Origin of the sequence: Vulcaniibacterium thermophilum (genome assembly GCF_007923255.1) — a bacterium.
GTDB classification, from domain to species: Bacteria; Pseudomonadota; Gammaproteobacteria; order Xanthomonadales; family Xanthomonadaceae; genus Lysobacter_F; species Lysobacter_F thermophilum.
In genome coordinates this window covers 1-51163 of sequence record NZ_VOHJ01000021.1, presented here as the reverse complement: position 1 = coordinate 51163, position 51163 = coordinate 1, and the positions used below count along the sequence as shown (strand labels likewise).

Genomic DNA, 51163 nt, shown 5'->3' with positions numbered 1-51163 from the left:
AAATTGACTTGGTTCTGTTCGAACGTCTGCTGATGGACAACGCCACCGCCAGACGCCCGCACAAGTCACCTGCGCACACTGTCAAAGATCACCGGAGTCGGCCTCAGCGCCTTCCCCTCAACCCCCCCCCCGAGCATTCCGCCCGAGGGAGCCGCACATCATACAGCAGTTTTCGTGGTCGTCAACACCTCGTCACTGCCGTTCCACCCTTTCGTTCGGCTGGTCGCCGCGCATCCGGGAGGGCCTCTGCGTCACCGCGCCACTGGCGCCGGTGCCGTCGAGGGCCGCGCATTCTGCACACCGGAAGCGGGTTTGAAAAGCCCTTCCGTTTGCCTTCGTGATGCGTTGCGATCGCTGCGCTTCGCGTGCGGCCCTCGAGCGAGGGGCGCGCATTGTGCGCATCGCCGCGGCGTTTGAAAAGAGGGCGCGCGCTCAGTTCGCGGCGACCAGGCGCACGCGCGCGAAGTTGCGCTTGCCGACGGCGAGCACGCCCTCGAAGCCCGGCACGAACACGCGCGCGGCGTCCTCCACGACGTGGCCGTCGACGCGCACCGCGCGCTCCCGGAGCTTGCGCATGGCCTCGGAGTTGCTGGGGGTGAGGCCGGCGGCGGTGAGCAGCGCGGCGATCCGCAGGCCCTCGGCGGGCACCGGCACGTCCTGCAGCGGCAGCAGTGCGGTATCGCCCTCGCCGCGCACGGCGGCGTTCCAGCCGGCGATCGCCTGCTCGGCCGCGGCGGCGCCGTGGAAGCGCGCGGCGAGTTCGCGCGCCAGGCGCAGCTTCACGTCGCGCGGGTTGAGCCGGCCGGCGTCGACGTCGGCGCGCAGCGCGCGCGCCTCGGCCGGGCCGATCTCGAAGCTGAGCAGTTCGATCCAGCGCCACATCAGGGCGTCGCCGATCTTCATCGTCTTGGTGACGATGTCGATCGCCGGCTCGTCGATGCCGATGTAGTTGCCGAGCGACTTGCTCATCTTCTGCACCCCGTCCAGGCCTTCCAGCAGCGGCATGGTCAGCACGATCTGCGGCGGCTGGCCGAAGTGCTCCTGCAGGCCGCGGCCCATCAGCAAGTTGAACTTCTGGTCGGTGCCGCCGAGCTCGACATCGGCCTGCAGCGCGACCGAGTCGTAGCCCTGCACCAGCGGATAGAGGAACTCGTGGATGGCGATCGACTGCTGCGCGGCGTAACGCCTGGCGAAGTCGTCGCGCTCGAGCATGCGGGCGACGGTGTGCTGGGCGGCGAGGCGGATCATGTCGGCCGCCGACATCCGCCCGAACCACTCGGAGTTGAAGCGCACTTCGGTGCGTTCGCGGTCGAGCACCTTGAACACCTGCGCCGCGTAGGTGCGGGCGTTGGCCTCGACCTCCTCGCGGGTGAGCGGCTTGCGGGTGACGTTCTTGCCGGTGGGATCGCCGATCATCCCGGTGAAGTCGCCGATCAGGAAGATCACCCGATGGCCGAGGTCCTGGAACTGCCGCATCTTGTTGAGCAGCACGGTGTGGCCCAGGTGCAGGTCCGGCGCGGTGGGGTCGAAGCCGGCCTTGATCCGCAGCGGACGGCCGAGCTTGAGGCGCGCTTCGAGTTCGTCGCGCTTGAGGACTTCGTCGGCGCCGCGGCCGATCAGATCGAGGGCTTCTTGCAGGGACACGGAACGCTCCAGCGGCCGCGCGCGGACCGCGACGGCCAGGCAGACAGGGGATCGGGACGCGCAAGCTTACAAAGTTAAATGCGCGTAAAGCGCGGACGGCGCGAAAACCCTATTCAGGTCAAGGGTTTGACGCAGCAAGTTCGCGTGTCTATGGTAGCCCCGCCACACCGTCATCACACCGCTTTGGGGGCGGCCCATGTCGAAGGATGCATCCGGTTCCGGGGAAAACCGGCGCCAGCGCCTAGCCGCATTGCGCGAAGCCGCGCTCCACCGTCCGGTGGCGCGCCATCTGAGTGACGGCTTCAACGGCCGCTGGACGCGCCGCCAGTGGATGCAGGCGAGCCTGGTGGCCACCGTCGGCATGCTGGTCGCCGCGATCGTGCCCGGCTTCGACGCGCAGATCGCACAGCCGGTCAGCGTGCAGCGGCAGTCGATGGCGCTGACGCTGCCGCCGCTGCCGCTGGCGCGCCAGCAGGGGCTGCCCGGCGACAGTTGGCAGGTCGTGTACGTCGAGCGCGGGCAGACGCTGGCGTCCATCTTCGAGGAGCTGGACATTCCCGCCGCCACGCTGCAGGCGATCCTCGACCATCCCGGCACGCGGCCGGCGCTGACGCGGCTGAAGCCGGGCACCGAGATCGCGTTCGACCTGCCGGTGGACGGCGGCCTGCGCGCGATCCGTTTCGACCGCGACGAGTCGCACCGGGTCGAGCTCAGCCTGCAGGGCGAGCGCATCGTCGAGAAGGTGATCGAGCGGCCGGTCGAGATGCGCAAGGTGGTGCTGAGCGGCGAGATCGGGTCGGGCTCGCTGTACGCCTCGGCGCGCAAGGCCGGCCTGAGCCCGTCGATGATCCAGGCGCTCACCGACGAGATCTTCAAGTACGACATCGACTTCGACAAGGATCTGCAGCGCGGCGACCGCTTCAGCGTGGTGGTCGACGAGAAGTGGCGCGAAGGCGAGAAGATCGGCAGCGGGCCGATCCTGGCGGCGACGTTCACCACCGGCGAGCGCATGTACACGGCGTTCCGCTACGAGCGCAACGGCAAGGCCGAGTACTTCACCGCCGACGGCCGGCCGCTGAAGAAGAGCTTCATCCGCATGCCGATCCCGTACGCGCGGCTGACCTCGGGCTTCGGCTCGCGCCGCCATCCGGTGCTCGGCGTGCTGCGCATGCACAAGGGCGTCGATTACGGTGCGGCGACCGGCACGCCGATCATGGCCGCGGGCGATGCGCGGGTGAAGTTCGTCGGCTGGAAGGGCGGCTACGGCCGCACGGTGATCCTCGATCACGGCCGCGGCTACACCACGCTGTACGGGCACATGTCGCGCTTCGGCAACGTCAAGGCCGGGCAGCGCGTCGCGCAGGGCACGGTGATCGGCTACGTCGGCAGCTCGGGCCTGGCGACCGGTCCGCACCTGCATTACGAATTCCAGATCAACGGCGTGCACCGCAATCCGCTGTCGGTGACCATGCCGCCGCCGGAGCCGCTGCGCGGCGCCGAACTGGCCGCGTTCCGCCTGCAGACCGCGCCGGCGCTGGCGCGCATCCAGCAGGTCGAGAACATCATCTACGCCGGCACCCAGCCGCCGCCGCGCAAGCCGCGCCGCGGCAAGGCCTGATGGCGGCCGAGGGCCTGTATCTCGGGCTGATGTCGGGCACCAGCGCGGACGGGATCGACGCCGCGCTGGTCGCATTCGCCGCCGACGGCGCCTGCCGGTTGCTGGCCGGGCGGACGTTCCCGTGGGACGCGGCGACGCGGGCGCAGTTGCTCGCGCTGGGCCAGGGCGGGCACGTGGATTCGCTGGACGAGATCGGCACGCTCGACGTGGCGATCGGCGAAGCGTTCGCGCAGGCGGCGCTGCGGTTGCTCGCGCAGGCCGGCGTCGCCCGCGAGGCGGTGCGCGCGATCGGTTCGCACGGGCAGACCATCCGGCACCGGCCGCACGGCGCCGCGCACGACGGCCGTCATCCGTTCACCTGGCAACTGGGCGACGCGCACGTGATCGCCGAGCGCACCGGCATCGCCACGGTGGCCGATTTCCGCCGCCGCGACGTCGCCGCGGGCGGCCACGGCGCGCCGCTGGTGCCGGCCTTCCACGCCGCGCTGCTGCACGATGCCGGCGAGGATCGGGCGGTGCTGAACCTGGGCGGCATCGCCAACTTCACCCTGCTGCCGGCGCACGGCGAAGTGCGCGGGTTCGACACCGGCCCGGCCAATGCGCTGCTGGACGCCTGGTGCGTGCGCCACCTCGGCCATCCGTACGACAAGGACGGCGCGTTCGCCGCCGAGGGACTGGTGGACGCCGCGCTGTTGGTGCGCCTGCTCGACGACCCCTGGTTCGCCAAGGCGCCGCCCAAGAGCACCGGCCGCGAACACTTCCACCTCGACTGGCTGGAAGCGCGCCTGCGTGGCGACGAGCGCCCGCAGGACGTGCAGGCGACCCTGCTGGAACTGACCGCGGTGAGCGTCGCCGATGCGCTGCGGCGCACGCAGCCGCAGACGCGGCGGGTGATCGCCTGCGGTGGCGGCGTGCGCAATCCGCAACTGATGCGGCGGTTGGCCGCGCATCTGGACGGCATCGCGCTCGACAGCAGCGCGCCGTACGGGCTGGATCCGGATTTCGTCGAGGCGATGGCGTTCGCCTGGCTGGCCCGGCAGTGCCTGCTCGGCCGACCCGGCAACCTGGCTTCGGTGACAGGCGCCGCCGGGCCGCGCGTGCTCGGCGTGGTCCACCCGGCCTGAGCGTCAGGCCGGCGACTTCGGCATTCGGCCGATCAGCGAGAAGCCGGGATCGTCGGGAATGTTCTCCAGGGCGGCGATCGCCTCCTGCAGGGCGAGCGCATCGATGTCGGTGAAGCGCTTCTTCTGCTCCGCCTCGCAGGCGTAGAGCCCCTGTTCGATCAGGTGCAGCAGCGTCTGCTGCAGGGTCCACTTGCGCGCCTGCGCGAAGCGCGCGATGCGTTCGGAGAGCACCGGATCGAGAGCGGGCAGGACGATGTCGTTCATGGGGCGGACCTCCCGGCGCCTGCTAGGGTAACGCCTGTGCGTGCGTGCGGTCGTGACACCCCATCATGCCGACGTGCGCCCGGCATCGCCCAGCGAGCGTTCGACCAGTCCCGCGCGCAACATGAACAGGTACAGGAACACGCCCGGCAGCGCGACCACGGTGGTGAGCAGGTAGAAGTTCACGTAGCCGAGGGACTCGATCAGCGCGCCGGCGGTGGTGCCGGTGACCAGCCGTCCGACCACGCTCGCCGCCGCCGACAGCAGCGCGAACTGGGTTGCGGTGTAGGCGAGGTTGCACAGCGCCGACAGGTACGCCACCACCACCACCCCGCCGATGCCGCTGGCGAAGTTCTCGAAGCCGATGGTGAAGGCGAGCAGCGTGTTGGAATGACCGGTGTGCGCCAGCCACGCGAAGCTGAGGTTGGAGACCGCCATCAGCACCAGCGACACCAGCACCGAGCGCTTCATGCCGAGCTGCGCGTACAGCGCGCCGCCGACGAAGATGCCGATCAGGTAGGCGAAGAAGCCGACGCCGACGTCCCAGGTGGCGATCTCCTCGTTGCTGAAGCCGAGGTCGTTGAGCAGCAGACGCACGGTCAGGTTGGCGAGCGTGTCGCCGATCTTGTGCAGCAGCACGAACAGCAGCACCAGCAGCGCGCCGCGCCGGCGCAGGAATTCGAGCAGCGGGCCGGCGACCGCATCCCACGCCTGCAGCAGGCCGCGGCGCGGCGCGACCACGGTGTGGCGCGCGGGCTCGCCGAAGATCAGCCCCGCCGCCATCGCCGGCAGCGCGAACGCCGCGCACGCCGCGTAGGCGAGGCTCCAGCCGCCATGCGCGGCCAGATACAGCGCAAGCGAGGCGGCGGCGACCGAGCCGATGCGCCAGCCGTACTGCGACATGCCCGAGCCGACGCCGAGCTGTTCGGGCTTCAGCAGTTCGATGCGGTAGGCATCGATCACGATGTCGAAGGTCGCGCCGGCGATGCCGACGCTGACCGCGGCGATCGCCACCCGCATCAGGTCGGCCTTCGGGTCGAGCGCACCGAGCCAGAGCACCGCCGCCATCACCAGCGCGCCGGTCAGCAGCAGCCACGACACGCGCTGGCCGAGCCGGCCGAGCAGCGGCAGCCGGGTGGCGTCCACCAGCGGCGCCCACAGGAACTTCAGGTTGTAGACCAGGAACGCGAGCGAGAACGCGGTGACGCTCTTCTTGTCGATGCCGTCCTGCGCCAGCCGCGTGGTCAGGGTGGCGCCGATCATCGCGTACGGAAAACCGGAGGAGATGCCGAGCAGCAGCGCCGCGATCGGTTCGCGCTGCAAATACGGCCGCACGCCGGCCAGCAGGCCCCGCGGTCGCGCGGCGGCTTGGGAATCAGAGGGCATAGTCGACGACATAGGGTGCGTGGTCGGAGAAGCGCGGCTCGGGATGGACGGCGCAGGCGCGCACCGCCTCGCGCAGGTTGGGCGTGACGATCTGGTAGTCGATGCGCCAGCCGACGTTGTTGGCGCGCGCGGCGCCGCGCTGCGACCACCAGGTGTATTCGACCGCGTCCGGCTTCAGCACGCGGAAGCTGTCCAGCCAGCCGTGCTGCGGGCGCGGGGTGCCGTCGCCGCAGTCGTCGGCGATCAGCGCATTGAGCCAGGCGCGCTCCTCGGGCAGGCAGCCGGAGTTCTTCTGGTTCGAGGTCCAGTTCCGGATGTCCAACCGCGAGCGGACGATGTTCCAGTCGCCGCACAGCACGTACTGGCGGCCGCTGTGCAGCCATTCGTGCAGGATCGGCTTGAGCCAGTCCATCACCTCGAACTTGAAGCGCTGGCGGACCTCGCCCGAGGAACCGGACGGGATGTAGAACGACACCACGCTCAGCTCGCCGAAGCGCGCCTCGATGTAGCGGCCCTCGTCGTCGAACGGCGCCCACCCCATCGCGGTGCGCACCTCGTCGGGCTCGCGCCGGCTGTAGATCGCCACGCCGCTGTAGCCCTTCTTCGTGACCGCATCGCGGAACCAGGCGCGGTAGCCCGCGGGCACCGCGGCGGCGAGCTGGTGCTCCTGGGCCTTGGTCTCCTGCACGCACAGCACGTCGGCGTCGGCCTGCGCGAACCAGTCGAAGAAGCCCTTGCTGGCGGCCGAGCGCAGGCCGTTGGCGTTGAAGGAGACGATGCGCATGGGGAATCGGGAATCGGGAATCGTCGGCGAGCCTAGCCGATGGGACGGCGCGCGTGCGGCGCGACCGGCCGATCATGCACGGCCGGTTCAAGGTCGTCACGGGATGGATGCCTGTCTTACGATTCCCGGGTCCCTATTCCCCTATTCCCCGCCCGTGGCCGATCACCGCACCCGTTTCCTGCAACTTGCGCTGCGCGCGCAGGCGCTGCGCTTCGGCGAGTTCACGCTGAAGTCCGGCCGCGTCTCGCCCTATTTCTTCAACGCCGGGCAGTTCAACACCGGCGCGGCGCTGGCCGAACTGGCCGCCTGCTATGCCGATGCGGTCGAAGCGGCGGGGCTGCGGTTCGACCTGCTGTTCGGTCCGGCGTACAAGGGCATTCCGCTGGCGACCGCGCTGGCCTGCGAATTCGCGCGACGCGGGCGCGATCTGCCGGTCGCGTTCAACCGCAAGGAGGCGAAGACGCACGGCGAGGGCGGCGTGCTGATCGGCGCGCCGCTCGCCGGCCGGCGCGCGCTGATCGTGGACGATGTGATCACCGCCGGCACCGCGATCCGCGAGTCGCTCGCGCTGATCGCGCAGGCCGGCGGGCAGCCGGCCGGCATCGCGATCGCGCTCGACCGCGAGGAAGCGGTGGACCCGGCGCGCTCGCGCGCCTCGGCCGCGCAGACGGTCGCCGCCGAGCACGGGCTGCCGGTGATCGCGGTGGCGCGGCTGCGCGATCTGCTCGCGTTCGTCGGCGAAACGCCGGAGCTCGTCGGCGAGCGCCCGCGCCTGCTGGCGTATCGTGACGCCTATGGCAGCCTTGAGCCCTGATCCGGGACACAATCGAAGCCCGTGTACTGACGGCAGGGGGGCCGACATGCACATCCGTTCGACCGCGGTGGCGCTGCTGCTGGCGCCGGCGCTGGCGCTGGCGCAGTCCAAGGGCGCGCCGGCGACCAAGAAGCTCTACTGCTGGAACGAGAACGGGCGCAAGGTCTGCGGCGACGCCCTGCCGGCCGACGCGGTCGATGCCGAACGCACCGAGCTGAGCGCCACCAGCGGCCGCGCGGTGGCGCGCGTGGCGCGCGCGCCGACCGAGGCCGAGCGCGCCGCCGAGCAGGCGCGCCTGGAGGCCGAGCGGCGCGCCGCGCTCGAGCGCGAGGCGGCGCAGCGCCGGCTGCTGGCGATGGTGGAGTCCTACGCCAGCGAGGACGATCTGCGCCGCGCGTTCCAGGAACGCATCGTGCTGCTGGACGAAAGCATCAAGGCCTCGCAGCTCGGCATCCAGTCGCTGCGCCAGAGCCTGCTGGCGCTGCTCAAGCGCGCGGCCGAGGCCGAGCTGGCCGGCCGGCCGGTCAACGCCAAGCTGCGCGACGACATCCAGCGCCAGCACGCCGATCTGCGGCGGCAGCAGACCACCCTGATCGAGCAGCGCCAGGCGCGCGCGCAGGTCGACAGCGACCTCGACGAGGCGCTGCAGCGCTATCGCGAACTCAAGCAGCGCACGCAGGCGCAGGCGGCAGGGATGGCGTCGCTGGGCGGCTGACGCCCGCCACCACCGGCCGCGCCGGACGCGTGTCGGCCGGCCGCGTCGTTGCGGTCCCCGGACGCCACCGCTCATGCACGCACGGCGCGCCCGACTGCCGCACGTCCCGCCGCGGAAGCCTCGCGCGTTCCCGCGCAGCGAATCCGCCCCCCGGCCCGGCGCGATGCGGGCCGGGCGGCGGGCCGCGCTCAGAACGGCAGCTCGAGATCCGGCTGCAGCGCGCGCAACTGCGTGCGGAAGTCGGTCTGGATGCGCGCCAGCGCCTGCGGCGAGTCGGCATCGAAGCGCAGCACCAGCACCGGCGTGGTGTTGGAGGCGCGGATCAGGCCCCAGCCGTCGGGGAAATCGACGCGCAGGCCGTCGATGGTCGACAGCCGTCCGCCCTCGAAGCGCGCGGCCTCGCGGAAACGCTCGACGAAGGCGTGCGGGTCGCCGTGCGGCGCCGGCACCTTGATCTCCGGCGTGGAGATGCCGTCCGGCAGGGCGGCGAGCGTCTCGCTCGGCGTCTGCGGGCGCGCGGCGAGGATCTCCAGCAGGCGCGCGGCGGCGTAGATGCCGTCGTCGAAGCCGTACCAGCGCTCGCGGAAGAAGAAGTGGCCGCTCATCTCGCCGGCGAGCTCCGCCTCGGTCTCGCGCATCTTGGCCTTGATCAGCGAGTGGCCGGTCTTCCACATCAGCGGGCTGCCGCCGTGGCGCAGGATGTAGCCCGGCAGGCGGCCGGTGCACTTCACGTCGAAGATGATCTGCGCGCCCGGGTTGCGCTCCAGCACGTCGGCGGCGAACAGCATCAGCAGCCGGTCGGGGAACACGTTGACGCCCTGACGGGTGATCACGCCGAGGCGGTCGCCGTCGCCGTCGAAGGCCACGCCGAGGTCGGCGTCGAGCGTCTCCACCATCTTGGCCAGATCGCGCAGGTTCTCCGGCTCGCTCGGGTCGGGGTGGTGGTTCGGGAAGCTGCCGTCGATCTCGCAGAACAGCGGGATCACCTCGGCGCCGATCGCGCGCAGCACGCGCGGGCCGATGTCGCCGGCTACGCCGTTGCCGGCGTCGACCACCACCTTCAGCGGCCGCTCGAGCTGGATGTCGGAGGCGATGCGCTCGACGTAGTCCTCGCCGACGTCGCGCTGCGCCAGCGTGCCGAGCGTGGGCGACTCGTGCAGACGGTTGCCGGCGATGCGCTCGTAAAGATCGACAATGGTGTCGCCCGACAGCGTCTCGCCGCCGACGACCACCTTGAAGCCGTTGTAGTCGGGCGGATTGTGGCTGCCGGTGACGGCCACGCAGCTTCCGGCGCGCAGGTGGTAGGCGGCGAAGTAGACCACCGGCGTCGGCGCCACGCCGATGTCGATCACGTTGCGGCCGGCGCGGCGCAGGCCGGCGACCAGCCCGTCGACCAGCGCCGGACCGGACAGGCGGCCGTCGCGGCCGACCACGATGTCGGTCAGGCCCTGTTCGTGCATCAGCGTGCCGATCGCCTGACCGACGAGGCGGGCGACGTTGGCGTCGAGCGACTGCCCGACGATGCCGCGGATGTCGTAGGCGCGGAAGATGCCGCGGTCGATGTCGTAGGCGGCCGGATGGCTGGCGGGTTCGGAAACGGCGGGTGCGGCTGAGGGCATGGGCGGGGGACCGGTGGGGGACGGGGCGGCCGTGTCCGCCGCAGGCGCAAGGCCGGCTTCGGCCAGCGTCGGCGCCTCCGTCTCCTCGACCGGAGCGCCGCCGCGGCGCGCCAGCCAGTGCGGCAGGCGCCAGGCCACCCACGCCAGCAGCAGGAACACGACGGCGGCGATGCTAGTGCCGAGCGCGTCAAGGCCAAGCGGTCCTCCGGCCTGGTCCGGTACCGCGGCGGCCACGCGCAGCTCGGTGCCGGGGATCTTGGCGGCGAGCGCCTCGGCGCCGTCGGCCAGTTCGCGGTCGCCGCGTTCGACGATGGTGTGCGTGCCCTGGCGCAGCGCCAGGTAGCTGTGGTCGGCCACTTCGCCCTGCTCGATCCCGGCGGCGATGCGCGCCAGCGGCAGGCGCACGAACGCAAGCCCGGCGATGCGGCCGCCGGCAGTGGCCGGCGCCGCCAGCGCCAGCTCGCTGCCCTTGCCGCCGCGGATCACCGCCACCGCGATGCCGTTCTGCGCCAGCGCCGCTTCCAGCACCATCAGGCGGCCGTAGCGGCCGGGTTCGCGGACGGTGGCGAGCGCGGCGTACTCGCCCTCCAGATCGGGCGGCAGCACGGTCGCCTCGCTCGCCTTCCAGCCGGCGGCGAGCTGGCGCGAGGCGCTGGCGAGATCGCCCGCCGCCAGCGCGGCCTGCATGCTCGGCAGCGCCAGCTTCTCGGTCAGGCGGCGCCGTTCGGTGGTGAGCGCGGCATGCGCGGCGTCGACCGCCGCGTTGCGCGCGTGGGTGATCGCGGCGCGGCGCGCGTCGTCGCGGAACAGTTGCCAGGAGGCGTAGGCGAACCACAGCGCCAACACCACGCACAGGCCCGCCACCCACGGCATCGCCCGCCCGAGCTGGGCGGCGATCGCGTGGGCGTGGCCGGTTTCCGTTTCGCTCATGCGCGCTCCCCTGTCTGCTGCGCTCACCGCACGCCGGTGTGCCCGAAGCCGCCCGCGCCGCGCGCGCTGGCCTCGAAACCGTCGACCACCTGCAACTGCACGCGCACGATCGGCAACACGACGAGCTGCGCGATACGGTCGCCCGGCTGCATCGTAAAAGGCTCCCGACCGCGATTCCACACGCTGATCATCAACGGGCCCTGGTAATCGGCGTCGATCAGGCCGGTGCCGTTGCCGAGCACGATGCCGTGCTTGTGACCCAGGCCCGATCGCGGCAGCACCACCGCGCACAGCGTCGGATCGCCGAGATGGATCGCCAGGCCCGACGGCACCAGCGCGGCATCGCCGGGCGCGAGCGTGAGCGGCGTCCCGAGCGCGGCGCGCAGATCCAGGCCCGCGCTGGCCGGCGTGGCGTATTCGGGCAGTGGCCAGTCGGCGCCGAAGCGGGCGTCGAGGATCTTCAGTTCGAGGGTGCGATGCATGGGGCTGGAGTCGGGATTCGGATTCGAGGTCGGAGGCCGAGCTGCGTTCATCCGCTTCGATCCGTGGCCGGATCGGCCTCGAGCCGGCGGGCGATCAGGTCGAGCAGCGCTTCGGCGACCTCGCGCTTCGGCGCGGGGCCGAGCGTCCAGGCGCCGTCGGCGGCGAACACGTGCAGGGTGTTGTCGTCGCGCTCGAACGGGCAGTCGGCACTGCCGACGCGGTTGGCGGCGATCAGGTCCACGCGCTTGCGCACGAGCTTGTCGCGGGCGTAATGCTCCAGCTCGTCGGTCTCGGCGGCGAAGCCGACCACCAGCCGCGGCCGCCGCGGATGCGCGGCGACGTCGGCGAGGATGTCGGCCGTGCGCACCAGTTCGAGCGCGAGCGTGTCGGCGCCGGGCCGCTTCTTCAGCTTGCGCGCGGCGACCGTGCGCGGGGTGTAGTCGGCCACCGCCGCGGCGCCGACGTAGACGTCGGCCGGCAGCGCGTCGAGCACCGCGGCGTGCATCTGCGCGGCCGAGCGCACGTCCACGCGCGCCACGCCCGGCGGCGTCGGCAGATGCACCGGACCTGCGACCAGCACCACCTGCGCACCGCGCGCGGCGGCGGCGGCGGCGACCGCGAAGCCCATCTTGCCGCTGCTGCGGTTGCCGAGGAACCGCACCGGGTCGATGTCTTCGTAGGTCGGACCGGCGCTGACGAGGACGCGGCGGCCGGCCAGGCTCATGCGGCCTCCGCGAGCGCGGCGACGATCGCCGCCGGTTCGCTCATCCGTCCGGGGCCGAATTCGCCGCACGCCTGCGGTCCTTCGTCCGGGCCGATCACGCGCACGCCGCGCTGGCGCAGGATCGCGAGGTTGGCCTGCGTCGCCGGATGCAGCCACATGCGGTTGTTCATCGCCGGCGCGACCGCGATCGGCGCGACCGTCGCCAGGCACAGGGTGCTGACCAGATCGTCGGCGAGGCCGTGGGCCAGCTTCGCCAGTGTGTTGGCGGTGGCGGGCGCCACCAGCACGCGGTCGGCCCAGCGCGCCAGTTCGATGTGGCCCATCGCCGCCTCGGCGGCCTCGTCCCACAGCGAGGTGCGCACCGCGCGGCCGGACAGCGCCTGGAACGTCGCCGCGCCGACGAAGCGCCGGGCGTTGTCGGTCATCGCCACCTGCACCTCGGCGCCGGCCTCGCGCAGGCGGCGGACCAGCTCGGCCGCCTTGTAGGCGGCGATGCCGCCGCAGACGCACAGCAGCACGCGCTGGCCCTCGAGGGGAGAACGCGGTTCCGGCATGGGTCGGAAAAATCCGGTGCGGGATCGGGCGGTCAGCTTACCCGATGCCGTCGCATCGCCCGATGGGAAGCGGCGTGCGCGGCGCCTAGCCTGTGCGTCGGCGGGACCGGAAGCACGCGCGTCGCGGACCCCCAAGACGCGGCGCCCGGCCTCACTCACGCGACCCCTGGTGCGACCGCCCCTGGCTTCCGGTCCCGCCGCCTTCTGCCCGCCCCCGCATGCATATCCGCGACTGGCCCGTCGACGAACGTCCCCGCGAGAAGCTGCTCGCCCGTGGCGCGCGCGCGTTGTCGGACGCCGAACTGCTGGCGATCTTCCTCGGTTCCGGCCTGCGCGGCCAGGACGCGGTGACCACCGCGCGGGATCTGCTGCGCGGGCACGGGCCGCTGCGCCGGCTGCTGGACCGCGCCCCGGCCGAGCTTGCGCGCCTGCCCGGCCTGGGCCCGGCCCGCGCCTGCAAGCTGGCCGCGGCGCTGGAGCTGGCGGGCCGGCATCTGGCCGCGGGCCTGGAACGCGGCGAGGCGCTCACCGACCCGGCGAGCGCCGGCCGCTACTTCGCGCAGCGCCTGCGCGGGCTGGCGCAGGAGGTGTTCGCGGTGCTGTTCCTCGATACCCGCCACCGCGCACTGGCGTTCGAGGAGCTGTTCCGCGGCACGCTGGACGGCACCGAGGTGCACCCGCGCGAAGTGGTGCGGCGCGCGCTGGCGCACAATGCGGCGGCGGTGATCGTCGGCCACAACCACCCGAGCGGGAATCCGGAACCCAGCGCGGCCGATCGCGGCGTCACCCGTCGCCTGCGCGAGGCGCTGGCGCTGGTGGACGTGCGCCTGCTCGATCACTTCATCGTCGGCGACGGCCCGCCGGTGTCGATGGCCGCGCGCGGCTGGGTCTGACCGCAACGGTCGCGGCCGCTGCGCGTAAAATGCGCGGTTCCCTTCGCTTCCCCCGGGCCCTCCGTGAAAACCGCCCTCCGCGACCTGATCGCCCAGGCCATCGACGCGCTGCGCGCCGCCGGCACGCTGCCGGCCGACGCCGCCACGCCCGACTTCGTGGTCGAACGGCCGAAGGAACGCAGCCACGGCGATTTCTCCACCAACGCGGCGATGCTGCTGGCGAAGCCCGCGCGCAGCAACCCGCGCGCGCTGGCGCAGGCGCTGGTGGACGCGTTGCCGGGCAACCACGCGATCGCGAAGGTGGAGATCGCCGGCCCCGGCTTCATCAACTTCCATCTGCACGAGTCGGCCTGGCGCGCGCAGCTCGCCGGGGTGTTCGCGCAGGGTGCGCGCTTCGGCCACAACACCAGCGGCGCCGGCCACCGTGTCGGCGTCGAGTTCGTCTCGGCCAATCCGACCGGCCCGCTGCACGTCGGCCACGGCCGCGCGGCGGTGATCGGCGACTGCATCAGTCGCATCCTCGCCGCCAACGGCTGGGACGTGGTGCGCGAGTTCTACTACAACGACGCCGGCGCGCAGATCGACAACCTGGCGCGCTCGGTGCAGGCGCGCGCGCAGGGGCGCGGGCCGGAGCATCCGGGCTGGCCGGAGGACGGCTACCGCGGCGAGTACATCATCGAGGTGGCGCGCGCGTACCTGGACGGCGCCAGCGTCGAGGTCGACGGCCACGTCGTCACCGGCGCGCGCGATCCGGACGACCTCGACGCCATCCGCCGCTTCGCGGTGGCCTACCTGCGCCGCGAGCAGAACCTCGACCTCGACGCGTTCGGCGTGCGCTTCGACGTGTTCTTCCTCGAAAGCTCGCTGTACACCGACGGCAAGGTCGAAGAGACCGTGCGCACGCTGGTCGAGCGCGGCCACACCTACGAGGAAGGCGGCGCGCTGTGGCTGCGCACCACCGCGTTCGGCGACGACAAGGACCGCGTGATGCGCAAGTCCGACGGCAGCTACACCTACTTCGTGCCGGACGTGGCCTACCACCTGTCGAAGTGGCAGCGCGGCTACGAGCGCGCCATCACCGAGCTCGGCGCCGACCATCACGGCTCGCTGGCGCGGGTGAAGGCCGGCCTGCAGGCGCTCGGCGCCGGCATTCCGCAGGGCTATCCGGAGTACGTGCTGCACCAGATGGTGACGGTGATGCGCGGCGGCGAGGAGGTGAAGCTGTCCAAGCGCGCCGGCAGCTACGTCACCCTGCGCGATCTGATCGACGAGGTCGGTCGCGACGCCACGCGCTGGTTCCTGGTCGCGCGCAAGCCGGATTCGCAGCTCACCTTCGACATCGACTTCGCGCGCAGCCAGTCGCTCGACAACCCGGTGTACTACGTGCAGGTGGCGCACGCGCGCATGTGCGGGCTGATGCGCCAGCTGCGCGAGCGCGGGCTGAGCTACGACCCGCAGCTTGGCTTGGCGCAGCCGCTCGACCTGGACGATGAGGCGACGCGCGAGCTGGTCACCGCGCTGCTGCGCTTCCCGGAGGTGGTGGCCGCCGCCGGGCGCGATCTGGAACCGCACCTGATCGCCGCCTACGCGCTGGAGCTGGCGCAGGCGTTCCAGAGCTACTACAACGCACACCAGATCCTGGTCGACGACGACGCGCAGCGCAGTGCGCGGCTCGCGCTCGCCCAGGCCACCCGGCAGGCGCTGGCCAACGCGCTCGAGCTGCTGGGCGTGAACGCACCCGAGGTGATGTGATGGCGGCACGACGCGGCAAGTCGCAGGCGCGACGCAATTCCTCCCCGCGCGGTGGCATGCCGGGCTGGGCGTGGCTGGTGCTCGGGCTGCTGCTGGGCGTCGGCGCGATCTGGCTGGCGCCGCGGCTGATGGAGTCCCGCCCCGCCGAGTTCTTCCGGCCCCGGCCGGATCCGGATGCGCAGCCGGCCGCGGTGGACGAGGACGACGGCCAGCCGATCGTGGCCGACGATGTCGCGCCCGCGGACAAGCCCCGGCCCGCGCCGGACGCCGAGCCGGCGCCGGAGCGCGAGTACGACTTCTACACCCTGCTGCCCGGCAAGGAAGTGCCGATGAGCGACGCCGAACTGGCCGCCTCCGAGCGCGCCGAGGCCGAGCGCGCGGACGCACGGAAGCCGGAAGAGGCCGCGGCGCTGCCCAAGCCGGTGGACGAGGCCGGCGCGCCGACGCCGCCGGCGAGCGCGACCGGGAAGGCCGATGCCGCGCGGCCCGCCGCCGAGGACACCCGCGCGCGCTACTTGCTGCAGGCCGGCGCGTTCGAGGCCTCCGGCCAGGCCGAGGAGCTGAAGGCGAAGATCGCCCTGCTCGGCCTCAGCGCGCGGGTGGAGTCGGCCAAGGTCGGCGGCAAGACCGTGTTCCGCGTGCGCATGGGCCCCTACGGCAGCGCCAGCGAACTGGCCGACGCCAAGCGCAAGCTCGAAGGCAGCGGCCTGCAGGCGATGCCGATTCGCCTGCAGTAGGCGCGGCTTCAGCCGCGACCCGATTCGCGGCTGGAAACGACGTCATGGCGGCCCTCGGCCCGCCACGCGTGCGGCATACGCCCTTGGCAATACCCAAGGCCGCGCACGCGGCTGAAGCCGCGCCTGCAGGCTGCTCGCGGCGAGGTGCGCCGGTCCTCGGCCGTGGCGCCACGCTCGTCGCATTTCGGCGGCGCCGCGCGCGGGCGGCGACGGAGGCGCGGCTAGACTCGGTGCGTCGTTGCGGGGAGAGGCATGACGTGGACAAACGCATCCTGATCGGCGGCGTGGTCGCGCTCGCCGTGTTGCTCGTGTTCGACCTGGTGCTGTTCTGGACGGGGGCGGCCGGTGCGCTCGCGTTCCGCACGCCGCTGGGCTCGCTGCCGATGCTGGACGTGGTGGCGGCGTTCGGCGCGATGGCGCTGGGCGGCGCGATCGCGCGCCACCGCTTCCAGTGGATCGCGGTCGCGGTGTCGCTGACGCTGTGGGTGCTCACCTTCGCGCTGCTCGGCACCCCCTCGCCGGCGTCGCCGATGACGCCGACGCTGCCGGAGGCGCTGCGCTTCAACGCGCTGGCGATCGCGCTCACGGTGGCGGCGGCGTGGGCCGGCGCGTTTGCCGGCGAGCGCTGGGCGCAGCGGCGCGCCGCCGCCTGATCCGCAGCGACGCCTGCCCGGCGCGGCATGCCGGAGCACGGCGTCCGCTCCCGGCGCGCGCACGAGCGGTGCGCTATCGTGCCGGCGACCGTTCCGACGCTTCCGGCCATGCACCTGCCCCCTGTCCTCCGTACGTTCGCGCTCGCCTTCGCCTTGACCGCCGCGCTGCCGGCGCCGGCCGCCGACCGCATCACCGGCTCGCCGTTCGCCACCCGCAGCGAGGTCTACGCGCCGCACGCGATGGCGGCGACCTCGCACCCGCTCGCCACCCAGATCGCGCTCGACGTGATGAAAAGCGGCGGCAGCGCGGTCGACGCCGCGATCGCGGCCAACGCCGCGCTCGGCCTGATGGAGCCGACCGGCAACGGCATCGGCGGCGACCTGTTCGCGATCGTGTGGGATCCGAAGACGAAGAAGCTGTACGGCTACAACGGCTCGGGACGCTCGCCGAAGTCGTTGACGCTGGCCGAGTTCCAGCGCCGCGGCCTCAAGGACATTCCGCCGCACGGCCCGCTGCCGGTGACGGTGCCGGGCACGGTCGATGCGTGGTTCGCCCTGCACGAACGCTTCGGCCGCAAGCCGATGGCCGACAACCTGGCGCCGGCGATCCGCTATGCGCGCGAAGGCCATCCGGTGCACGAGACGATCGCCCACTACTGGGCGCGCAGCGTGCCGGTGCTGTCGAAGTGGCCGGGCTTCAGGGAGCAGTTCACCATCGACGGCCGCGCACCGCGCACCGGCGAGATGTGGAAGAACCCGAACCTGGCCGACACGCTCGAGAAGATCGCGCAGGGCGGCCGCGACGCGTTCTACAAGGGCGACATCGCGCGCACCATCGACGCCTACTTCAAGGCCAACGGCGGCTTCCTGTCGTACGAAGACATGGCCGCGCACCGCGGCGAATGGGTCGCGCCGGTCAGCGTGAACTACCGCGGCTACGACGTCTGGGAGCTGCCGCCCAACGGCCAGGGCATCGCCGCGCTGCAGATGCTCAACATCCTCGAAGGCTTCGACCTGAAGCGCTACGGCTTCGGCAGCCCGGAGCATCTGCATCTGCTGACCGAGGCGAAGAAGCTCGCCTTCGCCGACCGCGCGCGCTGGTATGCCGATCCGGATTTCTTCAGGACGCCGGTGGCCAAGCTGCTGTCCGACGACTACGCGGCGCGCCGCCGCAAGCTGATCTCGATGGAGCGCGCGCTGCGCGAGGTGCAGCCGGCGACGCCGGAGGAGCTCGACGAGGGCGACACCATCTATATGACCGTCGCCGATCCGGACGGGATGATGGTTTCGCTGATCCAGTCCAACTACCGCGGCATGGGCAGCGGCATGGCGCCGCCGGGGCTGGGCTTCATCTTCCAGGACCGCGGCGAGCAGTTCGTGCTGAAGGAAGGCCACCCGAACGCGTTCGCGCCCGGCAAGCGGCCGTTTCACACCATCATCCCGGCGTTCGTGACCAAGGACGGCAAGCCGTGGCTGTCGTTCGGGGTGATGGGCGGGGCGATGCAGCCGCAGGGCCACGTGCAGATCCTGCTCAACCTGATCGACTTCGGCATGAACCTGCAGGAAGCCGGCGACGCGCCGCGTCTGCACCACGACGGCTCCACCGATCCGGCCGGCCAGGCGGTGGCGATGAGCGACGGCGGCGTGCTGGAGCTCGAGAGCGGCTTTCCCTACCAGACCGTGCGCGAGCTGATGCGCAAGGGCCACACGGTGAAGTTCGCCGACGGCCCCTACGGCGGCTACCAGGCGATCATGGTCAACCCGCACGGCGGCTACATCGGCGCCAGCGAGTCGCGCAAGGACGGCCAGGCCGCGGGGTACTGAGCGGATGATCAACAACGGGCTCGATCTGGCGCGCTGGCGGCAGGCGCTGGCGGCGGACTCGCGCGTGCAGATCCCCGACTTCCTGCAACCGGCCGCCGCCGAGGCGCTGGCGCATTGCCTGGAGCACGAGGTGCCCTGGCACCTCGCCGAGCGCAGCACGGGCGAATCGCGCACCTCCGAGCGCGGCGCGTACCCCGACGAGGCCGGCTACCGCGCGCTGCTCGAACGCGCCTACGCGCGCGCCGCGCAGGAGTACCAGTTCGCCTACGACAGCTACATGCTGGTGCGCGCCGCCAAGGAGGGCTGGGATCCGCAGCTTCCGGTCCACGGCGTGCTGCAGTTCTTCAACACGCCCGAATTCATCGCCTTCGCGCGCTGGCTCACCGGCGATGCCGCCATCACCCACGTCAACGCGCAGTGCACGCGCTACCGGCCGGGCCAGTTCCTGATGCCGCACTCCGACGAGGACAGCCGCGAGGGCCGCCGCTACGCCTACGTGCTCAACCTCACCCGCGCCTGGCGCCCGGACTGGGGCGGGCAGTTGCAGTTCCTCGATGCCGAGGGCCGGGTGACGCAGACGCTGATGCCGCGTTGGAACTCGCTCAGCCTGTTCCGGGTGCCGCAGCGCCATCAGGTCACGCTGGTGAGCCCGTGGGCGGCATGCCCGCGGCACGCGATCACCGGCTGGTGGCTCGCCCGCGGCGCGGGCTGACCGGCACCGCATCCGGACGGGCCCGGCAGGGGTGGCGGGGATGCTCCCGGGGCGACCGGAGCCCCAAAAGTGTGACGGCGGTTGTCAAGGCCGTCATCACGCCACGCACACTAGCGTTTCCCCATTTCCGTCACGGTACGGCCGCAGCCCGCGCGCAGTCCGCAAGACGGATGCACGGGGGGATCACACACGTGTCGGCAGTCATCAAGCGTCGGCCCCGCACCACGCGCGCGGGCCAGGGCACGGAAGAACCGTTGCTGGCCCTGCTGGCCGCCATGCAGGCGGTGGAGGCGGGCGATTTCTCGGTCCAGTTGCCCGCACACTGGGCCGGGCTGGAAGGAAAACTCGCGGAATCGTTCAACCGCCTGGTCGCCTCCAACCGGCGGCTGGCCGAGGATCTGCAGCAGGTGCGCGACACCGTCGGCCGCAAGGGCCAGACCCGGCAGCGCATCACGCCGGCCGCGCGCCAGGGCGCCTGGGCCGGGATGGAACGCTCGGTCAATGAGCTGATCGACGATCTGGTGTGGCCGGTGGAGGCGATGACCGAGGCGATCGCCAGCGTCTCGCGCGGCGATCTCACCCGCACCGTGCCGCTGGAAGCCGACGGCCGCCCGCTGCAGGGCGAGTTCCTGCGCTCGGCGCGGCTGGTCAACGGCATGATCGAGCAGATGAGCGAGTTCTCCTCGGAGGTGACTCGCGTGGCGCTCGAGGTCGGCACCGCCGGCAAGCTCGGCGGCCAGGCCAAGGTGAAGGGCGTCTCCGGCGTCTGGAAGGATCTGACCGATTCGGTCAACCAGATGGCGTCCAACCTCACCGCGCAGGTGCGCAACATCTCCGAGGTGACGATCGCGGTCGCCAACGGCGACCTCTCGCGCAAGATCACCGTGGACGTGCGCGGCGAGATCCTGCAGCTCAAGGAAGCCATCAACACGATGGTGGACCAGTTGCGTTCGTTCGCCTCGGAAGTGACGCGCGTGGCGCGCGAGGTCGGCACCGAAGGCAAGCTCGGCGGCCAGGCGATCGTGCCGGGCGTGGCCGGCACCTGGAAGGACCTGACCGACTCGGTCAACGCGATGGCGTCGAACCTGACCTCGCAGGTGCGCAACATCGCCGAAGTGACGACGGCGGTGGCGCGCGGCGACCTGTCGCGCAAGATCACCGTGGACGTGCGCGGCGAGATCCTGGAGCTGAAGAACACCGTCAACACGATGGTGGACCAGCTCAACGGCTTCGCGGCGGAAGTCACGCGCGTGGCGCGCGAGGTCGGCACCGAAGGCAAGCTCGGCGGCCAGGCGGTGGTGCCCGACGTCGCGGGTACCTGGAAGGACCTCACCGACCACGTCAACTCGATGGCATCCAACCTCACCTCGCAGGTGCGCAACATCGCCGAGGTGACCACCGCGGTGGCGAAGGGCGACCTCTCGCGCAAGATCACCGTGGACGTGCGCGGCGAGATCCTCGAGCTGAAGGAAACCATCAACACGATGGTGGATCAGCTGCGGTCGTTCGCCTCGGAAGTGACGCGCGTGGCGCGCGAGGTCGGCACCGAAGGCAAGCTCGGCGGCCAGGCGATCGTGCCGGGCGTGGCCGGCACCTGGAAGGACCTGACCGACTCGGTCAACGCGATGGCGTCGAACCTGACCTCGCAGGTGCGCAACATCGCCGAAGTGACGACGGCGGTGGCGCGCGGCGACCTGTCGCGCAAGATCACCGTGGACGTGCGCGGCGAGATCCTGGAGCTGAAGAACACCATCAACACGATGGTGGACCAGCTCAACGGCTTCGCGGCCGAGGTGACCCGCGTGGCGCGCGAGGTCGGCACCGAGGGCAAGCTCGGCGGCCAGGCGCAGGTGCCCGGCGTGGCCGGCATCTGGAAGGACCTCACCGACAACGTCAACTCGATGGCGTCCAACCTGACCGCGCAGGTGCGCAACATCGCCGAGGTCACCACCGCGGTGGCGCGCGGCGACCTGTCGCGCAAGATCGCGGTGGACGTCAAGGGCGAGATCCTGCAGCTCAAGGAGACCATCAACACGATGGTGGACCAGTTGCGCGGCTTCGCCTCGGAAGTGACGCGCGTGGCCCGCGAGGTCGGCACCGAGGGCCGCCTCGGCGGCCAGGCGGTGGTGCCCGGCGTGGCGGGCACCTGGAAGGATCTGACCGACTCGGTCAACTCGATGGCGTCCAACCTCACCACCCAGGTGCGCAACATCGCCGAAGTCGCGACCGCGGTGGCGAAGGGCGACCTGTCGCGCAAGATCGCGGTCGACGCGCAGGGCGAGATCCTGCAGCTCAAGGACACCATCAACACGATGGTGGACCAGCTCAACGGCTTCGCGGCGGAAGTCACGCGCGTGGCGCGCGAGGTCGGTACCGAGGGCAAGCTCGGCGGCCAGGCGCAGGTGCCGGGCGTGGCCGGCATCTGGAAGGACCTCACCGACAACGTCAACTCGATGGCGTCCAACCTCACCACCCAGGTGCGCGGCATCGCCAAGGTGGTGACCGCGGTGGCCAACGGCGACCTGCGCCAGAAGCTGACGGTGGAGGCGAAGGGCGAGATCGCCGAGCTGGCCGACACCATCAACGCGATGACCAACACGCTCGCGATCTTCGCCGACCAGGTGACGACGGTGGCGCGCGAGGTCGGCACCGAAGGCAAGCTCGGCGGCCAGGCGCAGGTGCCGGGCGTGGCCGGCACCTGGAAGGACCTCACCGACAACGTCAACCAGCTCGCCGCCAACCTCACCAACCAGGTGCGCGCGATCGCCGACGTGGCCACCGCGGTGACCCAGGGCGACCTGACCCGCACCATCACCGTGGACGTGCGCGGCGAGGTCGCCGAGCTGAAGGACAACATCAACTCGATGATCCAGACCCTGCGCGCGACCACCGAGTCGAACCGCGAGCAGGACTGGCTGAAGACCAACCTCGCCAAGTTCACCGGCATGATGCAGGGCCAGCGCGACCTGATCACGCTCGGCAGCATGCTGCTGTCGGAACTGGCGCCGCTGGTGAACGCGCAGCAGGGTCTGATGTACGTGGTCGAGCACGACGACGGCGGCGGCGCGCCCAGGCTGCGCCTGCAGGCCGGCTACGCCGACAGCCCGTCCTCGCCGGCGCCGGCCACGCTCGCGTTCGGCCAGGGGCTGATCGGGCAGTGCGCGGAGCAGGCGCAGATCATCCTGATCGACGAGGTCGCGCCGGACACCGTGCGCATCGAATCCGGCCTGTTCAGCGCCACCCCGCGCAACGTCATCGTGCTGCCAGTGCTGTTCGAGGATCAGGTCAAGGCGGTGATCGAACTGGCCTCGCTCGCCGAGTTCACGCCCACCCATCGCGCGTTCCTGGAACAGTTGTCGCGCTCGATCGGCATCGTGCTCAACACCATCGAGGCGTCGATGCGCACCGAGGCGCTGCTGGCGCAGTCGCAGCAGCTCGCCGCCGAGCTGCAGGCGCAGCAGAAGGAGCTGCAGCAGACCAACGAGGAGATCGCGCTCAAGGCCGCGCTGCTGGCCGAGCAGAAGAGCGAGGTGGAACGCAAGAACCAGCAGATCGAGCAGGCGCGCCGCGCGCTGGAGGAGAAGGCCGCCGAGCTGGCGCTGACCTCGCGCTACAAGTCCGAGTTCCTGGCGAACATGTCGCACGAGCTGCGCACGCCGCTGAACTCGATCCTGATCCTCGGCCAGCAGCTCGCCGAGAATCCGGAGAGCAACCTCACTCCGCGCCAGGTCGAGTTCGCCAAGACCATCCACGCCGCGGGCACCGACCTGCTGCACCTGATCTCCGACATCCTCGATCTGTCGAAGATCGAGTCGGGCACGGTGACGGTGGAAAGCGAGGAGCTCGCCTTCAGCCACCTGTGCGAGAACCTGGAGCGCGGCTTCCGCCACGAGGCCGAGCGCCGCAATCTGGATTTCTCGGTGGAGATGGCGCCGGACCTCGAACCGGCGATGACCACCGACCCCAAGCGCCTGCAGCAGATCCTGAAGAACCTGCTGTCCAACGCGCTGAAGTTCACCGAGAAGGGCAGCGTGCGGCTGCGCATGAAGCGCGTGCGCGGCGGCTGGACGCCGGGCCATTCGGTGCTCGACCGCGCGCCGGCGGTGGTCGCCTTCGAAGTGGAGGACACCGGCATCGGCATCTCGCCGGACAAGCAGAAGATCGTGTTCGAGGCGTTCCAGCAGGCCGACGCCGGTACCGCGCGCAAGTACGGCGGCACCGGTCTGGGCCTTGCGATCAGCCGCGAGATCGCCGGCCTGCTGGGCGGCGAGCTGAAGCTGCAGAGCACGGTCGGCGTCGGCAGCACGTTCACGCTCTACCTGCCGCTGCGCTACGTCGGCCCCGACGAGGCGCACGCCGCGCGCGCGGCCAGCGCGCCGCCGGAATCGCTGGCCAGCGAGCGCAGCGCCCCTGAACCGGAGCCGGTGGAGGACGACCGTGCGCTGATCGAGCCCGGCGATCCGGTCCTGCTGGTGGTCGAGGACGACGCCCGCTACGCCAGCGTGCTGCGCGACGTCGGCCGCTCGCGCGGGTTCCGCGTGATCGTCGCCGCGCGCGGCGCCGAGGCGCTGCATCTGGTGCACGAGTACCGGCCGACCGCGATCACGCTCGACATCTTCCTGCCCGACATGCTCGGCTGGACGGTGCTCGCGCGGCTCAAGCAGGACTCGAGCACCCGCCACATCCCGGTGCAGATCGTCACCGTGGAGGAGGAGCGGCACCACAGCATCGAGCGCGGCGCGTTCGGCTACCTCGCCAAGCCGGCGACCACCGAGTCGATCGGCGAGGCGCTGCAGCGGATCAAGGAATACACCCGGCCGCGGGTGAAGCGGCTGCTGGTGATCGAGGACGACGCCCACGAGCGGATGAGCATCGAGGCGCTGATCCAGCACGACGACATCGAGATCCACAGCGTCGGCACCGGCGAGGAGGCGCTGGCGGCGCTGCGCACCGGCCAGTACGACTGCGCGGTGCTCGATCTGCGTCTGCCGGACATGACCGGCTTCGAGCTGCTGGAGCACATCGAACGCGACGAGGCGCTGCGCGCGGTGCCGATCGTGGTGTTCACCGGCAAGGAGCTGACCGCCGAGGAGGACCGCCGACTGAAGAAGGTGGCGCGCAGCGTGGTGATCAAGGGCGTGGAATCGCCCGAGCGCCTGCTCGACGAGACCGCGCTGTTCCTGCACCGCGTGATCGCCGACCTGCCGCCCGCGCAGCAGCGCATGGTGCAGCGCCTGCACGAGTCGGACGACGCCATCCGCAACAAGCGCGTGCTGGTGGTCGACGACGACGTGCGCAACATCTTCGCGCTCTCCAGCGTGCTCGAACGCCACGGCATGGAGGTGGTGACCGCGTCCAACGGCCAGGAGGCGATCAACCGCGTCGCCAGCGACCCGAACATCGATCTGGTGCTAATGGACATCATGATGCCGGGCATGGACGGCTACGACACGATGCGCGCCATCCGCGAGAAGCCCGAATCCCGTTCGCTGCCGATCGTCGCGCTGACCGCCAAGGCGATGAAGGGCGACCGCGAGAAGTGCCTCGAAGCGGGCGCGTCCGACTACCTCGCCAAACCGGTGGTCACCGATCAGCTGCTCGGGGTGCTGCGTCAATGGCTGCATCGCTGAACGAGTCCGCCAGCGAGCTGCTGGTCCGGCCGCGCACGCCGCGGCCGGTCAACGTGCTGCTGGTCGACGACCAGCCCAGCCGCCTGCTCACCTACCGCACCATCCTCGAGCCGCTCGGCGAGCGTCTGGTGGAGGCCTCCAGCGGCACCGAGGCGCTGAAGCGGCTGATGGAGGAGGACTTCGCGGTCATCCTGCTCGACGTCAACATGCCGGGCATGGACGGCTTCGACACCGCGAGTCTGATCCATCAGCATCCGCGCTACCAGCGCACGCCGATCATCTTCATCACCGCGGTCAACCTCACCGACCTCGACCGCTTGCGCGGCTACAAGCTCGGCGCGGTCGACTACGTGATGGTGCCGATCATCCCCGAGATCCTGCGCAGCAAGGTCGAGGTGCTGTGCGAGCTGCACCGCAAGCGGCGCGAGGCGCAGGCGCTGGCGGAGGAACTCGAGGCCGCCAACCGCGCGCTGCTCGCCGACAAGGCGCGCGAGCTGGAAGCGCTGAACGACTCGCTGCGCCGCGCCAACGCCGAGCTGGCCGCGCGCAACGACGAGCTGCAGGTCGAGATCGCCGAGCGCCGCAAGGCGGAAGCGCGCCTGCGCGAGGCCGACGAACGCAAGAACGAATTCCTCGCCACCCTCGCGCACGAACTGCGCAATCCGCTGGCGCCGTTGCAGAACGCGCTGGCGATCCGCCGCATCACGATGGGCGAGGCGGCCGATCCGCTGCAGGACACGATGGAACGGCAGCTCCGCCTGCTGGTGCGGCTGGTGGACGACCTGCTCGACGTCTCCCGCATCACCCGCGGCAAGATGGTGTTGCGGCGCACGCTCACGCCGCTGCAGGCGGCGATCGAATGCGCCGTGGACACCGCGCAGCCGCTGATCGACGACCGCGGCCACACGCTGCTGCTCGACCTGCCGGACGAACCGGTGCTGCTGTACGCCGATCCGGCGCGGCTGTCGCAGATCTTCGCCAACCTGCTCAACAACGCCGCCAAATACTCCGAGCCGGGCGCGCACATCGAAGTGCGCGCCGAGCGCCGCGCCGACCACACCGTCGCGGTGCGCGTGGTCGATCGCGGCATCGGGCTGGCGCCGCACGATCTGGCGACCGTGTTCGATCCGTTCCGCCAGGTGGACACCAGCGCCGAACGCGCGCACGGCGGCCTGGGCATCGGCCTGACGCTGGCGCAGCGGCTGGCCCGGCTGCACGGCGGACGCATCGAGGTTCACAGCGACGGCATCGGCTGCGGCAGCACCTTCACCGTGGTCCTGCCGGTCGGCGAGGGCGCGGCCGAGGACGACGCGCCCGCGCGCGTGCCGGTGGTCGGCACGGACACGCCCGTGCGCGTGCTGGTGGTCGACGACAACCGCGATGCCGCCGATACTCTGGCGGCGATGATCCGCCTGCTCGGCCATACCGTGGATTGCGTGTACGACCCGCAGGGGGTCGAGCAGGCGGTCGAGCGTTTCGAGCCGGAGCTGGTGTTCCTCGATCTCGGCATGCCCGGACGCAGCGGCTACGACGTCGCGCGCGCGCTGCGGCAGGGCACGCGCGGCGACGGCCTGCGGCTGGTGGCGGTCACCGGCTGGGGCCAGCCGGAGGACCACCGCCGCACCCAGGAGGCCGGCTTCGACGGCCACCTGGTCAAGCCGCCGGATCTGGACGGCATCCGCCGCATGTGCGCCGCCGTCGCCGCCCCGCGCGCAGCCGAGCTGTAGCGATGCGGATGCGCCGCGGCTGGTCCCAACGCGTCGTCCACGACCTGCGCAACCCGGCCTCGACGTTGCGCACGGCCGCCTACCTGCTGCGCCGCGGCGTGAGCGATGCCGGCGAGGCGCAGCGGCTGCTGGAGGTGATCGAACGGCAGAGCAAGCAGTTGCTGGCGATGCTCGACGAGCTGGCCAACGGCTTCTGGGCCGAGCGCGGCGAACGCGTCTCGCGGCTGGAACCGGTCGACCTGATCGAGCTGGCGCCCGCGCCGGTGGCCGGCCACGCCGAATTCCAGCCGGAGACGCTGCTGCCGGTGAACGGCGATCCGGCGCGGCTGGCGCAACTGCTGCGACTGCTGTGCGCGTTGCGGCTGGGCCCGGCCGACGCGCCCGACCCGCTGGTCGGCCGCTGGGAGGACGGCCGCGTCCGCCTGCGCCGCCGCTTCGCCGCGCTGCCCGAGCTGCTCGAGGACCCCGAGGCGCTGCTGCACACGCCGCTGCCGCCGCTGCTCGCCGACGACGGCCTCGGTCTGCACCTGCCGGTGGCGGCGGCGATCGCACGCGCCCACGACGGCCGCCTGTGGATCGAGCGCGAGGACGGCGGCGTGCTCGCGGTGCACGTCGAACTGCCGGCGCAGTCGCCGTAAGTCAGCCCCCTCGGGTCTGTCCACCTCTTCCCGTTCTCCCACTGTCGGCTGTGCGATCAAGCGGGAGACGACAGACCCCCGCCTTTTGCGCAGGCGACGGGAAGGGCCGGCGAGCAATGCGATCGAACGGATGCGTCCGCCGATCGCTTGTGAAGCGGAAGCCCCCTCTGGGGCAGATGCACCGTCACCGCCACCTCGCCGCTCCCGGCACGTTGCTGAAAGATGGCAACCGCCCGCTTCCGGGCCACATGTACGTCGTGCCCGCCGACGGCAGCAGCCGGACCCCTCCTGCAACGGCGCTGCCGGCGATCCGCGCGGGCGTCGGGCTTCTGGCAGGATACGGGCGCATCGGAACTCGGGATCACGGAGCAGGGAAGCCATGAAACGCGGATTGGGGATGCTCCTGGTCTCGGTCGCGCTGCTCGCGGCCGGTTGCCGTCGCCCGCCCGAGGGCGAGGCCTTGCCGGTGGTGCGCCCATTTCCGCTGCGGGTGGGTCATACCGCGGTGGTGCAGTTCCGCATCGAGCCCCTGCGCCGCGATTACGGTGCTCCACTGCTGATCGGACTGCGTGCGCCGGATCCCCCCGGCGACGTCGACGCCTCGGCCGATGAGGCGGAAGCGCGTTTCGACTCGATCCGGCTGCGGCTGCGGCTGTGGCGGCGCACGCCGCAGGGTTGGCAGCCGGTGCGGCTGACGCAGGATGTGTTCGTGCCCGCCATTCGCGACTGGCGCACCGTCCCGCTGGAGAACGGGGTGACGGTGGGTGCCCACGAGGTATCTGTGGACGAAGTTGCGTTTCAAGCCAAGGGACTGTCCGCCGATCCGGCTTACTCCTACTTGACCAGCTACAGTCGATTGGTCATGCCTGCCGCAGGCCTGTACCGACTGGAGGCGACCCTGCTGGATCGGGGGCGCGCGCCGGCGACGGGCTGGCCGGTCGAACTGTTCGTCTCGCACCCATTGCCCGCGAAGTAAGACCATCATGGACCGATACACCGTCACTATTCACATCGCCGCTCCCGGCACGTTGCTGAAAGACGGCAAACGCTCGCTTCCGGGCCACATGTACGTCGTGCTCGGCGACGGCAGCAGCGAAATCAGCCTTGGAATGGCGCCTATCAATGGCAAACCTATCGGCCAGGCAAGAGTCAGCAAAAGCGACGTCAATGACTATTCCAGCTCGTTCTACGAGCGCACGATCGAGATCACGGCCGAACAGTACGCGGCGATGAGGTCGTTCGGCCGGCGCGCCCTGGACGGCGAGGAGGCTCGGTTCCGCAGCTACGGCCTGCTGCACAACAGCTGCGTCGATTTCGCCTGGGCGGTGCTGCACGCCGGCGGCCTGCATCCGCGCTTCCGTCTGGGCGCGCACGGCACCGGCTGGATCGCCGATCCGACCGGCCGGCCGAGCCTGGATTTCGACGGCGCGCTCAAGCCCGTGGACAACGTCGAAGCCATCCGCTCCATTCCCGCTCCGTTCCCGCACAGCCGGCTGAACCGCGAAGTGCAGCGCGAGATCCCGCGCACGGCGAACCCGTTCCATTGGCTGCTCAGCGATGCGGTGCCAGCGCCCTACCGTCCGTTGTGCCGCGATTGCGTGCAGGGCGTGCAGCGCCTCGATGCCGAGCGGGGGCGCATCTCCGACGCAGCCAGCGCCCGGCTGGCCGCAAGCGTCGCGGTGCTGGCGGCGCAGCACGGCCTGCGGCAGGTGGATGCGGTCCTGCTGAGTGCCGCGACCGCGGACGCGCGGGCCGGCGAGCGGGTGTTCGCGGTGCAGGGCGACCCGCAGCATCCTGGCCATCTGCGCGCGTGGATGCGGACCGACGAGGCGGTGGCCGTGCCGGTGGATACCTCGGTGGCCCGCTTGCAGGCGATGCGGCACGCGGCGCCGGCACCGGTCCCCGACCGCACGCCGGAGATCACGCCCACCTTCGCTGCGCCGCGCATGGCGCTCACGCCCGGCTGAGTCTTGCGCGGCGCCGCGTCTGCTCGGCCCGGCCTGGGCGCTGTGGCCGGGCTCACGATGATGCCGGGCACGCCGCTGCCATGGATTGCCCACGGCCTGCGCCAGCTCTCCGATGTGCGCTGCCGCTGGCGATGCTGACGCTCGGCCTGTCCGGCGACGTGGCGCGCACGGTGGTGCTGGAAGCGGCGATGCCGTCGATGGTCACCGCCGGCGCGCTGACGATCGCCCACGGCCTGGCCCCGCGGCTGGCCGCGGCGCTGGTCGGCTGCGGCCTGCTGCTCGGCCTGCTCGCCCTGCCGTTGTGGGCGCGCGCGCCGGTCGGGTAGCGTGCGCGGACACGGGGAGGGGGCGTCGATGCCGGGACGGCGATGCGGAGTCTGGATTGCGATCGCGCTGGCGGTCGCGGTCGCCACGGCGGTGGCGATGCGCGAGGACGATGCGCCGCCACGCGCCGTCGGCGCGCCTGCCGCCGACGCGGCGGACACGGCGATGCCCCCGCCCGCTCCCGCCCGACCCTCCGCGCCGGGCGACGGGCGCGCTCCGCTGCCGTCGGCCGAAACGCAGACGCTGGAGACGGAACAACACGCGATGCGCGCGGCGTACCATCGTGCGCTGCGGGCGCGGCTGGCCGCGTTGGCCGCCCGCGGCGATGCCGAGGCCGCGCTCGAGCGCGCGTTGCTCACCCCGCTGCTGGAGCGCGGCCCGTGGCCGCATGTCGATGCCGACACCCGCGCTGCGCTGCGCGAGGCCGCCGAACGCGCACCCGGCGATCCGCTGGTCGCCTGGATGGAGGCCGTCGTTTGCCGGCCGGCCGAATGCCCGCGCGCGGTGGCGCGCCTGCTGCGGGTCGACGGCGACAACGCCGCCGCCTGGCTGCTGGCCGCCGGCATCGCAGCGAGCCTGGACGATCGCGCGCAGGCGCTGGAACGGCTGCAACGCGCGGTGCTGGCGCCGCACCATGTCGCCCGCGGCGAGGCGGCCATGCAGGCCGCGTGGCGCGCGCTGGAACCGGTCGCCTTGCCACCGCCCAGCCCGGCGCTGCACCGGGCTCTGGCACGGATGCTCCCCGACCTGCCGGCACCGGACGCCGCCACCCAACGCGGACTGCTGGCGAGCACCGCCGGTCCCCGGTGGTCCGGCCTGCAGCGCGGCAGCGCCTGGGGCGTGCTGTGCGACCCGACGGCGATGCGTGCGGCCGTGCGCCGCGATCTCTGCCTGCGCGCGTACGCACTGCAGGCGCGCAGCACCGTGCTGGTCGAACGTCAGGCCGCGCTGCTGTTCCTGTGCCGGCACACCGCCGGCACGCCCGAACACCGGCTCTGGCGCGAGCCGCTGCGCGAGACCCTGTGGCTGGTCTACCTGACGCGCACACGCTTCTTCCTGCGTGCCGATCTCACGGCGACGATCGCCCGCTTCGGGTCGCTGGAAGGCACGCGCCGTTTCGTGCGCGCGCAGGGCCTCTCCGACCGCCCACCTCCGGGCTGGCTGCCGAGCCTTTCGCACGAACGCGCGCTGGTGCTGGGGCAGGTGCCGCCATGAGCCATCGTCGGATCACCACCCCCCTGTGCGTGCTCGCGCTCGCAGCACTGGCCGTGGCCGGGACGGTCGGTCTCGGACGGGCGTGGCTCACGCGCCGCGCGCCGGAGGCCACCGCCCGCCCCGCCGCAGCGGCGCCGGCGCCGGCACCGGCCTTGCACCCCCTCGCACGCGCGGCAACCCTGCGCGGGGATGCAGTCGCCGACTGGCCCCTCGACACCCACCTGCGCACGCTGCGCCGCCGACGCGATGCCGATGCGCTGATCGCTTACGCCCTGCTGCTGCCGCTGGCGCGACCCGACGACCCCACGGTCGCCGATGTCCAGCGCCGGGCGCTGGCCGAAGCCGCGCGTCGGGCGCCGGACGACGACGCGTTCGCCAATGCGCTGCATTCGGGCCACTGCTTCGACGGCACGCCCGCCTGCCTGGCCGCGGCGGAAGCGTGGGTAGCCCCGGATCCCGACAACGCTGCGGCGTGGTTGGGACTCGCCGATGCGGCACAGCGCGGCGGCAACCGGCACCTCGCCCGTCTGGCTCTCGCCGAGGCCACGCGCGCCAGCAGGCACGAGCTCTACCTGGAACAGACGTTCCGCGCCGCCTACGCGGCACTGGAGCAAGCCCCGACCCCGCCGCCCGATGCCGAAAGCCGACGCGCGCTGGCTGCGCTGTGGCAGGCGCCGGTCGATGACGCCCTGCTGCACCTGACGCATGCCAGCGCCGTCGCCTCCGCTCATCCGGTGCCCGGACTCCAGGTTGCGGCGTCGGCCTGCCGGGCCCGGCCCGGCTATCCGCCGCCCGATCGGGCCGTGTGCCTGGCCCTGGCCGAACGGTTGGTGCGCGCCTCGAGCCTGCTGGCGCGCAATCTGGGCTACGGAATGGCCGTCCGCGCCACCGCCGACCGGCCCGAGGGCCCCGGCTGGCGTGAACGCTACCGGCGGTTCCTGTGGGTGCGCGACCAGCCCATGCCGCGCCTGCTCGGCCCGGCCTGGGCGCTGCGGGCGCAGCGCGAGGGCGAGTGGACCGCGATGCTCGCGGTGCTGCGCCATCACCGCATTCCGCTTGCGCCCCCGCCGGGCTGGTTGCCGCGCAACCCGCACGAACGCGCGCGGGTGCTGACCGGCCGCGACCCGCCCGGGTGACCCGTCCGCGTGCCGGGTGTAGGCTCGGCCGTGGGTCGATCCGAGGGGCGTGCGGATGAGGACGATGCTGGTGGCCAGTTCCAAGGGCGGCGTCGGCAAGACCACGATCGCCACCCATCTCGCCGCGCAGGCGGCGCTGGATGGACTGCGCACGGCGCTGGTGGACGCCGATCCGCAGGGCTCGGCGACGCGCTGGGCGCAGCGGCGCGCGGGGCTGGAGAGCGCGGTGCTGCCGCTCGACGGCACCCGCCGCAAGGCGTGGCGGCGCATGCTGCCGGAGGACACCCAGCGGGTCGTGATCGACGCCGCGGCCGGCGCGATGGCCGAGGACCTCGACGCGTTCCTGGAGATCGCCGACGTCGCGCTGGTGCCGGTGCAGCCGTCGATGCTCGACATCGAGGCCACGGTGCCGTTCCTCGATTCGCTCGCCCGCCACCCGCGCGTGCGGCGCGGGGAGCTGCGCGTGGGCCTGGTGGCGAACCGGCTCAGGCCGTGGACGCAGGCGTCGCAGCAGGCGCTCGACCTGCTTGCCCGATGGCCGTATCCGCTGGCCGCGCAACTGCGCGACAGCCAGGCCTACGTGATGCTCACCGCACTCGGCAAGAGCATGTTCGATTACCACTCCCAGCAGATCCGCGAACACCAGGCCGACTGGCAGCCGCTGCTGAAGTGGGTGCGCAGGTGAAGCGACGGGGTTCGGGATCGAACATTCGGAATTCGCAAGGCGTCGATTCCGCCGCCCGCGGCGCGTCTCGACAGCGGCGCGGCACGACTCCCGCGTAGGATGTGCGCGCACGCTTCGCCGAAGCTCCGACCCCCCATTCCCGCAATCGCGAATCCAGCCCAATGCGCGAACTGATCCTGCTGCGCCACGCCCATGCCGACGCCGCGTCCTACGGCCAGGCCGATCTGGACCGCGCGCTGTCGGCGCAGGGGCTGGCCGAGGCGGAAGCGGCGGGCCGCTGGCTCGCCGAGCGGCGGCTGGTGCCCGACTGCGTCCTGTGTTCGCCCGCGCGGCGCACGCGCGAGACGCTGGAGGCGGTGCTGCACGTGATCGGTTACGTCGACCAGCGCATCGAACCGTCGATCTACGAAGCCACCCCGGGCGCGCTGATCGACCTCGCCGGCCAGCACGGGGAAGCCGGCCGGCTGATGATCGTCGGCCACAATCCGGGGCTGGAGCGGCTGGTGGCGCTGCTGCACAGCGGCCAGTCGAGCGAGTACCGCGGCATGCCGCCCGGCGGCGTGGCGGTTCTGGAGATGCCCGCGGACGGCCCGCTCGAACCGGGCGTGGCGAAGCTGACCGCATTCTGGTGGCCGTGACGGCGACGCGCGCGCGCCGGCTTGCGACGTTGCTGGCTCTGGCGGTGCTCGCCGCCTCCGCGCAGGAGACTCCGCCCGCGCGCCGGTTCGATCCCGCCCACACCCGTTTCGGCTTCGAACTGCGCACCCGCTGGGGCCAGCGCATCCTCGGCGCGTTCCCGCGCCACGCCGGCGAGGTGCTGACGCTGCCGGACGGCCGCCTGCAGGTGCGCATCGCGCTGGACGCGGGGGCGGTGACGGTGGAGGATTCGCGGCGCTGGAGCGCGCTGGCGCGCGGCGAGGCGTTCTTCGACGCCGCCCGCTCGCCGCGGATCGATTTCCTCTCCGAACCGTTCAGTCACGAACTGTTGCACACCGGCGGCCCGCTGCGCGGCATGCTGACGCTGCGCGGCCGCCGCCGCTTCGAAACCTTCATGCTCGACCCCGGCCATTGCCAACGCCCCGGCCTGGACTGCGACCTGACCGGCCGCGGCCTGATCCATCGCGCCCATTACGGCATGGACGGCTGGACGTTCGTGCTGAGCGACCGCGTCCGCCTCGACCTGCGCGTGCGGGTGCTGGAGGCGCCGTGACGCGGTGGCGCCCTCTCGCCGCGGCGGCGCTGGCGCTGCTGCTGTCCGCCTGCGCGACGCTTTCGCCGCAGCAGGTGCGCGAGGTCGATGCGGTGGTGGCCGCCCGGCGGCCGAGCGAGCTGAGCTGCGCCGAGCCGCGCCGCTGCGCCGAGCCATCGCCGCTGCGCGATCTGGCCGCGCGCGCGTTCGCCGAATCGCAGCCGCAGGCGCCGCGGCATTACGCGTTGATCCTCGACCGCGGCACCGACGCCCTGCTCGCGCGCGTGAACCTGATCCGCAGCGCCACCACCGCGATCGACCTGCAGACCTACATCTTCGACGAGGACGACAGCGGCCGGCTGGTGCTCGAGGAACTGCTCGCCGCCGCCCGCCGCGGCGTGCGCGTGCGCGTGCTGATCGACCAGCTCTCCGCGCTCGAGCGCGTGGAGACGCTCGCCGCGCTGTCGGCGGCGCACGCCAACTTCGAGGTGCGCCTGTACAACCCGGTGCTGGGCCGCGCGCGCATCGCGTACTGGCAGTACGTGGTCGCCGCCGCCTGCTGCTTCCGCACGCTCAACCAGCGCATGCACACCAAGCTGCTGCTGATCGACGGCGCGGTCGGCATCACCGGCGGACGCAACTACCAGGACGACTACTACGACTGGAACCCGACCTACAACTTCCGCGATCGCGACCTGCTGGTGGCCGGCCCCGCGGTGACCGAGATGGAGGCCGACTTCGAACGCTTCTGGACCGACGCCCGCAGCGTGCCGGTGCAGCGCCTCGCCGACGTCGGTCGGCGCCTGCTGCGGCAGGGCGTGCCGGCGTTGCCGCCGCACGCCTACGCCTGGCCGGAACGCGCCGAGGCGATGCGCCGCGACGCCGCCGATGCGGACACTGTGCGGCAGCGGCTGGCGGCGGCGGCGATCGCGGTCGGCCCGGTGCGCTACATCGCCGACAGCCCGCGCAAGCACGAGGGCGAGGTGCGGCGCTCCTCGTCGGACGAGCTGCGCGCGCTGATCGAATCGGCCGGGCACGAGGTGCTGCTGCAGACGCCCTACCTGGTGCTCTCCAAACCCGCGCAGCGGATGTTCCGGCAGATGCGCAAGCGGACGCCGCGGCCGCGCGTGATCGTCTCCACCAACAGCCTGGCGGCGACCGACGCGTTCATCGTCTACGCGCTGTCGTACAAGTACAAACGGCGCTACCTGCGCGATTTCGGCTTCACCATCTACGAGTACAAGCCGTTTCCGGGCGATGCGCCGATCGATCTGGCGGCCACCGGCGCCGACCGGCCGCGGCCGCCGCCCGCGTCCAGGGTGTACGTCAACACGGACCGCAGCAGCGTGCTGTACCGCGCGCGCTACCGGGTGCCGGTCGACGGCGCCGAGCCGCGCTACCGCACCCCGCTGGAACGCGAGAACCGCGCCACCCGCTACGGCTCGCGCGGGGTCAACGAGCGCGTGCCGCTCAAGCGCGCCGGCGTGCGCATCGGCATGCACGCCAAGTCGCTGGTGATCGACGGCCGCGTCGGCGTGGTCGGCACGCACAACTTCGATCCCCGCGGCGATCTGTACAACACCGAAAGCGCGGTGGTGATCGAGGATCCGGCGTTCGCGCGCGCGCTGGCCGCCAGCATCCGGCGCGACATCGCACCGGCCAACTCGTGGGTGATCGCGCGGCGCGACAAGCCGCCGGTGCTGTCGGGGCTGGACTACTCGCTCGGCAAGGTGGGCGAGTCGCTGCCGGTGTTCGATTTCTGGCCGACGCGCTATGCGACCAGCTACGAGTTCGTCCCCGGCCCGGACTGCCCGCCGCCGCCGCCGTTGCCGGAGGAGCCCGACTTCCGCCGCTGCCACCGCCCGGTCGGCGATTTCCCGGAGGTGGCGCTGGGCTGGAAGAGCGTGCTGACGCGCATCTTCACCGCCTTCGGCGCGGGCCTGGCGCCGATCCTCTGAGCCGGCGCGGCCGCGCCGACGGCCGCCCCCTGTCTTCAGTTGGGGCCTGCGCCGGCAACCCCGCGCGGCGCCCGCGCATCTCCTTTTCCTGACCGCCCACCCCGCATCGCGACGGTCCCCCGGCCGGTGCCATCGGTGGGGTGACTTCCGGCACAGGTGAATTATCGATGCGGTGTTGTAGTCTACCAACACACTAGTTCAGGGCCCAACGCCCACCCCCGAGGAAGTCGTCATGAACACCCGCACCGTCGCTCCCGTCATCGCCCCGTCCCCGTCGACGAACCGCCCGGATGCCGCGGCCGTGCCCTTCCAGGCGACCTCCCACCGCGAGCGCGAACGCGAGTTCGGCTTCGGCTACGGCAACAGCAGCGGCTACGGCACCCGCCGCCGCTACACCACGCCCTGGGCCCAGCCGCGCTTCCGCTTCGCCTGATCCGCCCGCCCCCCTCCGGACCGCCCCGTCCGTCCCGACCGAGACCCGACCATGAACGCCCGCATCGAAGCCCCCGTCTCCACCCCGACCGCCCGCTCCGAGGCCGCGGTCGCCCCCTTCCAGTCCGCCCCGCGCGAGCGCGAACGCGAGTTCGGCTTCGGCTACGGCAGCAGCAGCGGCTACGGCACCCGCCGCCGCTACACCACCGCCTGGGGTCAGGCCCGCTTCCGCTGCGCGTAAGCGCAACCGGCCGGCACGCCGCCGGCGGATGCCCCCTCATCCGCCCGCGGTGGACGTCCGCAGACGTCCGGCCGGCCGACGGCTCCGGACCGGCGCGCCGTCTTCCCCCTGGGCGACGCGCTGGCTCCGGAACCGGGGATGCCGCTATCGTGGCCGGATGTCCGCCTCCGACCGTCCCCTGTTCCGCCCCGGCACCACGATCGATGCGCTGAACGCGCTTTCGCGCGGCACGGCGATGGAGCCGCTGGGCATCCGCTTCACCGGGCTCGGCCCCGACTGGCTGCGCGCCACCATGCCGGTGGACGCCCGCACCCGGCAGCCGTACGGCCTGCTGCACGGCGGCGCCTCGGTGCTGCTGGCCGAGACGCTCGGCAGCACCGCCGGCGGCCTGTGCGTGGCCGAAGACCAGGGCGTGGTCGGCATCGAGATCAACGCCAACCATCTGCGCGCGGTGCGCGAAGGCCACGTGGTCGGCACCGCGCGCCCGCTGCACGTCGGCGCGCGCACGCAGGTGTGGGAGATCCGCATCGAGGACGAGGCCGGCCGGCTGGTGTGCGTTTCCCGGCTCACGCTCGCGGTGATCGCGCGCCGCGGCTGAGCCGCGTCTCCCGCCGCCGTCCGTATCAGGCTATCGTGAGCGCATGAATGCGCCGTCCCCCCACGTCGGCGCGGCAGCGCCCGCGGGCGGCGCCGCCGCGCGTGCGCTCCGCTATGCCGTACGCGTGCCGATGCTGCTGTGGCACGTGTTCGTGCACCTGCCGCTCGTGCTGGTGCTGATCACCCTGCCGAGCCGACGCCTGCGGATCGGTCCGGAATCGCTCGAGGACCGGCTGATCCGTGCCTGGTCCGCCGGCCTGATGCGGGTGTTCGGCTTCCGTCTGCGCCGCTACGGCACGCCGCTGCCGGGGGCGGCGCTGTTCGTCGCCAACCACGTGAGCTGGATCGACATCGAGGCGCTGCACAGCCAGCGCATGATGGGCTTCGTCGCCAAGCGCGAGATCGAGCGCTGGCCGGTGGTGGGCTGGCTGGCCGCGCGCGGGCAGACGATCTTCCACCACCGCGGCAGCGCCGAGTCGCTGGGCGGCGTGCTGCACGAAATGCTGGCGCGCCTGCGCAGCGGGCGCTCGGTCGGCGTGTTCCCCGAGGGCGGCACCCGCGACGGCCGCGAACTCGGCCCGTTCCACGCCCGCATCTTCCTGGCCGCGGTCGAGGCCGGCGTGCCGGTGCAGCCGGTCGCACTGCGCTACGGCGAACGCGGCGATGCGCAGAGCGTGGTCGCGTTCCATCCGGGCGAGAGCTTCCTGGCCAATTTCCTGCGCCTGCTCGGCGAACCGGCGCGGCTGGCCGAGGTGCATTTCCTGACGCCGATCCAGCCGGGCGAGACCGACGGCCGCCGCCGCATCGCCGAGCTGGCGCGGCAGCGCATCCTCGAAGTGATGCGGCACTGAGGCGGCACGGATGGGCGAACCACGGGAGTGCTCCGGAGTCATGGACGCGGGCGCATCGGCGAGGCCGCGCGCGGCCGGCGCCCGCGACGGCGCCGAGCCGGGGCCCTACCTGCCGCCGGCCTGGCTGCGCAACGCGCACGTGCAGTCGGTGCTCGGCTCCAGCCCGCTGCGGCAGCGGCGCGGCGCGCGCGAGCTGGACGCGCTGGGCGTGCGCTCGTGGCTGCACGAAGTCGACGGCGGCGGCGGCGTGCGTCTGCACGGCGTGCATACGGTGCGGCCGGGCGTCGGCGCGCGCGGCCTGGCGGTGCTGCTGCACGGCTGGGAGGGCAGCGCCGAATCCGGCTACATGCGGCTGACCGCCGCGGCGCTGCTGCGCGCCGGCTTCGAGGTGTTCCGGCTGAACTTCCGCGACCACGGCGATACCCATCACCTCAACGAGGCGATCTTCCACTCCTGCCGGATCGACGAGGTGGTGCATGCGGTGGGCGAGGTCGCGCGCACGGTGGCGCGCGGCCCGGTGCATCTGGCCGGCTACTCGCTCGGCGGCAACTTCGCGCTGCGCGTGGCGCTGCGCGCGCCGCGGGCGGGATTCGAGGTCGCGCACGTGGCCGCCGTGTGCCCGGTGCTCGATCCGGCGCGCACGATGGAGGCGATGGAGCGCGGCCTGCCGCTGTACCTGTGGTACTTCGAGCGCAAGTGGCGGCGTTCGCTGGCGCGCAAGCGCGCGCTGTTCCCGCACGCGCACGGCTTCGACGAGGACGTGCTGCGCCAGCGCATGCGCGCGCTGACCGCGTGGATGGTCGAGCGCTACACCGATTTCGGCACGCTCGAGCGCTACTTCGACGGCTACTGCATCGCGCGCGACCGGCTGGCCGGCCTGCAGGCGCCGGCCAGCGTGCTGATGGCCGAGGACGATCCGGTGATCCCGGTCGGCGACTTCCGCGATCTGCGTCTGCCCGCGCACGCGCGGCTGGACATCGCGCGCTGGGGCGGGCATTGCGCGTTCCTGGAGAACGCGCGGCTGGACGGCTATGCGGAGAAGTGGGTGACGGCGCGGCTCGCCAGCGCGTAGCCGCCCGGCCGGCCGGCGCGGGCCGCCGCTACAATCGGCCTCTTGTCCTGGCCAGTCCGAGCCGCCGCCCCATGTACGACGCCATTCTCGAATCCCTGCGCCGCGGCGATCACGCCGCCGCATCGACCGCCGCGCGCGCGCTGGTCGAGTCGCAGCCCTTCGATGCCACCGCGCACCGGCTGCTGGCGCAGGCCCTGCGCCTGGCGGGCGACCGCGACGGCGCGCGCGCGGCGATCGACCGCGCGATCGCGCTGGCGCCGGAGGACGCGCCGCTGCATCTGGAACGCGCCGGCCTGCTGCTGGAGGAGCGCCAGCTCGACGAGGCGCAGGCCGCGCTGGCGCGCGCGGTCGGGCTCGATCCCAACCAGTTCCCGGCCTACATCATCCAGGCCCATCTCGCGCTCGGCCGCAACGATCTCGCCGAAGCCGAACGCCTGCTGCGCACCGCGCAGCGCATCGCGCCGGAGCATCCGCACGTGGCCTCGATCGAGGGCGGGCTGGCGCTGCGCCGCGGCGATGCCGACCGCGCGCTGGCCGTGCTGTCGCAGGCGGCGCAGCGTGCGCCGGAGGAACCGCTGCTGCGCAACGCGCTCGGCTTCGCGTATCTGGCCAAGGGCCATTTCGCGTTCGCCGAGCAGGCGTTCCGCGGCCTGCTGGAGCGTCATCCGGGCTCGGTGTCGCTGACGCTGCTGATCGCCGATCTGTGCCAGCGCCAGGGCCGGATCGACGATGCCGTCGCGCTGGTCGAACCGCTCGCCGCGCGCGAGGACGCCACGCCTGCGGTGCGGCGCTATCTCGGCGTGCTGGAGCTGTCCGCCAACCGCGCCGAGCGCGCGCTCGGTCCGTTGCTGGACGCCTTCGCCGCCGCGCCGGGCGATCCGCGCACGCTGGCCGCGCTGATGGAGACCTGGCGCCGGCTCGGCGATGCCGAAGGTGCGCGCGCGACGCTGGAGGACGCGCTCGCCCGCCACCCGCAGGAGTCCGCGCTGTGGCAGGCGCGGCTGGCGGTGGAGCCGTTCGCCGGCGAGGAGGCGCGCGCGCTGATCGCGCGCTGGCTTGCGGCCATGCCCGATCACGTGCCGGCGCTGGAGGCGCTCGGCGTGGTGCACGAACGCCACGGCGAGGATGCCGAGGCCGAGGCGGTCATCCGCCGCATCGTCGAACTCGCGCCCGGCCACGCGCAGGCCGAGCTGAAACTGGTCGACCTGCTGCTCAAGCGCGACCCCGACGCCGCGGTCGAGCGCGCCGGCTACCTGGTCGAGAACGCGCAGGACGCCGGCGTGAAGCGCAACCTGCGGCAGATCCGCGGCCACACCCTGGCCAAGGCCGGGCGCCACGCCGAAGCGGCGCGCGAATGGGCCGCGCTGCACGCCGAGGTGGCGAACCAGCGCCTGCCGCTGCCGCCGCACAGCCCGCCGCGTGCCGACTGGCCGCCGCTGGCGGCGATGCCGGATCCGGCACCGGCGGTGCTGCTGCTGTGGGGCGCGCCCGGCTCGCTGGTGGAGCGCATCGCGCTCACCTTCGACCAGGCCCGCGCGCCGCTGCGCGCCGACCGCTACGGCCCGCAGCCGCCGAACGATTTCCTGCAGCGCTACGACACCGTCGAACGCCTCGGCAGCGACGGCGAGGCGTCGCCCGAGGCGGCGGCGATGGTCGCGCACTGGCGCAGCCTGCTGCCGCAGCGCGGCATCGCCGACGGCAACGTGTTCGACTGGCTGCTGTGGTGGGACAACGCCCTGCTCGCCGCGCTGCGTCCGCACCTGCCGGAAGCGGTACTGATGATCGCCCTGCGCGATCCGCGCGACATGCTGCTGGACTGGCTGGCGTTCGGCGCGCCGGCGCCGCTGGCGATCGAATCGCCCGAGGCGGCCGCGCGCTGGCTGGCGCAGACGCTCGCGCAGATCGCCTATCTGCACGAGCAGGATCTGTTCCCGCACCGGCTGATCCGCCTGGACGGCATCGAGCACGATCCGGCGGCGATCGCGCAGGCCGCCGGCGGCGCGCTCGACATCACCGTGCCGCCGGTCGCGGAAGCCGCGTTCGGCCCGCGCCGCTTCGCCAGCGGCGAGTGGCGCCAGTTCGCCGGCGCGCTGGGCGAGGCGTTCGCCCTGCTGCACCCGGTCGCGCGCCGGCTGGGCTACGCGGAAGCCTGAGTCGCGACGGACGCAGCGCGACACCCGTAGCCCGGGCAAGCGAAGCGCACCCGGGATTGCGGAAACCCGCCCACGGCCCCGGGTGCGGGCTTCGCCCTTACCCGGGCTACGAACCGGGCGCGAAGCCGCGCCCCGACGACCGCTTCCCCTCTCCCCCACCGCGTGGGGGAGAGGTTTGGGGTGAGGGGGGGCGCCGGAGACGTGCGCGGTGACGGATTGCGGTGCCGCCTCCGCAACCGCGCGCACGCTATCTTGTCGGCCTTCCCGCCACGGAGGCTTCCATGCGCATCCACAGCACCAGCTTCGAACACCGCGGCCGCTTGCCGGCGACGTTCGCCGCCGGGCAGCCGACCGCCGACGGCTTCGGCTTCGCGCCCAACCGCAACCCGCACCTGGCCTGGGACGACGTGCCGGCGGGCACGCGCTCGTTCGCGCTGCTGTGCATCGACCCGGACGTGCCGACGGTGCCGGAGATGGTCGGCAAGCCCGGCGTGCGGATCCCCATCGAACAGCCGCGCTGCGACTTCACCCACTGGGCGATGGTCGACATCCCCGCCGACGTGCGCGAGATCGCCGAGGGCAGTTGCAGCGACGGCGTGGTGCCGCACGGCAAGCGCGATCCGTCCGGCCCCGCCGGCGCGCGCCAGGGCCTGAACGACTACACCGGCTGGTTCGCGGGCGATCCGTCGATGGCCGGCGACTGGCGCGGCTACGACGGCCCGTTCCCGCCGCCCAACGATCTGCGCCTGCACCGCTACTTCTTCCGCCTGTTCGCGCTCGACGTGGACACGCTCGCCGTGCCCGAACGCTTCACCGCCGCCGACGTGTTCCGCGCGATGCACGGCCACGTGCTCGCCGAGGCGGCGATCTACGGCACCTACTCGCTCAATCCGGACGTCGAGGGCTGAGCGCCGCGCGCGGACCGGACGATGCGCGATACGCTCCGCGAGCGCCTGCGCGCCCTGCGCGCCGACACGCTCGCGGTGTACTTCGCCGCGCGCGATCCGCGCCTGCCGTGGCGCGTGCGGCTGGTGGCGCTGGCGGTCGCGGCCTATGCGCTCAGCCCGATCGATCTGATCCCCGATTTCGTGCCGGTGCTCGGCCTGCTCGACGATCTGCTGCTGCTGCCGCTCGGGATCGCGCTGGTGATCCGGCTCACGCCCCCCGAGGTGCTGGCCGACGCGCGCCGCAAGGCGCAGGCGACGGTGGAACGGCCGCGCAGTCTGGCCGGCGCGGCCGCGGTGGTGGCGGTGTGGCTGCTGATGGCGGTCGCCGCCGCCGTGTGGTTCGCGCGCGTCGCCGCCATCCCCCGCGCGTAGGGGCGGCGTCAGCCGCGACCCTGTTCCTGCGTGCTGTTGGTCGCGGCTGGAGCCGCTCCTGCAGAGGCGATGGTTCCTATTCGCCCGCCGGCAGCCACGCCAGCAGCAGGATGCCGAGCGCGATGCGGTACACCGCGAACACGGTGAAGCGGTGGGTCTGGATGTAGCGCAGCAGCCACTTCACGGCGACGAACGCGGTCACCGCCGACGCCGCGAACGCCACGGCGAACGCCGCCCAGTTCTCCTGGCCGACGCGGCCGTCGGCGATCAGGTCGACCAGCTCGTAACCGGTCGCGGCGAACATGGTGGGAATGCCGACCAGGAACGCGAATTCGGTCGCCGCCGCGCGCGAAGTGGTGCCCGCCAGCAGCGCGATGAAGATGGTCGTCGCCGAGCGCGAGGTGCCGGGAAACACGCCGGCGATCACCTGCCCCACGCCCACCAGCACCGCCACCAGCCAGGTGACCGCCGCACGCTCGCCGATGCGCGCGGCGCGGCGCGCCGCGAGCTGCTCGGCCAGCATCATCCATACGCCGCCCAGCACCAGCGCCCACGCGATCGGCGTCACCGTCTCCGGCAACTGGAAACCCAGCTTCTTGACCAGCACCCCCAGCACCGCGGTCACGCCGAACGCGGCAGCCAGCTTGAACGCGTAGTCGCGCGCCTGCGCCGCGCTCAGCGCCTCGCCGTGCGCGCCGGCCACCGTGGCCCGGCCCAGGAAACCCTGCGCCAACGCCCACAGCCGCTGCCGGTAGATCAGCACGACCGCGAGGATCGCGCCGGCCTGGATGCCGATGTTGAACAGGTCGCTGCGCGGGCCGAGCCAGTGCTGCGCGATCAGCAGGTGGCCGGTGCTGGAGATCGGCAGGAACTCGGTGATGCCTTCGATGATGCCGAGCAGCAGCGCGGCGAGCAGATCGGTCATGGTCGGGAATGGGGAATCGGGAATCGGGGATCGAGGCGGGTTGCAGGCGACGCGCCACGATGGAGGGGCCGAAGAATAGCCGAGCCTGTGTGTGCACCAGCGTGGTGCGGGGCGGCCGGAACCGCTCCGCGGTAGTGCACAAGGCCAGGCCGCTCACCCGCGCAGGCCGCGCAACGCCGGCCTTACGCGGCCTGCGCTCACTTGGCATACGCCTTGCTTAACCCGCTGCCAGTCGCCGCGGGGCGATTCCCGATTCCCGATTCCCGATTCCCGATTCCCGATTCCCGATTCCCGATTCCCGATTCCCGCCCTGGAGCCCGCCCATGTCCCTCGATCACGTCGAAAAACTCGTCAAGGACCACAAGGTCGAATTCGTCGATCTGCGCTTCGCCGACATGCGCGGCGTGCAGCACCACGTCACCTATCCGGTGTCGATCATTGAGCCCGGCCTGTTCGAGGACGGCAAGATGTTCGACGCCAGCTCGATCGCCGGCTGGAAGGGCATCAACGAATCCGACATGGTGCTGCTGCCGGATGCCGGCACCGCGTTCCTCGACCCGTTCACCGCCGATCCGACGCTGGTGCTGACCTGCGACGTGCTCGATCCGGCGACGATGCAGGGCTACATCCGCGATCCGCGCGGCATCGCCAAGCGCGCGGAAGCCTTCCTCAAGTCCAGCGGCATCGCCGATACCGCATTCTTCGGCCCCGAGCCCGAGTTCTTCATCTTCGACTCGGTGCGCTTCGGCAACGAGATGGGCCACACCTTCTTCCACGTCGATTCGGAAGAGGCGCACTGGAACTCCTCGCGCGAGTACCAGGGCGGCAACACCGGCTACCGGCCGATGATCAAGGGCGGCTACTTCCCGGTGCCGCCGCTGGATTCGCTGCACGACCTGCGTGCGGAGATGTGCAAGACGCTGGAAGCGGTCGGCATGGAGGTGGAGGTGCACCACCACGAGGTGGCCAATGCCGGCCAGTGCGAGATCGGCACCCGCTTCAACACGCTGGTGCGCAAGGCCGACGAGCTGCTGACGATGAAGTACGTCATCAAGAACGTCGCCTTCCGCAACGGCAAGACCGTCACCTTCATGCCGAAGCCGCTGGTAGGCGACAACGGCAGCGGCATGCACGTGCACCAGTCGCTGGCCAAGGGCGGGGCGAACCTGTTCTCGGGCGACGGCTACGGCGGTCTGTCGCAGATGGCGCTGTGGTACATCGGCGGCATCTTCAAGCACGCGCGCGCGATCAACGCGTTCGCCAACTCGACCACCAACTCGTACAAGCGCCTGGTGCCGGGCTTCGAGGCCCCGGTGATGCTGGCCTACTCGGCGCGGAACCGCTCGGCGAGCTGCCGCATTCCGTACGTCGCCAATCCGAAGGCGCGCCGCATCGAGATCCGCTTCCCCGACCCGATGCAGTCCGGCTACCTCACCTTCACCGCGCTGATGATGGCCGGCCTGGATGGCATCAAGAACCAGATCGATCCGGGCGAGGCGATGGACAAGGACCTGTACGACCTGCCGCCGGAAGAGGCGAAGGGCATCCCGACCGTGTGCCACTCGCTCGACCAGGCGCTGGAAGCGCTCGATGCCGACCGCGAGTTTCTCAAGGCCGGCGGCGTGATGAGCGACGACTTCATCGACGCCTACATCGCGCTGAAGATGCAGGAGGTCACCAAGTTCCGCGCCGCGACGCATCCGCTCGAGTACCAGTTGTACTACACGATCTGACGCGGCACGGGCGTCCGGACGCTTCGGCTCCGGACCGGCGGATGTCCCGCCCGCCGCAGCGCGGCGGGCGTTCGCCCAGGGCGCGAGGCGATGCCTCGCAAACGCCCTGGGCTCACCCGCTCGAGTACCAGTTGTACTACACGATCTGACGCGGCACGGGCGTCCGGACGCTACGGCTCCGGACCGGCGGATGTCCCGCCCGCCGCAGCGCTGCGGGCGTTCGCCCAGGGCGCGAGGCGATGCCTCGCGAACGCCCTGGGCTCACCCGCTCGAGTACCAGTTGTACTACGCGATCTGATGCTCCCTCGCCCTCCCCTGTTTACAGGGGAGGGTCGGGGTGGGGTCGAGCGGTACCCGATCGCGTCGCAACCGCTTCACCCCCTCCCAACCTCCCCCTGCAAGCAGGGGGAGGAGAGCAACGCCTCCACTGCCTACAGGGGAGGGTCGGGGTGGGGTCGAGTGGCATCCGACACGTCGCACACCGCTTCACTCCCTCCCAGCGACGTAGCCCGGGTAAGCGAAGCGCACCCGGGGCCCAACCCCGGATGCGGCCTGCGGCCTTATCCGGGCTACAACGGCTTGCGCGGGAATGACGAACCGGGGCGATGCCGCACGCGCTCCCTCGCGCGATCCGTCGCGCCGCACCCGCTCAATCCGGCCGCGAATCCTCCTTCGGCGGCGCCTTGCGGTCGCTCATCAGCGCGCTGATGACGATGGCGAAACCGAGCAGGCTCGCCAGCGCGAAGAACACCAGCGCGATCGCCGGATAGCCGAACAGCCGCGCGTCGGTGTCGATCCGCATCAGCAGCGCCGACGCCAGGATCAGCGAACCGGTGATCACGCCGACGCTGATGCGGTTGGCGATCTTCTGCAGGTTCTCGATCAGGTGCGACTCCTCCAGCCCGCGCAGGCGCACCTGCAGCCGGTTCTCGGCCAGCAGCGACAGCAGGTCGGACAGCTTGCGCGGCGCCTCGCGCGCGAGCGCCTGCAGCTCGATCATCTCGCTCGCCAGTTGCGAGGGCGACAGCGATTTGCGCAGCCGCTGCGCCATCACCGACTCCAGATGGTTCTCGACGATCGCCTTCGGATCCAGCTCCGGATCGAGCGCGCGGATCACCGCTTCCAGATTGAGCAGCGTCTTGCCGAGCAGGCTCATCTCCGGCGGCGTGCGCAGGCCGCAGGCGGTGGCGGTGCGCACCAGATCGAGCATCAGCCGCCCCTCCGAACGCCCGTTGCGTCCGCTCTGCGCGGCGTAGCGCGCGACCAGTTGGCTGACCTCGCGCTGATAGCGGTCCTGTTCGAACTCGGCCAGGCGCACGCCGATCTGCGCGGTCTCGTGGGCGACGTCCTCGCCGCGGCCGTCGACCGCGGCGAACATCAGCTTCAGCAGCCGCTCGCGGCGCTTGGGCGGCACGTGCGCGACCATGCCCAGATCGAGCAGCGCCAGCCGGCCGTCGGGCGTCAGCAGCAGGTTGCCGGGGTGCGGATCGGCGTGGATCTCGCCGTGCACGAACACCTGATCGAGATAGCCGCGCATCAGGTCGGCGGCGATGTCGTCGCAGCGCGCCCGCGCGCGCTGGGCCGGCGTGAGCGCGAGCACTTTCTCGCCGATCACGCATTCCATCGTCAGCACCTTGTCGCGCGTGTGCGACCACACCGGCGCCGGCACGTACAGCGCGGGATAGTCGGCCAGATGCTCGGCGAAGCGCTCGAGGTTGCCGGCCTCGACGCGGTAATCCAGCTCGGCCAGCAGCGTGCGGCGGAACTCGCCGACCCAGTCGACGAAGCGCATGCGGCGGCCGACGTCGGTGACCTTGTCGGCGGTGCGCGCCACCGAGGTGAGGATGTCGAGGTCCTGCACGATCGTGCCGACGATGTCCGGCCGCTGCACTTTGACCGCCACCTCGCGGCCGTCGTGCAGGCGCGCGGGGTGCACCTGCGCCAGCGAGGCGCTGCCGAGCGGCTGCGGATCGAAGTAGGCGAAGGCCTGCGCCAGCGGGCGCTCGAGCTGCTCTTCCACCATCGCGCGCACCTGCTCGAACGGCACCGGCGCGACGTCGTCCTGCATGCGCTCCAGCGCGCGCAGATACGCCTCCGGCACCATGTCGGCGCGGGTGGACAGCGCTTGGCCGATCTTGATGAAGGTCGGCCCCAGCGCCTCCAGATCGCGCACGAATTCGTCCGGATCGCCGGCCGGCGGCGGCGCGTCGACCGCCGCGGCATCGACGTCGAGCCCCGCGAACACGCCGGCGCTGCGGTACTTGGCGAGGAAGGCGAGGATGCGGGCGGAGCGGGTCAGGTTGGACTCGGTCGCGGTCATCGGAGGCCACCTTCTGCGATGCGTCGAGTGTCGAGACGCGACCGTGGCCGCCGGGTGAGCGCGCCGGCGCCGCGTTCAGGCGACGTAGCGCTCCAGCCATTCGACGATGCGGCGGTGGTAGTCCACCCGCAGGCTCGGCTTGCCGCTGCCGGCGAGCTGGTGGCTGCCGCCCGGATACACCACCAGCCGCACCGGGTCCTGCGTGCAGCGCACCAGCGTGGCGAACAGCTCCTCGGCCTGGCCGACCGGGCAGCGCTGGTCGTCCGCCCCCTGCAGGATGAGCGTGGCGGTGTGCGCGTCGGGCGCGTGGACCGCCGGCGACAGCCGCGCGGACGCCGCCGGCAGATCCTGGAACCGGGCGTCCATCGCATACGGACTGACGTAGTAGCCGGTGTCCGACGTACCGGCGTGCGACATCACGTTGGTCACCGGCGCCGACACCACCGCCGCCTTGAAGCGGTCGGTCTGGCCGATCGCCCACGCGCTCAGGTAACCGCCGTACGACTTGCCGGCGCAGGCGATACGCGCATCGGCGAGTCCCTCCTTCTGCAGCGCCTCCACGATGGCGAGGTACTGCGGCAGATCGAGCTCGCCCCAGCGGCCGCGCAGACGTTGCGAGAACGCCTTGCCGTAGCTGCCCGAGCCGACCGCGTTCGGCGCCACCACCGCCCAGCCGCGCGACAGCAGCACGCTCCAGTACCAGTGCGAGGCGTGGTCGATCAGCGCATGGCTCTGCGGTCCGCCGTGCATGTCCACCAGCAGCGGGAACGGGCGCTGCGCCGGCTCCGGCGGGGTCAGCACCCAGGCTTCGACGGCCTCGGTGCCGCCGTTGCCGTCGGGCACGTCGAACGCGCGCTTGCTCACGCGCGGCCGGATGCGGCGCGCGGCCCAGCCGCGGTTGTGCGCGGTGTGGCGGCGTTCGTCGCTGCCGTCCCAGCGCACCGAGTGCAGTTCCACCGGCCAGCGCATGTTGGCGACGGTGAACGCCAGCCGCTCGCCGCTGGCGCACAGCTCGAGCACATGGCGCAGGCGCGTGTCGAGCAGCCGCGGGTCGCCGCCACCGATCGGCACCACCGCGATCGACTGCAGGCCGCGCCGCGCGCAGATCGCCGCGACGCGTTCGCCGTCCGGATGCCAGAGCACGCTGGAGCTGACCGCGAGCTCGAAATCCTCGCCGGCCAGCCGGCGCAGGCGGTCGGCCTCCACGTCGTAGTGCCAGAGGGTGGTGCGCGAGTCGCCCTCGCAGTCGCTGCCGCCGAACGCGAGCGCGCGCCCGTCGGGCGACCAGCGCACGCCGTAGGCGTCGGTGAGCGATTCGCACACGCGCCGGCCCCGGCTGCCGTCGGCGCGCGCGATCCACAGCTCGCGACGGTGGCGCTCGCGGCCGCCGGCGGTGCGCACGTAGGCCAGCCGCTGTCCGTCCGGCGACCACTGCGCGCCGGACACGTCGAAGTCGCCGTCGACCAGGCGCGAGGTCCTGCCCGAGGCCAGCTCCACGCGCAGCAGGCGCGTGCGCTCGCGGGCGACGAAGCCGCTGCCGTCGAGCTTGTACGGCAGGAAGTCGGCCACGCACGGGCCGTCGGCATCGGCGATCCGCTCGCTGGCCAGCAGCAGCAGCGCATCGCCCGCCGGCGAGAAGCCCTCGATGCGGCTGGGCGTGCAGTCGAGCCGCGTCAGCCGGCGCGCTTCGCCCACGTCCCACGGCAGCAGGTAGACCTGCAGGCCGTGCGAATTGCGGCGGGAGAGGAAGGCCAGCGTGCCGCCGTCGGGCGAGAACTGCAGCGAGGAGGCCGAATGCGCGCGCGAGGTGATCGCGCACGGCGCACGGCGCTGCGGCTCCTCGAGCGCCAGCCGCGAAGCCACCGAGTCGTAGCCGTCCCTGCCGCGACGCGCGCGGCTGACGACATAGGCGAAATGCGTGTGCGCCGGCGAGCCGGCCAGGCTCCTGAGCGTGCGGTGGTGATAGAGATCCTCCGGTGCGAAGGGCTTCATGCAGTTTGCCGGGGGGCCGATGGAAGCGCGCCCCGGAGGTCCGGGGCGCGTGGGGAAGGAAGTTCGGATCAACGGCGCTGGTTGCGCTCGTCCTCGCGTTCCTGGGTGCGGTCCTGATCGCGGTTCTGGCCCTGCCCGCCGCTGCCCTGGCCCTGACCCTGCGCCTGCATGCCGCCCTGGTTGCGCTGGCCCTGCTGGCCGCCCTGGCCCTGGCCCTGGTTGCGGTTCTGGCCCTGGTTCTGGTTCTTGTCGCTCTGGTTCGCCATGGTCGTTCCTCATGCGTGAGTCGCCGGCGGTTGCCGACGCACCGTCAGCCGCAAGTGCCGTGCCAGCGCTAAGCGCGCGCTGCGCAGGCTCGGGCGCCGCCGCGACGGACGCTTTTGCGCGCGCGGGAAACAACTGCGGTCACGACGACACGCCGGGCGGGGCGCCGTCGCACGATTCGCCGCGCGCGCGCCGCGCGAGCTGCTCGAACTGGTGCCGCACGCGTTCCAGTTCGGCGGCGTCCATCTGTTCCAGGTCGATCAGGCTGTCGTGCGCCTTCTCGGTCGCGCGAATCAGTTCGTCCAGCTTCAGTTGGATGGCGGCGGTGTCGCGGTTCTGCGAGCTCTGGATCAGGAACACCATCAGGAAGGTGACGATGGTGGTGCCGGTGTTGATCACCAGTTGCCAGGTGTTGCTGAAATCGAACAGGGGCCCGGTGATCGCCCACACCACCACCAGCAGGGCGGCGAGCGTGAAGGACAGCGGCTGGCCCGCGAAGCGCGAGGCGGCGGTGGCGAGACGCTCGAACCCGCGTGAGGAGGGCGTGTTCATGTCGGACGCTCCGGAGGAACCGTGCCGACTGTCCGCGCCAGCTCGTCAATGCCGCGTCACCCAATGCGGCGCGTTGAGGCTTTCCAGCCGGCGCCACGCCGCTTCCGCCACCGGCAGCGCGCGCTGCCAGTCCAGGCGCGAGTTGCCGCGTACGCGCGCGTAGGTCTCCGCCAGCCGGTCGGCCAGCGCTTCGAAGTGCTCGCCGCGCGTGCGGATGTACGCATCCATCCCGAGCTTCAACGCCGGCAGCAGATCCTCGAAGCGCAGGTCCGAGCGGTAGGCCAGCTCGCGGTAATGGTTGCGCCAGTACGCCAGTTCACGGTCCAGGTCGATCACCTGGACCGTGGCCTGCGTCTGTCTGGTTTCCTCGAGGTCTCCCGGCATGGCGTCGGCTGCCTGATCGGTCGGTGCGGGCGATGCGCCCAGCAAACGGCGTGCCACCGGGCGTTGGCGGAAAACTCTGCGCACGGCGGCAGCCTCTGCACTCACTGCCGGTCCAGCTCGCTCTGCAGGCGCTGGACGGTCTGGGCGTGGTCGCGCAATGCCGGCAGGGTGGCCTGCGCCAGCTCCTTGCTCCTGGCGGAGACCTGCGGACTGCGGGTGGCGTTCTCGAACAGGGCGATGGTCCTGGCATGGTCCTGATCCATCTGCGCCAGCCAGGCGCGGTCGAACTCGGCGCCGCTCATGCCGCCCAGCGCGTCCATCGCCTTGCGGTGCCCGGCGTCCGGCTCCGGCATGGCGGGCTTGCCGCTGGCCTCGGCCATCTTGCGGTTGGCTTCGGTGTGGTCGCGCTCGAGCTTCTGCGCGAACTCGCGGATACCGGCGTGCTTGGACTTCTCCAGCGCCAGCCGCGCCGCATGCACCTCCGCGGCGCCTCCGGCCAACGCCTGGGCGACGAACGCCTCCTCGGTGAGCGCCGCGGCGGCGGCGGCATCGGCCTGCGCGCCGGTGTCGGCGGTGGCCGCGCCGGGCGCGGCGGCGTCGGCCGGCGGCGTGGTGCCGGCGGCGTCGGTGGG

General features: G+C 71.9%; 44 protein-coding genes and 1 pseudogene. 31 read left to right on the top strand and 14 right to left on the bottom strand.

Annotated elements, in window-relative coordinates; genetic code table 11:
* Window positions 1–432: 432 nt before the first annotated feature.
* Window positions 433–1644: a tyrosine--tRNA ligase gene (gene tyrS / locus FQY64_RS09775; RefSeq protein WP_146474080.1), complete on the bottom strand. Its 1212-nt coding sequence runs from the start codon at window positions 1642–1644 to the stop codon at window positions 433–435.
* 196 nt (window positions 1645–1840) lie between these two features.
* Between tyrS and FQY64_RS09770 the strand changes: the two genes are divergently transcribed.
* Both FQY64_RS09770 and FQY64_RS09765 read left to right on the top strand, forming a co-directional pair.
* A complete protein-coding gene (locus tag FQY64_RS09770; protein WP_146474079.1) occupies window positions 1841–3262 on the top strand; it encodes a M23 family metallopeptidase in 1422 nt (473 codons plus the stop codon).
* Window positions 3262–4386 carry an anhydro-N-acetylmuramic acid kinase gene (locus FQY64_RS09765; protein WP_146474078.1) on the top strand — a complete coding sequence of 375 codons (1125 nt, stop codon included), beginning with the start codon at window positions 3262–3264 and terminating at the stop codon, window positions 4384–4386. The genes FQY64_RS09770 and FQY64_RS09765 overlap by 1 nt, the downstream gene beginning before the upstream one ends.
* Window positions 4387–4389: 3 nt before the next feature.
* Here the strand turns inward: FQY64_RS09765 and FQY64_RS09760 are convergent, their stop codons facing one another.
* The 3 genes from FQY64_RS09760 to FQY64_RS09750 all read right to left on the bottom strand — a co-directional run bounded on the left by FQY64_RS09760 (window position 4390) and on the right by FQY64_RS09750 (window position 6817).
* On the bottom strand, window positions 4390–4650 hold the full coding sequence (locus tag FQY64_RS09760) for a hypothetical protein (protein WP_146474077.1): 261 nt from the start codon (window positions 4648–4650) through the stop codon (window positions 4390–4392).
* Window positions 4651–4713: 63 nt separating this feature from the next.
* Window positions 4714–6033 carry an AmpG family muropeptide MFS transporter gene (locus FQY64_RS09755; RefSeq protein ID WP_146474076.1) on the bottom strand — a complete coding sequence of 440 codons (1320 nt, stop codon included), beginning with the start codon at window positions 6031–6033 and terminating at the stop codon, window positions 4714–4716.
* Window positions 6023–6817: an exodeoxyribonuclease III gene (locus tag FQY64_RS09750; protein ID WP_146474075.1), complete on the bottom strand. Its 795-nt coding sequence runs from the start codon at window positions 6815–6817 to the stop codon at window positions 6023–6025. The genes FQY64_RS09755 and FQY64_RS09750 overlap by 11 nt, the downstream gene beginning before the upstream one ends.
* A gap of 154 nt (window positions 6818–6971) precedes the next feature.
* Here FQY64_RS09750 and pyrE point away from each other — a divergent pair, with 154 nt between their 5' ends.
* Window positions 6972–7631 (top strand): orotate phosphoribosyltransferase, encoded by a 660-nt coding sequence (pyrE, locus tag FQY64_RS09745; RefSeq protein WP_146474074.1) that lies wholly within the window; start codon window positions 6972–6974, stop codon window positions 7629–7631.
* Window positions 7632–7677: 46 nt separating this feature from the next.
* The gene (locus FQY64_RS09740; RefSeq protein WP_146474073.1) at window positions 7678–8346 is read left to right on the top strand and encodes a hypothetical protein; all 669 of its coding nucleotides are present in this window, start codon (window positions 7678–7680) and stop codon (window positions 8344–8346) included.
* Window positions 8347–8534: 188 nt separating this feature from the next.
* Here the strand turns inward: FQY64_RS09740 and FQY64_RS09735 are convergent, their stop codons facing one another.
* The 3 genes and pseudogenes from FQY64_RS09735 to coaBC all read right to left on the bottom strand — a co-directional run bounded on the left by FQY64_RS09735 (window position 8535) and on the right by coaBC (window position 12656).
* Entirely contained in the window at window positions 8535–10895 is a 2361-nt protein-coding gene (locus FQY64_RS09735) for a phosphomannomutase/phosphoglucomutase (protein ID WP_146474072.1), read from the bottom strand.
* A 23-nt stretch (window positions 10896–10918) separates the two neighbouring features.
* On the bottom strand, window positions 10919–11377 hold the full coding sequence (dut, locus tag FQY64_RS09730) for a dUTP diphosphatase (RefSeq protein WP_146474071.1): 459 nt from the start codon (window positions 11375–11377) through the stop codon (window positions 10919–10921).
* Window positions 11378–11424: 47 nt separating this feature from the next.
* A pseudogene (gene coaBC / locus FQY64_RS09725) lies at window positions 11425–12656 on the bottom strand (bifunctional phosphopantothenoylcysteine decarboxylase/phosphopantothenate--cysteine ligase CoaBC).
* Between the two features lie 218 nt (window positions 12657–12874).
* On the opposite strand from coaBC, the gene radC reads away from it, so the two are divergent.
* From radC to FQY64_RS09595, 26 genes are all read left to right on the top strand, one after another.
* Complete coding sequence (gene radC, locus FQY64_RS09720; RefSeq protein ID WP_146474070.1) at window positions 12875–13549, top strand: RadC family protein; 675 nt, start codon at window positions 12875–12877, stop codon at window positions 13547–13549.
* A gap of 63 nt (window positions 13550–13612) precedes the next feature.
* A complete protein-coding gene (gene argS / locus FQY64_RS09715; RefSeq protein WP_146474069.1) occupies window positions 13613–15301 on the top strand; it encodes an arginine--tRNA ligase in 1689 nt (562 codons plus the stop codon).
* Complete coding sequence (locus tag FQY64_RS09710; protein WP_146474068.1) at window positions 15301–16038, top strand: SPOR domain-containing protein; 738 nt, start codon at window positions 15301–15303, stop codon at window positions 16036–16038. Before argS ends, FQY64_RS09710 begins: the two co-directional genes overlap by 1 nt.
* A gap of 257 nt (window positions 16039–16295) precedes the next feature.
* Window positions 16296–16691, top strand: coding sequence for a hypothetical protein (locus FQY64_RS09705; protein WP_146474067.1), 396 nt, complete (start codon window positions 16296–16298; stop codon window positions 16689–16691).
* Between the two features lie 108 nt (window positions 16692–16799).
* The gene (gene ggt, locus FQY64_RS09700; RefSeq protein ID WP_146474066.1) at window positions 16800–18515 is read left to right on the top strand and encodes a gamma-glutamyltransferase; all 1716 of its coding nucleotides are present in this window, start codon (window positions 16800–16802) and stop codon (window positions 18513–18515) included.
* 4 nt (window positions 18516–18519) lie between these two features.
* The gene (locus tag FQY64_RS09695) at window positions 18520–19227 is read left to right on the top strand and encodes a 2OG-Fe(II) oxygenase (protein WP_146474065.1); all 708 of its coding nucleotides are present in this window, start codon (window positions 18520–18522) and stop codon (window positions 19225–19227) included.
* A 191-nt stretch (window positions 19228–19418) separates the two neighbouring features.
* A complete protein-coding gene (locus tag FQY64_RS09690; protein ID WP_222431777.1) occupies window positions 19419–24857 on the top strand; it encodes a HAMP domain-containing protein in 5439 nt (1812 codons plus the stop codon).
* On the top strand, window positions 24842–26584 hold the full coding sequence (locus FQY64_RS09685) for an ATP-binding response regulator (protein WP_146474063.1): 1743 nt from the start codon (window positions 24842–24844) through the stop codon (window positions 26582–26584). Before FQY64_RS09690 ends, FQY64_RS09685 begins: the two co-directional genes overlap by 16 nt.
* A 2-nt stretch (window positions 26585–26586) precedes the next feature.
* Window positions 26587–27222: a histidine kinase dimerization/phospho-acceptor domain-containing protein gene (locus tag FQY64_RS09680; protein ID WP_146474062.1), complete on the top strand. Its 636-nt coding sequence runs from the start codon at window positions 26587–26589 to the stop codon at window positions 27220–27222.
* A gap of 397 nt (window positions 27223–27619) precedes the next feature.
* Window positions 27620–28198, top strand: coding sequence for a hypothetical protein (locus tag FQY64_RS09675; RefSeq protein WP_146474061.1), 579 nt, complete (start codon window positions 27620–27622; stop codon window positions 28196–28198).
* Between the two features lie 7 nt (window positions 28199–28205).
* Window positions 28206–29189 carry an XVIPCD domain-containing protein gene (locus FQY64_RS09670; RefSeq protein WP_146474060.1) on the top strand — a complete coding sequence of 328 codons (984 nt, stop codon included), beginning with the start codon at window positions 28206–28208 and terminating at the stop codon, window positions 29187–29189.
* Between the two features lie 131 nt (window positions 29190–29320).
* Window positions 29321–29515, top strand: coding sequence for a hypothetical protein (locus FQY64_RS09665; RefSeq protein WP_146474059.1), 195 nt, complete (start codon window positions 29321–29323; stop codon window positions 29513–29515).
* A 28-nt stretch (window positions 29516–29543) separates the two neighbouring features.
* The gene (locus FQY64_RS09660; protein WP_146474058.1) at window positions 29544–30728 is read left to right on the top strand and encodes a hypothetical protein; all 1185 of its coding nucleotides are present in this window, start codon (window positions 29544–29546) and stop codon (window positions 30726–30728) included.
* A gap of 29 nt (window positions 30729–30757) precedes the next feature.
* Complete coding sequence (locus FQY64_RS09655) at window positions 30758–31864, top strand: hypothetical protein (protein ID WP_146474057.1); 1107 nt, start codon at window positions 30758–30760, stop codon at window positions 31862–31864.
* Window positions 31865–31919: 55 nt separating this feature from the next.
* Window positions 31920–32549, top strand: coding sequence for a ParA family protein (locus FQY64_RS09650; RefSeq protein WP_146474056.1), 630 nt, complete (start codon window positions 31920–31922; stop codon window positions 32547–32549).
* A 161-nt stretch (window positions 32550–32710) separates the two neighbouring features.
* Window positions 32711–33187, top strand: coding sequence for a SixA phosphatase family protein (locus FQY64_RS09645; RefSeq protein WP_146474055.1), 477 nt, complete (start codon window positions 32711–32713; stop codon window positions 33185–33187).
* Window positions 33184–33759, top strand: a complete 576-nt coding sequence (locus FQY64_RS14760; RefSeq protein ID WP_186760919.1) for a YceI family protein — start codon at window positions 33184–33186, stop codon at window positions 33757–33759. Before FQY64_RS09645 ends, FQY64_RS14760 begins: the two co-directional genes overlap by 4 nt.
* Complete coding sequence (locus tag FQY64_RS09635; protein ID WP_146474053.1) at window positions 33756–35696, top strand: phospholipase D family protein; 1941 nt, start codon at window positions 33756–33758, stop codon at window positions 35694–35696. The genes FQY64_RS14760 and FQY64_RS09635 overlap by 4 nt, the downstream gene beginning before the upstream one ends.
* 232 nt (window positions 35697–35928) lie before the next feature.
* The gene (locus FQY64_RS09630; protein ID WP_146474052.1) at window positions 35929–36129 is read left to right on the top strand and encodes a hypothetical protein; all 201 of its coding nucleotides are present in this window, start codon (window positions 35929–35931) and stop codon (window positions 36127–36129) included.
* Window positions 36130–36180: 51 nt separating this feature from the next.
* Window positions 36181–36369, top strand: a complete 189-nt coding sequence (locus FQY64_RS09625) for a hypothetical protein (protein ID WP_146474051.1) — start codon at window positions 36181–36183, stop codon at window positions 36367–36369.
* A 157-nt stretch (window positions 36370–36526) separates the two neighbouring features.
* On the top strand, window positions 36527–36967 hold the full coding sequence (locus tag FQY64_RS09620; protein ID WP_146474050.1) for a hotdog fold thioesterase: 441 nt from the start codon (window positions 36527–36529) through the stop codon (window positions 36965–36967).
* Between the two features lie 43 nt (window positions 36968–37010).
* Complete coding sequence (locus tag FQY64_RS09615; RefSeq protein WP_146474049.1) at window positions 37011–37817, top strand: lysophospholipid acyltransferase family protein; 807 nt, start codon at window positions 37011–37013, stop codon at window positions 37815–37817.
* 40 nt (window positions 37818–37857) lie between these two features.
* Window positions 37858–38889, top strand: a complete 1032-nt coding sequence (locus FQY64_RS09610; protein WP_146474048.1) for a YheT family hydrolase — start codon at window positions 37858–37860, stop codon at window positions 38887–38889.
* A 71-nt stretch (window positions 38890–38960) separates the two neighbouring features.
* Complete coding sequence (locus FQY64_RS09605; RefSeq protein WP_146474047.1) at window positions 38961–41042, top strand: tetratricopeptide repeat protein; 2082 nt, start codon at window positions 38961–38963, stop codon at window positions 41040–41042.
* A 281-nt stretch (window positions 41043–41323) separates the two neighbouring features.
* A complete protein-coding gene (locus FQY64_RS09600; RefSeq protein WP_146474046.1) occupies window positions 41324–41950 on the top strand; it encodes a YbhB/YbcL family Raf kinase inhibitor-like protein in 627 nt (208 codons plus the stop codon).
* A gap of 21 nt (window positions 41951–41971) precedes the next feature.
* Complete coding sequence (locus FQY64_RS09595; protein WP_146474045.1) at window positions 41972–42361, top strand: YkvA family protein; 390 nt, start codon at window positions 41972–41974, stop codon at window positions 42359–42361.
* 76 nt (window positions 42362–42437) lie between these two features.
* On the opposite strand, the gene FQY64_RS09590 is transcribed toward FQY64_RS09595, so the two are convergent.
* Window positions 42438–43286 (bottom strand): undecaprenyl-diphosphate phosphatase, encoded by an 849-nt coding sequence (locus FQY64_RS09590; RefSeq protein WP_146474044.1) that lies wholly within the window; start codon window positions 43284–43286, stop codon window positions 42438–42440.
* A gap of 323 nt (window positions 43287–43609) precedes the next feature.
* Between FQY64_RS09590 and glnA the strand changes: the two genes are divergently transcribed.
* Window positions 43610–45019 carry a type I glutamate--ammonia ligase gene (glnA, locus tag FQY64_RS09585; protein WP_146474043.1) on the top strand — a complete coding sequence of 470 codons (1410 nt, stop codon included), beginning with the start codon at window positions 43610–43612 and terminating at the stop codon, window positions 45017–45019.
* 649 nt (window positions 45020–45668) lie between these two features.
* Here glnA and FQY64_RS09580 read toward each other — a convergent pair.
* From FQY64_RS09580 to FQY64_RS09555, 6 genes are all read right to left on the bottom strand, one after another.
* A complete protein-coding gene (locus FQY64_RS09580; RefSeq protein WP_146474042.1) occupies window positions 45669–47339 on the bottom strand; it encodes an ABC1 kinase family protein in 1671 nt (556 codons plus the stop codon).
* A gap of 75 nt (window positions 47340–47414) precedes the next feature.
* Entirely contained in the window at window positions 47415–49331 is a 1917-nt protein-coding gene (locus FQY64_RS09575) for a S9 family peptidase (protein ID WP_146474041.1), read from the bottom strand.
* A 68-nt stretch (window positions 49332–49399) separates the two neighbouring features.
* Window positions 49400–49597 carry a hypothetical protein gene (locus tag FQY64_RS09570; RefSeq protein ID WP_146474040.1) on the bottom strand — a complete coding sequence of 66 codons (198 nt, stop codon included), beginning with the start codon at window positions 49595–49597 and terminating at the stop codon, window positions 49400–49402.
* A 139-nt stretch (window positions 49598–49736) separates the two neighbouring features.
* The gene (locus tag FQY64_RS09565; protein WP_146474039.1) at window positions 49737–50147 is read right to left on the bottom strand and encodes a low affinity iron permease family protein; all 411 of its coding nucleotides are present in this window, start codon (window positions 50145–50147) and stop codon (window positions 49737–49739) included.
* Window positions 50148–50192: 45 nt separating this feature from the next.
* Window positions 50193–50531 carry a hypothetical protein gene (locus FQY64_RS09560; RefSeq protein WP_146474038.1) on the bottom strand — a complete coding sequence of 113 codons (339 nt, stop codon included), beginning with the start codon at window positions 50529–50531 and terminating at the stop codon, window positions 50193–50195.
* A 101-nt stretch (window positions 50532–50632) separates the two neighbouring features.
* On the bottom strand, window positions 50633–51163 hold a 531-nt coding region (locus FQY64_RS09555), incomplete at its 5' end, for a DUF4142 domain-containing protein (RefSeq protein ID WP_146474037.1).

What these genes read in the sequence shown, in the direction of transcription:
- FQY64_RS09770 (WP_146474079.1), top strand. Translation starts at nt 1,841, where the DNA reads ATGTCGAAGGATGCATCCGGTTCCGGGGAAAACCGGCGCCAGCGCCTA.
- FQY64_RS09765 (WP_146474078.1), top strand. Translation starts at nt 3,262, where the DNA reads ATGGCGGCCGAGGGCCTGTATCTCGGGCTGATGTCGGGCACCAGCGCG.
- FQY64_RS09760 (WP_146474077.1), bottom strand. Translation starts at nt 4,650, where the DNA reads ATGAACGACATCGTCCTGCCCGCTCTCGATCCGGTGCTCTCCGAACGC.
- FQY64_RS09755 (WP_146474076.1), bottom strand. Translation starts at nt 6,033, where the DNA reads ATGCCCTCTGATTCCCAAGCCGCCGCGCGACCGCGGGGCCTGCTGGCC.
- FQY64_RS09750 (WP_146474075.1), bottom strand. Translation starts at nt 6,817, where the DNA reads ATGCGCATCGTCTCCTTCAACGCCAACGGCCTGCGCTCGGCCGCCAGC.
- FQY64_RS09740 (WP_146474073.1), top strand. Translation starts at nt 7,678, where the DNA reads ATGCACATCCGTTCGACCGCGGTGGCGCTGCTGCTGGCGCCGGCGCTG.
- FQY64_RS09735 (WP_146474072.1), bottom strand. Translation starts at nt 10,895, where the DNA reads ATGAGCGAAACGGAAACCGGCCACGCCCACGCGATCGCCGCCCAGCTC.
- dut (WP_146474071.1), bottom strand. Translation starts at nt 11,377, where the DNA reads ATGCATCGCACCCTCGAACTGAAGATCCTCGACGCCCGCTTCGGCGCC.
- radC (WP_146474070.1), top strand. Translation starts at nt 12,875, where the DNA reads ATGCATATCCGCGACTGGCCCGTCGACGAACGTCCCCGCGAGAAGCTG.
- FQY64_RS09710 (WP_146474068.1), top strand. Translation starts at nt 15,301, where the DNA reads ATGGCGGCACGACGCGGCAAGTCGCAGGCGCGACGCAATTCCTCCCCG.
- ggt (WP_146474066.1), top strand. Translation starts at nt 16,800, where the DNA reads ATGCACCTGCCCCCTGTCCTCCGTACGTTCGCGCTCGCCTTCGCCTTG.
- FQY64_RS09695 (WP_146474065.1), top strand. Translation starts at nt 18,520, where the DNA reads ATGATCAACAACGGGCTCGATCTGGCGCGCTGGCGGCAGGCGCTGGCG.
- FQY64_RS09685 (WP_146474063.1), top strand. Translation starts at nt 24,842, where the DNA reads ATGGCTGCATCGCTGAACGAGTCCGCCAGCGAGCTGCTGGTCCGGCCG.
- FQY64_RS09680 (WP_146474062.1), top strand. Translation starts at nt 26,587, where the DNA reads ATGCGGATGCGCCGCGGCTGGTCCCAACGCGTCGTCCACGACCTGCGC.
- FQY64_RS09675 (WP_146474061.1), top strand. Translation starts at nt 27,620, where the DNA reads ATGCTCCTGGTCTCGGTCGCGCTGCTCGCGGCCGGTTGCCGTCGCCCG.
- FQY64_RS09670 (WP_146474060.1), top strand. Translation starts at nt 28,206, where the DNA reads ATGGACCGATACACCGTCACTATTCACATCGCCGCTCCCGGCACGTTG.
- FQY64_RS09665 (WP_146474059.1), top strand. Translation starts at nt 29,321, where the DNA reads ATGCTGACGCTCGGCCTGTCCGGCGACGTGGCGCGCACGGTGGTGCTG.
- FQY64_RS09660 (WP_146474058.1), top strand. Translation starts at nt 29,544, where the DNA reads ATGCCGGGACGGCGATGCGGAGTCTGGATTGCGATCGCGCTGGCGGTC.
- FQY64_RS09650 (WP_146474056.1), top strand. Translation starts at nt 31,920, where the DNA reads ATGAGGACGATGCTGGTGGCCAGTTCCAAGGGCGGCGTCGGCAAGACC.
- FQY64_RS09645 (WP_146474055.1), top strand. Translation starts at nt 32,711, where the DNA reads ATGCGCGAACTGATCCTGCTGCGCCACGCCCATGCCGACGCCGCGTCC.
- FQY64_RS09630 (WP_146474052.1), top strand. Translation starts at nt 35,929, where the DNA reads ATGAACACCCGCACCGTCGCTCCCGTCATCGCCCCGTCCCCGTCGACG.
- FQY64_RS09625 (WP_146474051.1), top strand. Translation starts at nt 36,181, where the DNA reads ATGAACGCCCGCATCGAAGCCCCCGTCTCCACCCCGACCGCCCGCTCC.
- FQY64_RS09620 (WP_146474050.1), top strand. Translation starts at nt 36,527, where the DNA reads ATGTCCGCCTCCGACCGTCCCCTGTTCCGCCCCGGCACCACGATCGAT.
- FQY64_RS09615 (WP_146474049.1), top strand. Translation starts at nt 37,011, where the DNA reads ATGAATGCGCCGTCCCCCCACGTCGGCGCGGCAGCGCCCGCGGGCGGC.
- FQY64_RS09610 (WP_146474048.1), top strand. Translation starts at nt 37,858, where the DNA reads ATGGACGCGGGCGCATCGGCGAGGCCGCGCGCGGCCGGCGCCCGCGAC.
- FQY64_RS09605 (WP_146474047.1), top strand. Translation starts at nt 38,961, where the DNA reads ATGTACGACGCCATTCTCGAATCCCTGCGCCGCGGCGATCACGCCGCC.
- FQY64_RS09600 (WP_146474046.1), top strand. Translation starts at nt 41,324, where the DNA reads ATGCGCATCCACAGCACCAGCTTCGAACACCGCGGCCGCTTGCCGGCG.
- FQY64_RS09595 (WP_146474045.1), top strand. Translation starts at nt 41,972, where the DNA reads ATGCGCGATACGCTCCGCGAGCGCCTGCGCGCCCTGCGCGCCGACACG.
- FQY64_RS09590 (WP_146474044.1), bottom strand. Translation starts at nt 43,286, where the DNA reads ATGACCGATCTGCTCGCCGCGCTGCTGCTCGGCATCATCGAAGGCATC.
- glnA (WP_146474043.1), top strand. Translation starts at nt 43,610, where the DNA reads ATGTCCCTCGATCACGTCGAAAAACTCGTCAAGGACCACAAGGTCGAA.
- FQY64_RS09580 (WP_146474042.1), bottom strand. Translation starts at nt 47,339, where the DNA reads ATGACCGCGACCGAGTCCAACCTGACCCGCTCCGCCCGCATCCTCGCC.
- FQY64_RS09575 (WP_146474041.1), bottom strand. Translation starts at nt 49,331, where the DNA reads ATGAAGCCCTTCGCACCGGAGGATCTCTATCACCACCGCACGCTCAGG.
- FQY64_RS09570 (WP_146474040.1), bottom strand. Translation starts at nt 49,597, where the DNA reads ATGGCGAACCAGAGCGACAAGAACCAGAACCAGGGCCAGAACCGCAAC.
- FQY64_RS09565 (WP_146474039.1), bottom strand. Translation starts at nt 50,147, where the DNA reads ATGAACACGCCCTCCTCACGCGGGTTCGAGCGTCTCGCCACCGCCGCC.
- FQY64_RS09560 (WP_146474038.1), bottom strand. Translation starts at nt 50,531, where the DNA reads ATGCCGGGAGACCTCGAGGAAACCAGACAGACGCAGGCCACGGTCCAG.